Origin of the sequence: Blautia sp. AF14-40 (assembly GCF_003479665.1) — a bacterium.
Classification (GTDB): Bacteria; Bacillota; Clostridia; order Lachnospirales; family Lachnospiraceae; genus Fusicatenibacter; species Fusicatenibacter saccharivorans.
The window spans coordinates 113,945-171,615 of record NZ_QUHK01000005.1 but is presented as its reverse complement, the minus strand read 5'-3'; the positions used below and the strand labels follow the sequence as shown (position 1 = coordinate 171,615).

Sequence of the window (57,671 nt, the reverse complement as noted above, 5' to 3'; positions counted from 1 at the left end):
ATTGTAAGAGACGGACGCCGCCCGGCAGTACAGCAGAGGGGGACGGCGCGGTTTCAGAGGAAAGAAACACTAAGGCCTCCAGCATTTGCTAAAACCATTTTCAAAAATCCAAAACTCGCTGTCGCTCAGACAGTTAGATTTTTGAAAATAACGCAAATTCTGGAAGCCTAAGTGTTTCTATAGCAATCCCCGAAAATAATGCAAAAAATTCAGCACCGCAGAGCGTGAATTACTGCGTCACAGATTTTCGTCGTACCCCGGTACGCCTTCAAATCTGTTCCTTGCAATTCGCGCTCTGCAGCACTGCCTTTTTTGCATTATTTTCGGGTCTTGCTATAGTTCCTCCTGCAAATGCGCCGTCCCCCTCTGCTGTACTGCCGGGCGGCTGAGATCAGACACACGACTGGGAGAGTGTGGTCAGCGACACCGCGGGGCGGTGCGGCTGGGATGACAGGAGTGAGCGTGAAGAGAGAATGAATGCCTCGATGGGTGAGGTGTGTGGTTGGAAGATTGTTATGGTGACAATAGAGTGAAAGTGTTATGACGTAAGGAGTGATGGTGGTATGATGCTGGGTAAGTATTTTAAGAAGACGGTGTTTCGGAAGGAGCACACGGCGGATGGGGTGGTGCCGGAGGCGCCGCAGGGGATTTTGAAGAAGTGTAATGCTTGTAAGGGGGCTATTTTTACGGAGGATGTGAAGAGGAATCTTTATATTTGTCCGAAGTGTGGGAATTATTTTCGGGTGCATGCGTATCGGAGGATTGAGTTTCTTCTGGATGATGGGAGTTTTGAGGAATGGGATCAGGGGATGACGGCGGGGAATCCGCTGGGGTTTCCGGGGTATGAAGAGAAGGTGAGGGCTCTGCAGGAGAGAACAGGACTTACGGAGGCTGTTGTGACTGGTAAGGGACGGATCAACGGGATGGAGACGGTGATCGGGGTCTGTGATGGCAGGTTTATGATGGCCAGTATGGGTGAGGCTGTTGGGGAGAAGATTACGCGGGCGGTGGAGAGGGCGACGAAGCTCTCGCTGCCGGTGATTTTGTTTGCGTGCTCGGGAGGGGCGCGGATGCAGGAGGGGATTGTTTCTCTGATGCAGATGGCGAAGACGTCGGCGGCGCTGAAAAGACACAGTGATGCGGGGCTTTTGTATGTGAGTGTGCTGACGGACCCGACGACGGGCGGCGTGACGGCGAGCTGGGCGATGCTGGGGGATATTATTCTGGCGGAGCCGCATGCGCTGATCGGGTTTGCGGGACCGAGGGTTATTGAGCAGACAATAGGACAGAAACTGCCGAAAGGATTCCAGCGGGCGGAGTTTCTGGTGGAGCATGGGTTTGTGGATCGGATTCTGCCAAGAGAAGAGGCGAAAGAGGTGCTGTCGGAGATTCTGCGGATGCATGGGAAAGATATCGAAGTTTCCTCGGAAGTGCTGACTTTGGGGGATGGAGACGTGAAGCGGTCTTTGGCAGCACCAGAAACGGGAGAGAAAACATCGGCTTGGGACTGTGTGCAGAAAGCGCGGAAAAAGGACCGACCGGTGGGAGAAGATTATATTCGGGAGCTGTTTCCTGATTTTATTGAGTTTCATGGTGATCGACTGTATGGCGATGATGCGGCGATCATCGGCGGTATTGCATCGTTTGACGGCACACCGGTCACGGTCATCGCCGAGGCGAAAGGCGCGGATACGAAAGAAAACATCCGCCGCAATTTCGGCATGCCGTCCCCGGAGGGCTACCGCAAAGCCCTGCGTCTGATGAAACAGGCCGAAAAATTCCACAGGCCTGTTATCTGTCTCGTAGACACCCCAGGCGCCTTCTGCGGAATGGAAGCCGAAGAACGCGGCCAGGGCGAGGCGATTGCGCGGAACCTGTATGAAATGTCAGCGTTAAAAACGCCGGTTCTTTCTATTGTCATTTCAGAAGGCGGCAGCGGCGGTGCACTGGCACTCGCCGTGGCGGATGAAGTGTGGATGATGCAGAATGCCATCTACTCCATCCTGTCGCCGGAGGGATTTGCAAGCATCCTGTGGAAAGACGGCAAACGCGCGCCGGAGGCCGCCGAGGTGATGAAGCTGACGGCGGGGGATTTGAAGGAACTGGGAATTGTAGAAGAGATTGTGGAAGAGCCGGGGGAGTTTACGGTGGACACAATGCCAGTGGTGTGTGAAGAATTGAGAGGCAAAATTCTGAGATTCCTGGAAAAGTATGAGAAGATGGATGGGGAAGAACTGGTAGAGGAGAGGTATCGGAGATTTCGGGATATGTGAAAAGAAGATTTTGACATATTCTGAAATGCATGATATTATGATATTGAAAAGAGTGCTACCGATAGACGGTTAGTCCATATTTATTGGTTTATGTAAAAATAGTCGCCAAAGTTTGCAGGACTGGGCGGCTATTTTTGTGATTTCGCAGTATCTTTGCCGAAGTTGTATCCAAGGCTAAAGCAGGTTAAGCCGAAACTTACAACTGCTATGAAGTCGATAATACTCATGGCTTAGCCCTCCTTTCCAAGGAATTCCCATATAAAGGGTTTCTATGTAATCGGAGAGTCACAGTCCCTCCGTAGAAGGACTAACCGCCTACCGTTATGGCAGCACCCGTATATTGAGTATAACATCAATGGATTGACGGATGAACTGAAGGCGCAGCGTCGCCCTCCGTGAGGGCGTGAGTTGAAATGATGCGTCCCCACACAACCGGCCCGATTCCTTTGTCGCCCTCCGTGAGTTGAATCTTCAAACATTGGTGGAATTATTTAGAGTATGATGTATCACACTTCGTGAGTTGAAATAACAGCAGTTATTCTGCAAGCAGAGGAGCGTTCTCTCAGGAGTGAAATGTGTTTGACATGAAAGTTAAATAATGTTAATCTATAACTAGCGTAAGCGACAACTAACCGCTCATGTATTCGCAAGAACCATGAGCGGCTATTTTTCTATTTTAATATTCGGTGAGAAAGGAGGAAAATTGTGAAGAGTCCATTTAAAATATTTTGGATCGTACTCGGTTTTCTGTGCCTGGGATTTGGTACCATCGGCATTGTGCTTCCGATTCTGCCGACAGTTCCATTCTATATGGCAACCCTGTTCTGCTTTGCGAAAAGTTCGGAACGGCTGCACAGCTGGTTTATTGGGACCCAATCATATAAGAAGCATCTCGACAGCTTCGTACAGCATCGGGCGATGACGGTAGGAACGAAATGTAAAATTATCGGGATGGTAACGGTTGTGATGGCGATCGGCTTTTTTGCTATGAAGAATGTGCCGATTGGAAGAATCTGTATTGCTGTGGTATGGATGTGCCATATTTTGTATTTCTTCCTGCGGGTCAAAACCGTAAAAACAGAAGATCATATCCTAGGAGAAACAAAATGAACAAAGTAGAAAAAAAGCGGCAGAAAGAACAGTACGTCGTGGAAGAGATGATCCGCCTGTACTGCCGGAAGAACCATGGAAAAGAGGGGCATGCATCCGGTGGGATGTGTCCGGAATGTCAGAAATTAGCGGACTATGCAAAACAGCGGAGCCAGAAATGTCCCTTCATGGAACAGAAAACATTCTGCGCAAACTGCAAAGTACACTGCTACAAGCCGGAAATGCGGGAAAAGATCCGCGCCGTTATGCGGTTTTCGGGGCCGAGGATGCTGCTGTATCATCCGATTTTAGCTATCTGGCATTTAATCTGCAGCATGAGAGAGAAGCGAAAAGCAAAAGCATAAAAGAGAGGTACTTATGATTAAAACAAGACTGGTGGGGCTGCTGTCCCACGCGAAAAAGTATATCGTGTACACGATTCTGTGGCAGTGGGCGGCGCTTCTGTCGCAGGTGATCGCGGTATTTACGATCGCCGATCTGCTGGAGCGGGTTGTGTATGGCGCGGTAACGGCGACGGCTGTGAAACGGACGGTTTTTATGCTGGCAATTGTTGTTGTGATCCGCTTTTTCTGCGAGCGGATGGGTGCGAGGTCTTCGTATCTTGCGTGTGTGGATGTGAAACGGATTCTGCGTGAAAAAATTTATGAGAAAATGCTGAAACTGGGGGCATCCTACAGCGAACAGGTATCATCCTCGGAGGTCGTACAGGTATCCACGGAAGGCGTGGAGCAGCTCGAAACCTATTTTGGAAAGTATCTTCCGCAGCTGTTCTACAGCCTGATTGCGCCGCTCACCTTGTTTGTGATCCTCTGCCGGGTGAGCATGAAAGCGAGCGTGATTCTTCTGATCTGTGTGCCGCTGATCCCGATTTCGATTGTGGTTGTGCAGAAGATTGCGAAGAAGCTTCTGAACAAATACTGGAGCATTTACACCGGCCTTGGCGATTCCTTCCTTGAAAATCTGCAGGGTCTGACGACATTAAAAATTTATCAGGCCGACCAGCAGAAAGCCGACGAGATGGATGTGGAATCCCAGAACTTCCGCCGGATCACGATGAAAGTTCTGACGATGCAGCTCAACTCAACGAGCGTGATGGACATCGTAGCATACGGCGGCGCGGCGGTTGGCATGGCGGTGGCGGTATCGGAATTTCTGAAAGGAAACCTCACCGTGTCCGGCACGCTCTGCATTGTGCTGCTGGCGAGCGAGTTTTTCCTGCCGCTTCGTCTGCTCGGATCATTCTTCCACATCGCGATGAACGGCATGGCGGCGAGTGACAAGATTTTCAAAATCCTCGATCTGCCGGAGCCGCAGACGGGAGAGCGGACGCTGCCGGACGGACCGCTGGATGTCGTGTTGGAGGATGTACATTTTTCCTATGAAGAGGACCGGGAAATCTTAAAAGGCATTGACCTGACGCTCCCGGCGGGCAGTTTTGTATCACTGGTCGGCGAATCCGGCTGCGGAAAGAGTACGATCGCGGGTATCCTTGCGGCAAAGAACCGTGGATATACAGGGCGCATCACCCTGGGCGGTGTGCCGCTCTCGGAAGTCGCTGAGACGGATCTGATGAAGCACGTTGTTCTGGTCCGCCACAATAGTTACTTATTTAAAGGAAACGTAGAAGAGAACCTGCGCATGGCGAAACCGGATGCGACGAAGGAGGAGATGGAGGCGGTTCTGCAGAAAGTCAATCTGCTGGGATTCTTACAGACACAGAACGGACTGCAGACAGAGCTTCTCGAAAAAGCAGGAAACCTCTCCGGCGGCCAGTGCCAGCGTCTTGTGATTGCGCGGGCGCTGCTTCGGAGCGACAGTGCGGTGTATATCTTTGATGAAGCCGCATCGAATATTGATGTCGAGAGTGAAGAGATGATCATGAATGTGATTCATGAACTCGCAAAGACGAAAACGGTATTGCTGATTTCCCACCGCCTTGCGAACGTCGTACAGTCAGATCAGATTTATTTCCTGAAAAACGGTACCATCTGCGAGCGTGGAACGCATGCGGAACTGATGGAACAGAACGGCGCATACCGGCATCTGTACGACAGCCAGATGGTACTGGAAAACTATGGAAAGCAGGGGAATGCATGATGCACGAGAAGAAAAATACAGCAAAACGCAGAAGCGCCCTCCGGATTATGGGAAGCCTGATCGGGCTGGTGAAGCCATTGCTTCATATTATGATGGCGGCAATTATTCTTGGAACAATGGGATATTTATGTGCGATCTTCCTGACGATTCTGGCAGGACAGGTCATCGTGCATGGCTTACTGACGGGCGCGGCAGGGACGAGCCTTTCGGTGCAAAACATGTGGCTTGTACATACCCCGGTAAAAACGATACTCACGGTGATGATCGTGATCGCGGTGCTGCGCGGCATTCTGCATTATGCGGAGCAGTACTGCAACCACTTTATTGCTTTTAAACTGCTGGCGATCATCCGCCATAAAGTGTTTGCAGCTTTGCGGAAGCTCTGCCCGGCGAAGCTGGAAGGACGGGACAAAGGAAATCTGATTTCGATTATCACAACCGATATCGAACTTCTGGAAGTATTCTATGCGCATACGATTTCCCCGATTGCGATTGCAGCATTAACTTCTTTGATTATGGTATGCTTCATTGGAAGATACCATGTTCTGGCAGGGCTGCTTGCACTTGCGGCGTATCTGACGGTCGGCGTTGTGATCCCGATGTGGAACGGAAAGCGCGGAAGCCAGAAAGGAATGGAGTTCCGGACAGGCTTTGGCGAGCTGAACAGCTTCGTGCTGGATTCCCTGCGTGGCCTCGACGAGACGATTCAGTACGGACAGGGCGAAAAACGGAAAGAGCAGATGTCAGGGCGGTCGAAAGAACTGACTTCTGTGCAGGAAAACTTAAGCCGCATGGAAGGCTCCCAGCGGTCTGTCACCAACATGGTGATTCTTCTGGCATCGTTCGGCATGCTGGCACTGACGATCTATCTTTACACGAAAGGCGGGATCGGATTTGAGGGAGTCCTGACCTGCACAATCGCGATGATGGGTTCCTTCGGCCCGGTCGTGGCGCTGTCCAGCCTGTCGAATAACCTGAATCAGACGCTGGCAAGCGGCGAGCGTGTGCTTTCCCTTCTCGAGGAAGCGCCGCTGGTGGAAGAAATTCCGGGAGATGCGGCATCCGGCGGTGACCACGCATTTGCAGGAGCCGAGGCGCAGAATGTAACGTTTGCCTACGAAGACGAGACGATTCTGGATCAGTATTCGCTGAAACTGGAACCGGGAAAAATCACCGGCATCCACGGCGCGAGCGGTTCCGGAAAATCGACGATCTTAAAACTTCTGATGCGCTTCTGGGATGTCCAGACGGGGCGCGTTTCCGTGGACGGAGCCGATGTCCGCGAAATCCCGACGAAGTATCTGCGCGATATGGAAAGCTATGTGACGCAGGAGACACATCTGTTCCACGATTCGATTGCGAACAACATCGCTATTGCAAAACCCGGCGCGACGCGGGAAGAAATTATGGAGGCGGCGAAGAAGGCGTCCATACATGATTTCATCATGACACTGCCAAACGGCTACGACACCGAAGTCGGAGAACTCGGCGATACGCTGTCCGGCGGAGAAAAACAGCGGATCGGTATCGCGCGGGCATTCCTGCATGACGCATCCATGATCCTGCTGGACGAGCCGACATCGAATCTTGATTCCTTAAATGAAGGAATTATTCTGAAATCCCTGAAAGAATCGGCAGAAGAGAAAACCATTGTGCTCGTATCGCACAGAGTGTCCACGATGAACGTCGCGGATGTGGTATATGAAATGGAAAATGGCCGGATTTCCTGATTTTACAGCACTTGACAGAGAAAAGACGATGTGCTACACTAACAGTCGTTAAAGAAAAAACAATTAAATATCGATGTGTAAGGTGTCGGACATGCGTGTCCGGTGAAAAGGGAAGCAGGTGTGAATCCTGCACGAACTCGTCACCGTATTTTGCAAGCAGGGGAATGATCCACTGGGAAACCGGGAAGGAGACCGATGCGCTGGAGTCAAATCCTGAAGCAATGAGCCGGGAGACCTGCCTTTCGCAGTACAGGAACGTTACGTTCGTGCCACGAGGAACTGGCAGTACAAAACAGGAAAGCGGACATTTGCCCCACAGCGGGTGAGATGGTTTTCTTTGTGATGAAAATACTGGAAGCCCCTCGTTGAAAAACGAAAGGGCTTCTTTCTATTTACGCGGGCAACGAGCCAAAGTCCGTGCTTGCACGAGACCTTAGCGACTGCCGCGATAACTTGAGAAACTCGCGGAGCGTGTTTCTCATAGTTTGAAATGTAAAACGTCCCCGATATTGGTTGTTGCAAAGATACCAGCAAATGGGAGGAAAACAAAAATGAAAAAGAAACTTGTAGTCGCTTTAATTTCAGCAGCTATGGTAACATCTATGCTCGGCGCATGCGGAAGCAGCAACGCATCCAGCAGCAGCGCAAGCAGCACAGCAACAAGCAGCGTAAGTGCATCTTCCGCATCTGAGGAAGACACCACAGCAGCAAGCAGCAGCGTAAGCGCATCTTCTGCATCTGAAGAGGTATCCGCAGATGCAGACCAGGAGGCAGCAGATAAAGTGGCAGCTTTGATTGACGCAATTTATGTACAGGAAAGAAATGATAACACCGACGAGCAGTGCAAAGAAGCAAAAGAGGCATGGGATGCCCTGACAGACGCACAGAAAGAACTCGTAGAAGGTGAGAACGCAGATCCGGATTACTTCGGAAGAGACACAGGGGATGCTTCCAAGGATGATCCGTTAAACGGAGACGAGATCGGCGAGAATGAGCTTCTGGTTGTAAGCTTTGGTACTTCCTTCAACGACAGCCGTGCTGAGGATATCGGAGGCGTTGAGAAAGCTCTGCAGGCTGCATATCCGGACTGGTCCGTAAGACGTGCCTTCACTGCACAGATCATCATCAACCATGTACAGGCCCGCGATGACGAGAAGATCGACAACGTAGATCAGGCACTGGAAAGAGCTGTAAGCAATGGCGTGAAAAAACTGATTATTCAGCCGACTCATCTGATGCACGGCGCAGAGTACGACGAGCTGAAAGAAGCAGTAGATAGCTATAAAGATAAATTTGAGTCCGTAACCATCGCAGAGCCGCTGCTTGGCGAGGTTGGAAGTGACGCTACCGTAATCAACGAGGACAAACAGGCCGTTGCAGAAGCAATCACGGCACAGGCAGTAAAATCTGCAAATTATGACAGTCTGGATGCAGCAGCAGAGGACGGCACTGCTTTCGTATTTATGGGACATGGTACTTCCCACAATGCAAAAGTAACTTACAGCCAGATGCAGACACAGATGGATACTCTTGGATACAAAAACGTATTCATCGGAACCGTTGAGGGCGAGCCGGAAGAGACCGCCTGCGAGAATGTGATCGAGGCAGTAAAAGCAGCCGGATACAAGAAAGTAATTCTTCGTCCGCTGATGGTTGTTGCAGGTGACCACGCAAACAACGATATGGCAGGCGAGGATGAGGATTCCTGGAAGAGCCAGTTTGAGGCATCCGGTGCATTCGATGAGATCAACACTCAGATCGAAGGTCTTGGAAGAATTGATGCTGTTGAGCAGCTGTATGTACAGCACACCAAGGCAGCTATGGACGGCAACGGCGTTCAGGACGATGCTGAATAATTAGGGGTTGTATTCCGAACGTAAAATAGAGTAAAATAAGATCCGGCAGTACGGCTGAAGAGACTCAGTGTGCTGTCGGATTTTAAGTTGAGCGGATGAAAAAGATCCGCTTCAAGGTGATACAAGGAGGAATTTTATTATGAGAAAAAAATTGGCAGTTCTTTTTCTTGGAGCAGCACTGACTGTATCCATGCTCGGCGCATGTGGCGGAAAGGATGCAGCGTCATCTTCTGCATCTGCAGTATCTGCGTCTTCTGCGGCAGACGCATCTTCCGCTTCTGTACAGGATGCATCTAAGGCAGAGAGCAGTACATCCACATCAGATGTTTCAGCAGAAAGCGCATCGGCAGCGGAGACTGCAGGAGAAAGCAGCGCATCAGAGCTGGAAGACGGTACGTATACGGCAGACTTCAATACAGACAGCAATATGTTCCATGTCAATGAAGCAAAAGAAGGAAAGGGTGTCCTGACGGTAAAAGACGGAAAAATGACCATCCACGTCAGCCTGGTATCCAAAAACATTGTCAATGTCTTTGTGGGAACAAAAGAAGAAGCACAGGCAGACGGCGCAGAGCTGATCGAGCCGACCACAGATGAGGTAACGTATTCTGACGGAACCACAGATGAAGTGTACGGCTTTGATATCCCGGTAGAAAAACTGGACGAGGATTTCAATGTTGCGATCATTGGTAAAAAAGGAACCTGGTATGATCATGTAGTCAGCGTATCCAATCCGGTACCGCAGGAGTAATCCCGGAAGAAAACAAAAGATATCCACAGAAGGCGAACCATTTTGCACCGTCTGTCCACAGAAATTGTGGAAAGAGAGGGGAAAAGCGGTTCGCCTTTGTGGATATCTTTTCTTATTTTTCCGGAAACAGTTTGCGGAACAGAAAACGGATGAAGGGTCCGCAGTACATGAGCTGCCAGAAGAAGGCAACCGGGAAGTTTAAAAACGTGGTCTGGAGCCAGACAGCAACGAATTCCTTTCCGGCATTTTTAAACAGCAGCGTTGCAATAAAACTCATAATCGGACACATAATAGCAATAATCATAATGGAAATTGCCAGCGTGATTACGATCGGACGATCCTGCGGTGTTACCATGCAAAAAGCTAATTTGTGAGCCAGATGATCCACGAGGAAAAACTCGAGGATAAAAGCGGCCGGCCACATGATTATCATCTCGTGAAACGCCATCAGAAAGACCTGATTTGTCATTCCGCCGATGTTCATGGAAATGTTGTAGCAGATCATGGCATAGACCATCAGAAAGGACATCATGAGGGTAAATACAACGTTTTGAAATTTTGTTTTTGGCATCGATTGTTCTCCTTTTCTTTGCAATTTTGAAAAATGGGCGCAAAAAAGACACATGTGTTGTTCGTTAACCAAGCAATGCACTTGTGCCGTTTCCAATCTGATACCAATCTTTTCTGCAGTTTTTAATTTTGAACCGTCGATTATTATAACGTCTCTGGCGGCGTTTGGCAAGAGGAAATTGAGAAATTTTTAAAAAAGACAGATAAACAAGAAAATTCGATGCGTGCTGGAAGCACGGTTTGGCGAATGGTGCGGGGAACGGCACCGGCGGGAAAAAGAATGGATTGCGAAACGGGAGCGGGATTGCTACAATAGAACATAGTGAAAACAAAGAGAAAACGCAAAAGGAAATCAATATTATGTCAGAGATCAGAAAAATCGAAAACTTTGCGGCGCCGGAGCTCGACGTGTATGCGCGTCTTTCAGAACCGCAGTTATTGCACTATTATGAACCGCAGCCAGGCCTTTTTCTTGCGGAGAGTCCGCGTGTCATCGAGCGTGCGCTGGATGCCGGATATGAACCGGTTTCGTTCCTTGCCGGAAGCGCAGAGCTTGCCGCAAACGAAGCACTCTTTGCGCACTGCCCGGACGCGCCGGTCTATACAGCAGAGACGAAGGTGCTGGAACAACTCACAGGCTTTGCCCTCACGCGCGGCATGCTCTGCGCGATGCACCGCCGCACGCTTCCGGCTATGGAGGAAATCTGCCGGAATGCCCGCCGCGTGGCGATTCTGGAAAATGTCGTGAACCCGACGAATGTCGGTGCGATTTTCCGTTCTGCCGCCGCGCTTGGCATCGATGCCGTGCTTCTCACATCAGGCTGCAGCAACCCGCTGTACCGCCGCGCCATCCGCGTGAGCATGGGAAATGTCTTCCAGGTCCCATGGACCGTGCTGCCAGGCGGCAGTTACTGGCCGGAGCAGGGAATTGCTGCACTGCAGGAACTTGGATTTTATACCGTTGCGATGGCATTAAAAGAAGACTCCGTTCCGATGGATGATCCGTCGTTGAAAACGCATGAAAAGCTCGCCATTCTGCTCGGAACCGAGGGTGACGGACTGGCAAGTGATACGATCGCTGAAACAGATGCAACCGTGCTGATTCCGATGACACACGGTGTGGATTCACTGAACGTCGCTGCGGCGAGCGCTGTCGCATTCTGGGAGCTGGCGGGAAGAAGATAAAGATGTTCCGTCGGTACCGGAGATTACGGAATAAAAATAGGATCAGAGATAGATTTTCGGGATGCATATTTTGATGCATCCCTTTTTGAATTTATGAATTTTGAAATTCCTTCCGATACATCTGCGGCGTACATCCCACTTTGCTTCGGAACTGCCGGTTGAAGTTGGAAAGGTTGCGGAAACCATTGTCGTACGCGATTTCGGACACACTCCGCGTCGTACTGCGCAGCGCCTCGCAGGCGGCTTTGATCCGAAGCTGTGTCAGATATTCAACGGCCCCGAGTCCGAAGGTCTGCTTAAAACAGCTCATAAAATAGCTTTTGCTCAAATGCGACAGCCTGGCAAGTTCCTCTATGGTAAGCGGGTCGGCGAAGTGCTCCTGGATATAGGCGAGCACAGGCCGCAGGTTTTCAGCAGCCGCAGGCATGGCGGGACGATCGGTGCAGAGTTCCGGCGATGCGGCGAGCAGATAGAAGAAGCGGAGCAGCTCACTTTTCAGCAGAAGATCGGAGACAGCAGAGTTTTCACGGATGCAGCGGAAAATCTGATGGACGGATGCAGAAAGTGCAGCATAACCGGAATGTTCGGGTGAAATCGGTGCCTGGATGCGGCGCCGGGCGGAGAAAAACGGCTGCAGAATTTCCGTGTAGCTGCGGTCGTCATACCCGCCGATCAGCATATTCTGGTGGAAAACAATCGTATCATAAAACATCGACTCCTGCTCGGCGGGCAGAATGGCATGTACGAGGTTCGGCTGAATCAGAAAAATATCACCGGCATGCGCCGTAAGCAGACGGTCCTCATACTGAAAATACCCCGTTCCGCGTTTGATATAATTCAGCTCCATCTCCCCGTGCCAGTGCAGCGGTACGCCGGGAAAATAGTCGGGCATCCGGCAGTCATAATAACTGTAGGGAACCTGCATGGAGCCGTGCTGGCGTTTTTCTTTCGCAGCAGAAAGCATCATAAAATCCTCCTCCCAAAAGCATGTCCGTAAAATGCCGGAAATGGCAGAGCGTGGCATGGATAAAATCAGTTAATGTTCACTCAGCAGTGAAACACTTGCTGTTTCGCTGCGTAAGAAAGTGATTCAGGTGTGAGCAGCCCTCCTTTTGCGAAGCAAAACTTTAAATGAGGGGTGCGAAGGTTACAGTTCGCTGGGTACCAGTGAACTGTAACTAAAATCATAGAATAGTATTAGAATGAAATAGGAAATTACTGGTATTTCAGCGGATACAGTAGTAATATATCATATAGAAACACTTGCTGCAACGACGAAAATACAGCAGAAATAAGAGCGAAAGAGGAAAAGAAAAAATGTCAAAATGGTTAGATAACGCAGTATTTTATGAGATTTACCCGCAGTCCTTCAACGACACCAACGCCGACGGAATCGGAGATTTCCAGGGTATCATCGAAAAATTAGACTACATCAAGGAACTGGGCTGCAACGCCATCTGGATCAACCCGTGCTTCCTGTCCCCATTCGGTGATGCAGGATACGATGTCGCAGATTACTGCCGCGTTGCACCGCGCTACGGAACGAATGAGGATCTGAAGAGAGTTTTCGAAGAGGCACACAAACGTGACATGCACGTTCTGCTCGACCTGGTTCCGGGCCATACATCTGTTGAGCATCCATGGTTCAAAGAATCCATGAAAGCAGACCGCAATGAATTTACAGACCGCTACGTATGGACCAATAACGTATGGGAAGCACCGGAAGGAATGGGAAGCCTGCGCGGCATTTCCGAGCGTGACGGCGCCTGCGCCATCAACTTCTTCTCCAACCAGCCGGCCCTGAACTACGGCTTTTATCAGCCGGATCCGGAAAAACCGTGGCAGCAGTCCTTTGATGATGAGGGACCGCAGGCAACGCTGGCAGCGATGGAAGATGTCATGAGATTCTGGCTGAACATGGGCTGCGACGGCTTCCGTGTCGATATGGCGGGCTCTCTGGTAAAGAACGATCAGGAAGGCAAAGGAACCATCCGCCTGTGGCAGCAGGTACGGAAATTCCTCGACGCCGAGTTCCCGGATGCAGCCATGGTATCCGAGTGGGGCGAGCCGGACAAATCCTTACAGGGCGGCTTCCACATGGACTTCCTGCTTCACTTTGGACCGTCCCATTACAACGATCTGTTCCGCTGCGATGAGCCATTCTTCTCCAAACGCGGAAAAGGAGATATCTCTGAGTTTGTAGAGACCTACAAAACCAACTACAATAAGACCGCACAGAAAGGCCTGATCTGCATCCCGTCCGGAAACCATGATATGGACCGTCTGGCACGCCGTCTGCAGGGGGATGAGCTGAAAATTGCTTTCGCTTTCCTTCTTTCCATGCCAGGTGCGCCGTTCATCTACTACGGTGATGAAATCGGTATGCGCTACGTCGAAGGCCTGAAATCCGTTGAGGGCGGATACAACCGCACCGGTTCCCGTTCTCCGATGCAGTGGGATGACAGCACCAACGCAGGATTCTCCAGCGCACCGGCCAGTGACCTCTACATCACCATGGACCCGGGCAAAGACCGTCCGACCGCCAAAGCACAGATGGCCGATCCGGATTCCCTGTACCACGAAGTTAAAAAACTCATCCAGATTCGCCAGAGCAGCAAAGCACTCTTAAGCCGCGGAACCATCGAGTTCGTTTATGCAGAGAAAAACCAGTATCCGCTGGCATACGTCCGTGAGGCTGAGGGTGAAAAAGTCCTCGTTATCATCAACCCATCCGACAAAGAGCAGTCCTTCCCATACAGTGCAGAGCTGAAGGATGCCCTCTACACGATCGGAGGAAAAGCAGAATCCAAAGACGGAACCATCACCATCCCGGCACAGTCCGCAGGATTCTATCATATCTGATCGAAAATAAAAATGACAGGGAGATCCAATCGAATTTTTTCGGAGGATCTCCCTGTTTTTAAATATGATACACTCTCAGCTCATGCAATGCCCTGGTCGCTGCAATATACTGCGCCTGCATCATTATCTCCCGTTTCTCGTCCTTCGGGAAAATAGAGAACACCTGATCAAACTCCAGCCCTTTCGCCAGATAAAATGTGGTAACCGTCAGTCCTTTCTTAAAACTGGAGCTGTCACGGTTCAGCCAAGAAAGCCGCTTCCCGCAGTCAAAATCTTTTTCTGCCAGAATCCCCCGCAAAATTAAATAAGCCCGTTCCGCCGTCTTCTCATCCGGTACAATCACCGCCGCCGTCTCATACGTTTTCTCATCTGGAAGCAGCGTATCCACTGCCTCCCGCAGAGCCGCCTCAAGATCCGTGACATCCCGTTCCAACACCGGCATTCCGTGCCGTTCAAACAGCTCCAGATCCGTCACGCCAATGAGATTTGCCGCATACGACGCAATTTCCACCGTATTCCGGTAACTCTTCCGCATCTCAATCCGCCGCAGATCCTTCCCGAAAATCCCCGGTAAAAACTGCAGTACATCCTGCTGCTGATCCGCCATCGTCTGCGCCCGGTCGCCGAGAATCGTCATCTTACAGGAAAACATCCGCCGGATAATCAGATACTGGAGCAGCGAATAATCCTGCATTTCATCAATCACCAGATGCTTAATATTCGACCGCTCCGCCTGCCGCGACAGGCGGTACTTCAGATACAGAATCGGATACACATCCTCATACCGCAGTTTCCGCTTCTCCAACGGCCGCCGCGGCAGCGTCTGATATCCCTCTTTCTTCAGAAAACGATTGTAGAGAACATAAAAATCCATCGTCTCATACATCTTCCGGAATTTTTCGATGAGCGGAATCCGCTCCTCCTCCGGCAGATCCCGGTTCAGCAGCGTCTCGATCTCGTCAATAAACGTCTCCGCCACCGCATCCATCCGCGAGAGCAGCGGAATATCCGCAAACTTGTCATAAAACAGCGTAATAATCTCCGATTCTGACTTCACAAACGACTTATACGAAACGTCTGAGAAATTCATCAGCTCGTCCTCAAGCTCCAGCGCAAATCCCTCCATCTGGTCCACAAACGCCTGCGACTGTTTTAAAGCAAACCGTTCTGCGGCTTTTGGATCCCGCATCTCCCGCTCAATCTGATCACAGCGATCCTCACAGTCCGCCGCCGTGTCCTGTAATTTGCGGTAAGCAAAGAGATCAAAACTCATCTCCTGAATATTCTCCTCACCGAGCTCCGGCAGAATATGTGAAATATAATCCGAAAATACCCCGTTCGGCGATAAAATCAGAATATTCGAAGACTTCAGATTCTGTCTGTCATGATACAAAAGGTAGGCAATCCGATGCAGCGCCACCGATGTCTTGCCGCTTCCCGCCGCTCCCTGAATTACCAGAATCCGGTCCTTCGTATTGCGGATGATCGCATTCTGTTCCTTCTGAATTGTGCGGATAATATTTTTCAGCTGTACCTCGCCGTTGCTGCCAAGCTCCGCCTTTAAAATATCATCATCAATTTTCACATCACTCTCAAATCCGTAAATCATCTTTCCATCCCGGATCTTATACTGCCACTTGGAACAGATTTCCCCTGTCATCTCGCCGCCCGGCGCCAGATAGGAAGCCGGCCCGCGGTCAAAATCGTAGAAAAGACCGCTGACCGGGCTTCTCCAGTCGTAAATCAGCGGCAGCTCGCCCGGCCGCTCCGCAAAATTGCCGATGCCGATATAGAAAATTTCCGGCTCATCATCCCCGTCATAGCAGAAATCCACACGCCCGAAGAACGGAGAATCCAGCATTTTCCGGAAGCGGCTCCGCAGAAGAAGCTGCTCCTGATTCGCATTCACCTGATGCAGCAGCGCCTGCTGATTGTCGTAATCCTCATATCCGTACTGGTCCATCTCGGTATAGTTCTGCCAGTAATAATCGTGCATATTTTCAATTTCTTTCTGTCCGTCCAGCAGAGACTGACTGATCTCGGCAAGACGCGCCTGCAGCTTTTCCAGCACAAAAGAAAGATATTCCTGTCCGTTTTTCTGGTCTGTCATAAAAGGAAACCTCCTCTTAAAAATATAATGTCGAGTGCCGGAAAACCCGGCTGATCTTATCAGTATAGCAGACAGGCACGTTTCCTGCAATTCAAACATAAAATAAAGAAAAATCCCCTTTGAGGTGCCGCTTTTCTTGGAACCCTTTTTAAAACCACTGTCTGCACAGGAAGAAAAAAGCTGTCTGGATGCGTATCAGAGGGGCGATACAAAAGCCAGAGACATTCTGGTCGAGCGGAATCTGCGCCTGGTCGCGCACGTTGTGAAAAAGTATCAGGGCCTGCCCGATGATCTCGACGATCTGATTTCCATTGGAACGATCGGCCTCATCAAGGCGGTGATGACATATGATTCGAAAAAAGGAAACCGGCTGGCCGCATACGCCGCCCGCTGTATTGATAATGAGCTGCTGATGTATCTTCGGAGCAAAAAGAAAACGGCACGGGAGATTTCCCTCTACGAGCCGATCGGAACCGACAAGGAGGGAAATGAGATCCATCTGCTCGACATCGTGGAGGGCGGCGGGGAGGATATCGCGGAACAGTACAACCGGAAAGAGGACGCGGTGCGGCTGTATTGTTATCTGGATTCGGAATTAAAAGAGCAGGAAAAACAGGTGCTTCTTCTCCGGTACGGCCTTGGCGGAAAAGCAGAATACACACAGAAACAGGTCGCTGCCCGGCTCGGCATCAGCCGTTCGTACGTGTCGCGGATCGAGAAGAATGCAATTGAAAAGTTGCGGTTACGGTTTGCCGCTTCGTAAATGCTTGACATTTCAAACGGACTGCTTCTATAATAAAGGGTAAGGAAATCAGGTGCAGAAAAGGTTTCCTTATCCTTACTTTTTCGAACAAAAATCAAAGATAATATCTTCCCGGTGTTCTTGCCGGACATTTTCCCAAAATGAAAAATAAATAGGAACTATACGACCTGCTACTGAAAGAAAAGGAGGTTTTCTTTGTATTGCAGTGTATTATCAGCCACCGTCTCGGGCATGGAGATGATTCCGGTGCAGGTGGAGGCGGATGTCAGTGACGGCATGCCGCAGTTTACGATGGTCGGCTACGTGAGTGCCCAGGTAAAGGAGGCGCAGGACCGCGTGCGGACAGCCCTCAAAAACATGGGAATTTCCCTGCCGCCGAAACGAATTACGATTAATTTATCCCCGGCGGACGTCCGAAAAGAAGGATCGCGTTTCGATCTTCCGATTGCAGCGGGCGTTCTGATGACGCTCGGCCGGATTCCGCCCGGGTCACTCCGGAAAACGATGGTGCTCGGCGAACTCGGCCTTGACGGCCATGTGCAGGAGATCAGCGGTGTATTTCCGGCAGCGGCGAAGGCGCGGGAGCTTGGATGTACAACGCTTCTTGTTCCAGCCGGAAATGCCGCGGAAGGGGGTCTGGTCGGCGGGCTTCACGTCGTTGGAATCCAGAATTTACAGGAGCTTTTGAACTACTGCTGTGAAGGGAAAATGCCGTCGCTTCCGTCTATAGAAAATCAAAAGAAGGAGGACGGAAAAGAGGCGGACTTTTCCGAAGTGCAGGGCCAGACGGCGGCGCGGCGGGCGGCGCTCATCGCTGCGGCCGGATTTCACAATCTGCTGATGCTGGGGCCGCCGGGCAGCGGAAAATCCATGATCGCAAGGCGGATTCCGACGATCATGCCTCCGATGTCTGAGGAGGAGCAGATGGAAGTAACGCGGATCTACAGCATCGCCGGAATGCTTGCCAAAGGAGAGGGTGTCCGCCGGGAGCGGCCCTTCCGTGCTCCGCATCACACAATATCGCCGCAGGCTCTTGCAGGCGGCGGAAAACAGCCGTCCCCGGGCGAAATTACGCTGGCACACCGCGGCGTTCTCTTCCTTGATGAACTCCCGGAGATGACGCGCACAACCATTGAGATCCTGCGCCAGCCGCTCGAGGAGCACCGGATTGTGATTTCCCGTGTCAGCGGAAACTATGTGTTCCCGGCGTCATTTCTGATGGTGGCGGCAATGAACCCCTGCCCCTGCGGCTTTTACCCCGACTTATCGCGCTGTACCTGCGCACCCGGCGACATCAGCCGGTATCTCTCGAGAGTCAGCCAGCCGTTCCTCGACCGCATGGATCTCTGCGTGCAGGTGGAAGCACTTTCCTACGAGGATCTGCACGGCGAGGAGCGGTGCGAATCCTCGGCCAAGATGCGGGAAAAAGCGACGGCAGCGGCGGAAATTCAGGCGGCGCGCTACCGGCAGGAGTCGATTCATTTCAATAGCGAACTGAAAGCAGGCCAGATCGAGAAATACTGTATCCTGGAAAAGGCAGCGGAAGAGCTTTTAGAGGATGCCTTCCGCCGCCTGCGCCTCAGCGCGCGTTCCTACCACGGGATTATCCGCACCGCGCGGACAATTGCGGATCTGGACGGGGCGGTCAAAATCGGCGTGCCGCATATCAGCGAGGCGATCTGCTTTCGGAGCGCCGACAAAAGTATATGGAGGATCTGACGTATGGCGATGGAAATTTTTACAGTCGGCCGCGGGCAGGAGGGCTATCCGGAGCGGCTTATGCCGTTCGCGGACATGCCGTCCCGCCTTTTCGTGCGGGGCGCGCTGCCGGCGGATGAGCAGAAAACAGCGGCGATTGTGGGCGCGCGGATATGTACGGCGTACGGAAAGAGCCAGGCGGCCTTTTTCGCGCAGGTGCTGGCGGCAAACGGCGTGGCGGTGATCAGCGGACTGGCGTGCGGAATCGACGCGGCGGCGCACGAGGGGGCACTGCGCGGAAAGGGAAAGACGTTTGCCGTGCTTGGCTGCGGTGTGGATATCTGCTATCCGAAACAGAATTACCCGCTGATGCGGCGGATGCTGGAAAACGGAGGCGGTGTCTTAAGCGAATTTCCTCCGGGCGCAGAGCCGCTTCCGTGGCATTTCCCGATCCGCAACCGCGTGATCAGTGCGCTGGCAGATGTCGTTCTGGTAATTGAGGCAAAAGAGAAGAGCGGCTCGCTCATTACGGCGGACTACGCGCTGGAGCAGGGAAAAACGGTATTTGCCCTGCCCGGACGGACAACGGATGCGACAAGCCGCGGCTGCAACCGCCTGATCGCGCAGGGAGCGGAAATTGCGATTTCACCCGAAACGATTCTCGAGGAGCTGGGCGTGAAAAAGGCCGGAACAAAAAGAGCCGCACCGCGTCCGCGCTATGGAAAAGAGGCGGAAATGGTTCTGAAAACACTCGCGGCAGAACCGCAGAATCTTGCACAGCTTGCCGGCAGCACCGGAATCCCGCTGCAGGAGCTGACCGGCATTCTGCTGGCACTCGAAATTGACGGCGTTATTGCGGAAAATCCGCCGGGCGTGTACATGGCGTTATCGTAAAAGGGACGAGGAAAAGAAAGGTTTTGTGATATTCCGCCCGGTGCACAATTATAATAGAAGAAAAAGAAAAAAGGGGGCTCTTCTGCGCCGCGTGCATGTCTGAAAAAGGAAAAAGAAAAGAAAAAAATCAGGAAAAATCGTTAAAAAATAGAAAAAATCCTGTTATTTTGTCGGGAAACATCGAAAAATGGTACATTTTAAAAATGGAAAACACTTGCAAGAAAAAACTTTTTGGTGTATAGTCAGTGGAAGTTACGACTAATTTAGGAATTATTCTGGAATTTGTAATGATGCAGAACTATGCGATATGAAAAACGCAATATAGATCTGGACAGTTATAAAAATATGTATTCAGGAGGCATCAGAGGTGGCAAAATATCTTGTAATAGTGGAATCACCGGCAAAAGTCAAGACGGTGAAAAAGTATCTCGGGGCAAATTACGAAGTTGCAGCATCTATGGGCCATGTGCGCGATCTGCCGAAAAGCCGGCTTGGAATTGATGTAGAACATGACTTTGAACCAAAATATATCACCATCCGCGGAAAAGGAGAGCTTCTGGCATCTCTTCGAAAAGCCGCAAAAAAAGCAGATAAAGTTTATCTCGCAACTGACCCTGACCGCGAGGGAGAGGCAATTTCCTGGCATCTGTCGATTGCGCTGAATCTCGATGAGAACAAGATGCGCCGCATCACCTTCAACGAGATCACAAAATCAGCAGTCAAAGCGTCGATCAAACAGGCACGCGACATCGATATGAACCTGGTGGACGAGCAGCAGGCGCGCCGCTGCCTCGACCGTATGGTAGGTTATGAAATCAGCCCATTGTTATGGAAGAAAATCAAACGCGGACTTTCCGCCGGCCGTGTGCAGTCCGTTGCACTGCGCATCATCGGCGACCGCGAGGATGAGATCAATGCGTTCATTCCGAAAGAATACTGGACACTGGAAGCAGATCTGAAAATTCCGGGCGAGAAGAAACCGCTCGTCGCAAAATTCCACGGCAAAGGCAGTGAAAAGATGGCGATCGAGACGAAAGAGCAGCTCGATGAAATCTTAAAGGGACTGGAAAATGAGACCTTTACCGTATCCGAAGTGAAAAAAGGAGAGCGTTCCAAGAAAGCACCGCTTCCGTTCACCACGAGTACCCTGCAGCAGGAAGCATCGAAGGTGCTGAACTTCTCCACGCAGAAGACGATGCGTCTGGCGCAGCAGCTCTACGAGGGCGTGGAAGTAAAAGGAAAGGGAACGATCGCTCTGATTTCCTATCTGCGTACCGATTCTACACGAATCAGCGAGGAGGCCGATGCGGCAGCACGTTCCTTTATCCAGGAGCAGTACGGCACAAAATATACCGCAAGCGGGGACACGACGGAGAATAAAAACAGCAAGGCACAGGATGCGCACGAGGCCATCCGTCCGACCGATGTGACGAATACACCGGTAATGGTAAAAGAATCCCTGCCAAGAGATCTGTTCCGCCTGTATCAGCTGATCTGGAAACGCTTTGTGGCAAGCCGCATGCAGCCAGCCGTCTATGAGACAATTTCCGCACGGATCAATGCAGGAGAGTATCTCTTTACAGCAGCTTCCTCCCGTCTGGCATTTGATGGTTTCATGTCCGTTTACACCGATCCGGATGAGGAAAAGAAAGAGAAAAACGCCGCTGTCCGGAGCCTGGAGGCAGGAACAGAGCTGGCACTGGAAAAGATGGATCCGCAGCAGCACTTCACACAGCCGCCGGCACACTACACCGAGGCATCCCTTGTCAAAATGCTTGAGGAACTCGGCATCGGCCGTCCAAGTACGTATGCGCCGACCATCACAACGATCATCAACCGCCGTTACGTGGCAAAGGAGAACAAGAACCTTTACATGACAGAGCTCGGCGAGGTGGTCAACAACATGATGAAAGAGGCATTCCCGAGCATCGTGGATGTCAACTTTACGGCAACGATGGAAGCTCTGCTCGACAGGGTTGGAGATGGCAGTGTTCCGTGGAAGACAGTAGTCGAGAACTTCTGGCCGGATCTCTATGAGGCGGTCACAGAGGCAGAAAAGAACCTCGAAGAAGTTAAGGTAGAGGATGAGGTGACGGATGTCATCTGCGAGAACTGCGGCCGCAACATGGTGGTCAAATACGGCCCGCACGGAAAATTCCTCGCCTGCCCGGGATTCCCGGACTGCAAGAACACGAAGCCGTATCTGGAAAAGATCGGTGTTCCGTGTCCGAAGTGCGGAAAAGAAGTGATCCTGCGCAAGACGAAAAAAGGACGGAAATATTATGGATGCGAAAACAATCCGGAATGCGATTTCATGTCCTGGCAGAAACCGTCTGCCAAGAAATGCCCGCAGTGCGGCGGCTATATGCTGGAAAAAGGCAATAAGCTGGTCTGCGCGGACGAGCAGTGCGGCTATGTAGAAGCACGCGAAAAGAAAGACGAAGACTGAGAATGACAAAGCGGTCTGTACTGGTGAAAAACTGGTGCAGGCCGTTTTTTTTGCTTATCGAGGCGGAAAAACAGGAAGATCCGAAAAAATTTAGCATGAATTTTTATAAAATTTATAGTTTTCTGAAAAATATATTGATTTCCGGAAAACTACATGATAGAATGAGCTTAGTTTTAAGGGTTGTCTGAAAAAGGCATCAGTGTGCATTTTTTTCGGCGGATACGTCAAAAAAATGCAGAAAATAAAGAAAGGAGAAGAACATGAGCGTACAACTGCTGGATAAAACCAGAAAAATCAACAAACTGCTTCATAACAATCACTCCACGAAGGTCGTGTTCAACGATATCTGTGAAGTCCTGATGGAAACGTTAAGTTCCAATATCCTGGTGATCAGTAAAAAAGGAAAAGTGCTGGGCATCAGCCTTTGCCCGGGCGTGGAAGAAATTACGGAGCTGATCGAGGATAAGGTGGGCGGTTATGTCGATGCCGCATTAAACGAGCGTCTCCTCGGCGTACTCTCCACAAAAGAGAACGTCAATTTACAGACCCTCGGCTTTGAGCGGCCTGGTGTAGAGCGCTACACCGCAATTATCTGCCCGATCGAGATCGCCGGAGAACGCCTTGGTACCGTATTTATGTACCGCTGCACCCCGCAGTACGATATCGACGATATCATCGTCAGTGAGTACGGCACAACCGTTGTCGGACTGGAAATGATGCGTTCCGTCAACGAGGAAAATGTGGAGGAAAACCGCAAGGTTCAGGTGGTTAAATCCGCATTCAACACGTTGTCCTTCTCCGAACTGGAAGCCATCATCCATATCTTTGATGAACTGAACGGGGATGAGGGCATTCTGGTTGCAAGCAAAATTGCAGACCGCGTCGGCATCACAAGATCCGTCATCGTAAATGCCCTCCGCAAATTCGAGAGCGCAGGCGTCATCGAGTCCCGTTCCAGCGGTATGAAGGGAACGTATATCAAGGTATTAAATGATTATATCTTTGATGAACTCGACGAGATCAAAGCAAGAAAGAACCTGAAAGGAAAGGGCGATGCCCATCCGGACGAGGCGAAAAAATAAAAAAGTGGAATGTAGAAAAGAATCGGAGCCGTTTAAGAATGGCGCCGTTTCTTTTTGTGCAAAAAAGCATTCGGTGAGCGGAAAAAAATGGTATCATTCCCGTTTTTAGGAATAAACTATAATTAGATTCTAAAGAGAGTATAAAATATGAAAAAATTGCCAAAATAAGAAAAAACGAGGAAATAAGAGAAATTAAGAGTTATCACGAGAGAAAAAAAGAGAATTACAAAATTCATGCATTTGCGAAATGAGGTGGAAAACACTATAGTAAGAACCATCAAGTAGCACTCGAATGAACTGAGTGCTAATAAATAAAACTGAATGAAATCTTGAAGGAGGAAACATAAATGAAGTTAGTACCTTTAGGTGACAGAGTTGTATTAAAAGAGTTAAAAGCAGAGGAAACCACAAAATCCGGTATCGTACTTCCGGGACAGGCACAGGAGAAACCGCAGCAGGCTGAGGTTATCGCAGTAGGACCTGGAAAAGTAGAAGACGGCAAAGAAGTAAAAATGGAAGTTGCAGTCGGAGATCAGGTAATCTATTCCAAATATGCAGGAACCAACGTCAAACTGGAAGACGAAGAGTACATCATCGTAAAACAGGATGACATTCTGGCAGTTGTAAAATAAAGAATAATCAAGTAAAAATCAGGAGGCATGATAATCATGGCAAAAGAGATTAAATATGGAGCAGAGGCAAGAAACGCTCTTCAGAATGGTGTAAACCAGCTTGCAGATACCGTACGTGTAACCCTTGGACCGAAAGGAAGAAACGTTGTTCTGGACAAACAGTACGGCGCTCCGCTCATCACAAACGATGGTGTTACGATTGCAAAAGAGATCGAGCTGGCAGACGGCTTTGAAAACATGGGCGCACAGCTCATCAAAGAAGTTGCTGCAAAGACCAACGACGTAGCAGGTGATGGTACCACAACCGCAACCGTTCTGGCACAGGCTATGGTAAACGAAGGAATGAAAAACCTGGCAGCAGGTGCGAACCCGATCGTTCTTCGTAAGGGAATGAAGAAAGCAACCGATAAAGCTGTTCAGATCCTTGCAGAGATGAGCCAGCCGGTAGCAGGCAAAGAGCAGATTGCAAAAGTTGCAGCTGTTTCTTCCGGAAGCGAAGAAGTAGGCCAGATGGTAGCTGACGCTATGGAAAAAGTTTCCAAAGACGGCGTTATCACCATCGAGGAGTCCAAGACCATGCAGAACGAGCTGGAGCTGGTAGAAGGTATGCAGTTCGACCGTGGATATATCTCCGCTTACATGTGCACCGATATGGAGAAAATGGAAGCCGTTCTCGACAATCCATATATCCTGATTACCGATAAGAAACTGTCCAACATTCAGGAAGTTCTTCCGCTGCTGGAGCAGATCGTACAGAGCGGCGCAAGACTGCTGATCATCGCTGAGGACGTAGAGGGCGAGGCTCTCCAGACACTCGTGATCAACAAACTGCGCGGAACCTTCAACGTAGTAGCTGTCAAAGCACCGGGATACGGCGACAGAAGAAAAGCAATGCTCGAGGATATCGCAATCCTGACCGGCGGCCAGGTGATCTCCGAGGAAGTTGGTCTGGAATTAAAAGACGCTACTCTGGAAATGCTCGGACGTGCAAAATCTGTTAAAGTTCAGAAAGAGAACACCGTTATCGTTGACGGTGCCGGCGCAAAAGATGCCATCGCAGCAAGAATCGGCCAGATCAGATCCCAGATCGAGGAGACCACTTCTGAGTTCGATAAAGAGAAACTGCAGGAGAGACTGGCTAAAATGGCAGGCGGCGTAGCTGTGATCCGTGTAGGTGCAGCAACCGAGACCGAGATGAAAGAAGAAAAACTTCGTATGGAGGATGCTTTAAATGCAACGAGAGCAGCCGTAGAAGAGGGTATCATCGCAGGCGGCGGTTCTGCATACATCCATGTAACAACACAGCTTGCAGAGCTGATTGACAGCCTGGACGGCGACGAGAAGATCGGTGCAAGAATCGTACAGAAAGCACTCGAGGCTCCTCTGTTCCACATCGTAACAAACGCAGGTCTGGAAGGCGCTGTTGTGATCAACAAAGTAAAAGAGTCCAAAGTAGGTGTTGGATTTGATGCATACAACGAAGAGTATGTAGACATGATCCAGGCTGGTATCCTTGATCCGGTTAAGGTTACCAGAAGCGCACTGCAGAACGCTACCAGCGTTTCCGCAACCCTGCTGACCACCGAGTCCGTAGTTTCCACCATCAAAGAGCCGGCTCCGGCTATGCCGGCAGGCGCAGACGGCGGAATGGGAATGATGTAATTTCCGGGATAAAAATGTCTGGTAAAACAAAATAAGAAAACCGGCTGGCAAAGACCGTAGCGGAACATGGGTTCCGAAGTCCTGTCTTTGCCGGCCGGTTTTTTAGTGGAAAGTTTTTCTTCCATTTCGCATGGCTCTGAATCGTTACAAAAAATTTCAGAAAGTTTTCATGCTTTCGCCGGGCGGCGTATATGGACGCTTCCGGCGTTTTATGCTATACTGATTTGTAGGATGTTGGGGGAAATACAACAAAGGAGAAGAAACACACATGGCAAGTCGTTATGAATCCGACATGACAAGGAAGGAGAAGATGCAGCTCGAAAAAGAGAAGCTGTCGAAAATGAATTTTAAAGAGAAACTGGCCTATATCTGGGAATACTACAAGGCTGTCATTTTCGGCATCATCGCTGTTATCTTCATCATCGGCACGATTGTGAATATCCATGAAAATGCGAAGTATTATGACCTCGTGAGCATTGCCGTAGTGGATTACGCAGGACTGCAGGATGTAAGTCCGATCGAGGAGGACCTAAAAGAAGCGCTCGGAACCGGAGATAAGTACGAAAAGGTAAGCATCGATACGAGCTACAGCTTCGGTGAAAACCTGGAAAACGCGGATTACAACACGCTGATGAAATTCACAGCCGTGATTGCCGCACAGAGCATGGATGCTCTGATCTGTTCACAGGCCGTGTACGACAACTACAGCAAAGACGATTATTTTCTGGATCTGTCCACACTGTTTGACGAAGCGACGTGTGAGAAGTACGGGATAAAGGCGGGAGATACCTGCCTCGACATTTCCAAATTGAAAAAGTACCAGGATATGGGCCTTACGTACTATGAGCCGTGTTATCTGACCGTGTTGGTCAATACAAAGAACGCGGACAATGTAGCAAAACTGATCGAATATCTTGAGGAGGATGGAGTAAATGAGTGATCTTTACACAGAAGTGCTGGTGAAAAAACAGCAGACAGGAAAAGACAAGGTGATCAAAGGAGTTCTGATCTTCTTTACCGTTCTTTTTGCAGCCGCAGGAATTATGATGAATCCGCTGATTCTGCTTCTTGCGCTGGTACTTGGAATCGTAGACTATATTTTTATCCCGAAGCTTTCGGTAGAGTTTGAGTATCTGTACGTCAACGGCGAGCTCGACATCGACCGTATCTATTCGCAGTCAAGAAGAAAAAGAGCCGCAAGCTATGAGCTTTCCAACATGGAAATCCTGGCTCCGTACCAGTCCCATCAGCTTGATTCCTACAAAAAAAACCAGAGTATCAAACGTTACAACTATTCCTCCGGAATCGAAGGACAGGGCCACAAACCGTATGCATTTGTGATCTCCAAGGACAACACAATGCAGATGGTGATCTTCGAACCGGATGAAGTGATGTTAAAAGATATCCGCAACCGCGCACCAAGAAAAGTATTTATGGATTGACAGCTTTTTTGTTTTGTGTTAAATTAGGTGATAAATCAAAAAGACTTAAGAAGAAAGGAAGATAAGAAAATGGGTACAATTATTGGTGATGGTATTACCTTCGATGATGTGCTTCTGGTTCCGCAGTATTCTGAAGTAACCCCAAACATGGTAGATCTGACTACGCATCTGACCAAGAAGATCAAGCTGAACATCCCGATGATGAGCGCCGGCATGGATACGGTTACAGAACACCGTATGGCAATTGCCATGGCACGTCAGGGAGGAATCGGTATTATTCACAAGAATATGTCGATTGAGCAGCAGGCAGAAGAAGTAGACAAAGTAAAACGTTCTGAGAACGGTGTTATCACCGATCCGTTCTATCTGTCTCCGGAGCACACCCTGGAAGATGCCAATAATCTGATGGCAAAATTCCGTATTTCCGGTGTCCCGATTACCGAGAACGGAAAACTGGTTGGTATTATTACAAACCGTGATTTGAAGTTTGAAACTGATTTCACCAAGAAAATCAAAGAGTCCATGACCAGCGAAAACCTGATCACTGCAAAAGTAGGCGTTACGCTGGACGAGGCAAAAGCAATACTTGCAAAATCCAGAAAAGAAAAACTTCCGATTGTCGATGACGATTTCAACCTCAAAGGTCTGATCACCATCAAAGATATCGAGAAAACCATCAAGTACCCATTGTCCGCCAAGGATGAGCAGGGACGTCTGCTCTGCGGTGCCGCAGTCGGCATCACGGCAAACGTGCTCGATCGTGTCGATGCGCTGGTAAAAGCACACGTAGACGTGATCGTCATCGACTCCGCTCACGGACATTCCGCAAATATCTTCAAAACACTTCGTCTCATCAAAGAGCATTATCCGGATCTGCAGGTAATCGCCGGAAACGTGGCAACCGCAGAGGCAACAAGAGACCTGATCGCAGCCGGAGCAGACGCTGTTAAAGTCGGTATCGGACCTGGTTCTATCTGTACGACCCGTGTCGTTGCAGGTATCGGTGTACCGCAGATCACAGCCGTTATGGACTGCTATGCGGAAGCAAAGAAAACCGGAACTCCGATCATCGCCGACGGCGGTATCAAGTACTCCGGAGACATGACAAAGGCTATCGCAGCCGGTGCCAATGTCTGCATGATGGGAAGCATCTTCGCAGGATGCGATGAGAGCCCGGGAGATTTCGAACTGTTCCAGGGAAGAAAATACAAAGTATACCGTGGAATGGGATCCATCGCAGCCATGGAGAACGGAAGCAAAGACCGTTACTTCCAGACCGGCGCCAAGAAACTGGTTCCGGAAGGTGTGGAAGGCCGTGTGGCATACAAGGGTCTTGTAGAGGATACCGTATTCCAGCTGATCGGCGGACTTCGTTCCGGCATGGGCTACTGTGGAGCAAAAGATGTTGAGACCTTAAAGGAGACTGGAAAATTCGTGAAGATTTCTGCAGCATCCTTAAAAGAGTCCCATCCGCATGATATCCACATTACCAAAGAGGCTCCGAACTACAGCGTGGACGATAAATAAGAATAAAAAGTCGCAAAAGGCAGAAGGGGGAAAGGGCAGAAACTTTTCAGCTTCTGCCTTTTCAAATGAGGGAGCGCTTATTTGCAGCGGGGAGAGAACATATGGCACAGAAGAGACGGGGAAAAACGACAAGAAAACAGAGGCAGCGCCAGCTTCACCGCAGAATGTTTCTGACGGGAGTTCTGGTGGCGCTGATCTGCGTCGGCATTTACAGCGGCATCCGCCGTGTGGCAAAAACGGCAAGTGATATCACGGCCGTTGATTATTCCGGTTCTGATTATGAGGACAACGATATCACCGACTGGACCGGCGCTCCGCCGATTGATGTGGAGCTTCTGACGCCGAACAGCTGGTCCAGACCGCAGACGAGGCTGAAAAAGGTGGACGGTATCGTTATTCACTACACCGCAAACCCGGGAAGCACGGCGATGCAGAACCGTGATTACTTTGAAAACCTGCCTGAGACGCAGGAGGCGCAGGCCAGCAGCCATTTCGTCGTCGGCATCGAGGGAGAAGTCGTTCAGTGTATCCCGACGAGTGAATGGTCGTATGCATCGAACCAGCGTAATTTCGATACGATCTCGATTGAATGCTGCCACCCGGATGACAGCGGTGAATTTACCGATGAGACATACAATTCTGTGGTCCAGCTCGCCGGTTTCTTATGCAAGCGGTTCAATCTGACTTCGGACGATGTGATCCGTCACTATGATGTAACCGAAAAGCTTTGCCCTCTGTACTACGTGGAGCATGAGGATGCCTGGATTCAGATGAAGGCAGATATTCAGGCGTATGCGGATTCACTTTCCTAAGAGCTGTTTTTAAGAAAAATGAAAAAATCCCCGTTGGGAAAATCAGTTTCAGGAGAAATGATTTTTCCAACGGGGATTTTTCTGTTATCCAATATTTTTAGTAATAGTAACGCCGTCTGCGCCGCTTTCTTTTTTTCGTATTTCCGCCGAGTGCAATCCAGCAGAACAGCCGTACAAACGTGATGCCGAAGAGAACGCCGATGCTGTCGATGCCGACGTCCTTTACCGACGGGCCGCGGTTGGCGACCATCGTCTGGTGGAACTCATCGCTCGCGGCAAAGGCGACACAGAGGATGCCGGCAAGAAATGTGAGCGCGAAGCCGCGCAGGCCGTAGACGTAGAGCGGAAGCGAAACACAGATTGCAAGCAGACAGTACTCTGTCATATGAGCCAGCTTCCGTACCGGGTACTGATACTCGTCAGCCAGTTCCTGGATCTTCTCATCATCCCATCCGCGGTCCATGACGTGGTCGATCGTGATGAAAATGCCGCGCGCCACTTTTTCACTGAGCTGTGAGGATTCCGTTCCGTTCTGGGAAGAGAAGGAGAAAATCAGCGACATCATCAGAATCGCCGGGATGAAGGAAAACGGTTTTAACAGTGCAATTACAATTCGATTCATAAAATACCTCCAGTAAAACAAAGCAGGTCAGATCGGAAACTTTTTATGCGGTATGCTCGCGGATTCCGGCAATCGCAGAAAAGATCAGGAATGCCAGCAGGTTCACGATTACGACCGTCGCTCCGGCAGGGGAGGACAGGAAAAACGAGAGGGACATGCCAAGAAGGAAGCACACCACCGAGAGAACCGCAGAGCAGATCACCACGCTCTGGAAGGTATGGCAGAGACGCATCGAGGTCAGTGCCGGGAAAATCAGCAGGCTGGAGATCAGAAGCGCGCCCATCATGCGCATGCCGAGGACGGTGGTGATGGCGGTTAAGAATGCCAGCAGCATGTTGTAAACCTCTGCGCGGACACCGGTTGCTTTGGCAAATGTCTCGTCGAAAGTGACGGCAAAAATACGGTTGTAATACAGGACGAACAGGAGCAGCACGACGATGGAGAGCACCACGGAGAGAACGACGTCCTCATCACTCATCGCAAGGATGCTTCCGAACATGTAGTTGTTGACATCGGTGTTCATGCCGCTCGACCACGAAACCGTGATGACACCGATCGCAAGCGCAGAGCTTGAAATCAGACCGATGGCGGCGTCGCCTTTGATCTTGCTGGATTCGTTCATGCGGAGCAGCAGAAAGGCGGCAAGCACGACGACAGGGATTGTGAAGGCAAGCGGAGCAAAACCGAGTGCCGTTGCAATCGCAAGAGAGCCGAATCCGACATGGGAGAGGCCGTCGCCGATCATGGAGTAGCGCTTTAACACGAGGCTGACGCCAAGCAGTGCGGCGCACAACGAGACGAGAATACCGACCACAAGGGCACGCTGCATAAACGGATAAGAAAGCATTTTCAGCAGATTCGAAATCATAAGTCGGCACCTCCTAAAAACTGTTTTCCAGCCTCGGTTTTCAGATACTCGTTCGTCGGACCGAAGAAGACCTGCTTCTGGTCGAGCTGGAGAATGTGCGTTGCGTCCGGCAGAATATTGCGGATATCGTGGGAAACCATGATGATCGTAACGTTCTGCTCGCGGTTGATGCGGCGGATGAGCTGGTACATTTCGTTTGTCATGACCGGGTCAAGGCCAGTGACCGGCTCGTCGAGGAGCAGCAGTTTCTTTGTGGCGCAAAGCGCACGAGCGAGAAGCACACGCTGCTGCTGGCCGCCGGAGAGATCACGGTAGCATCGTTTCTTTAATGGAAGGAGGTCGAGAAGCTCCATATTGCGGAGCGCGTCCTCTTTGTCTGCCTTTGTGTAAAACGGCGGGAAATGCGGGTGGTTCTGCCGGCCGGACAGCACGACTTCCCAGACGCTCGCCGGGAAATCCTTTTGTGCGGCGGTCTGCTGCGGCAGATAGCCGATCTCGCTTGGATGAAGCCCGTCGCCGGTTGTGATCGAGCCGGTGGACGGATTTTTTAAGTGAAGCAGTCCCTTGACCAGAGTACTTTTTCCGGAACCGTTCTCGCCCACAATACAGAGGTAGGAGCCGGCTTCCAGGGCAAAGTTGACATCGGTCAGGACCGGGATGCCCTCGTAGGAGAAGGTGACATCACTGCAGGTAAGTAGAGCCATTAGTTCAGAGCCTCCTTTAGTGCGGCGACATTCTGTTCCATCAGGGAAAGATACGTGGCGCCGTTTTCGAAATCATCTTTGGATACGTTGTGACAGGAGTGAAGCAGCAGCTTTTTCGCGCCGGTCGCCTCACAGATGCAGTCCGTCATTTTTTCGTTGGACAGCTCGGTGTGGAAGACGACAGGAATCTGCTCTTTGTTGATCTTGTCAATTAAAAAAGAAAGTGTTTTGGCACTCGCCTCGGATTCCGAGGAGCAGCCGGGGAATGCCGCGTAATAGTCGAGGCCGTAGGCGTCCGCGAAATAGCGGAACGGAAAACGGTCGCCGAAAACGATGGTGTGGCGGCTGGCATTCGCTGTGACATCGGAAAATTCCTCATCGAGGGAGGTAAGCGAAGCGAGGTATGAAGCAGTGTTTGCCTGATAATCGTCCGCGTTTTCCGGGTCGAGGCGGCAGAGCGCATCGCAGAGCTTCTGGACAATCCGCATTGCATTTTTCGGTGAAGTCCAGACGTGCTCGTCCTGTTCGCCGTGGGATTCGTCTTCGTGATCGTGGGAATCCTCGTCGTGATCGTGGGAATCCTCGTCGTGGTCCGTATCCTCGTCCTCATGATCGTGTGCGTGGCCGTGGGTCTCCATTCCCTCGACCGTTTCCTCGGCAACGGTGTCGACGCAGTCCATCAGCGTGACGACTTCTTTGTTCGAGGTATCGACGGAATCGAGAATCGTTTCCACCCAGGCATCGGAATCGCCGCCGACGTAGACGAAGAGATCGCATTCGGAAACTGTGATCATATCGCCCGGTGTCGGCTCAAATGAGTGGCTTTCTGCGCCCGGGGAAAGCAGCATGTGGAGATCGAGGTGATCGCCGCCGATGGCACGCAGAAAATCGTACTGCGGAAAAATGGTCGCCACGGCGGAGAGCTTTTCGTTCTCTGTGGAATCCGCCGTCTCCTTTGCGGAACCTGCGCAGCCCGTCAGAAGAAGGAGCGCAGGAAGGAGGAGAAGGCGTAAATGTTTTCTGGGAAAAAACGTCATGATACTCCTTTCTGAAAGAAAATACGGAAGCATTGTGAAAAAGCTCCGTATCAGACCGTTCAGTAACAAATGCCGCAGGAGTGGGAAGCGGCAGACGGAGAGTGTACCCCTCCGAAAAAAGATCAGTTACCATCATATAGCAGGGGTGATTCATTTGTCAAGGAAAGACACAAAAAGCTGCGTCCGCCAGAAGCGGGGAAGCAGCTTTTTGCAGATATTTGATACGTTTTGTGAAACCGGATTACGATACCCGGCGGAACTGTGCCTGGTAGAGCTGGTAGTACGCGCCCTGCTTTGCCATCAGTTCGTCGTGGGTTCCTTGCTCGAAAATCTTTCCGTGGTCGATCACGAAAATCCGGTCCGCATTTTTAATAGTAGAAAGACGGTGCGCAATGATGAACGAGGTACGGCCCTTCAACAGGCTTTCGATTCCCTGCTGCACCTGAATTTCTGTCTGTGTGTCGATGCTGGACGTCGCCTCGTCGAGAATCAGAATCCGCGGATCAGACACCATCGTTCTGGCAAAGGCGAGAAGCTGGCGCTGGCCGTTGGAAAGACGGGCACCGCGCTCGCTGATCTCGGTGTCGTAGCCGTCCGGCAGTTCTATGATAAAGTCATGGGCATGCACGGCCTTTGCGGCGGCAATGATTTCTTCCTCCGTGGCATCGAGCTTTCCATACGCAATGTTGTCGCGAATCGTGCCGGAGAAGAGAAAGTTGTCCTGGGTCATAACGCCCATCTGGGCACGCAGGCTGTTGATGGAGACATCCGTCAGGCTGTGGCCGTCGACGCGGACCGTTCCCGAAGTAATATTGTAGAAACGGCTGATCAGATTGACAATGGTCGTCTTTCCAGCGCCGGTCGGGCCGACGAGTGCGATCGTCTCACCGGGAGCCGCTGTAAAGCTGACATCTTTTAAAACCAGCGTGTCCGGATCATCGGAGTAGGCAAAGCTGACGTGGTCGAATGTTACTTCTCCTTTGATCGGCGGCAGTTCTGTGACGCCAGGCTTGTCGGCAACCTCCGCCGGTGTGTCGAGGATCTCAAAGATTCGCTCCGCAGCGGAAAGGTTCGTGATCAGCTTGTTGTAAAAACCGGCCAGGTTCTGGATCGGATCCCAGAACATCGTCAGATACATCGCAAACGCCGTGAACGTACCGATCGGAACGGCATCCACGCCGAGCACGGAAATACCGATAAAATACAGAAGAAACGTTCCGATGCCCCAGGTCACCTCGATCACAGCGGAAAAACCATCCGCCAGGCGGACCGCATGGATAAAGGAGTTCTGATGCTCAAGAAGAAGCCGGTCAAACTCGCCCTGCGATTCCTGCTCTGCGGTAAAGCTCTTGATGATGCGGATACCGGAGAAGTCCTCGTGGATATACGCCGTAACATTGGAAGATTTTTTCCGGAACGTCTGCCATCTCTTGTGTGCGACGATCTGAATAAAATACATGCCGATAGCGATCAGCGGCAGCACGAGAATCGCACTTAAGGAGAGCCAGATGTTTTTGATCATCATGATCACCAGAATAGCGATGATCGTGAGAATGTTCGGAATCAGCTTTGTGACACCGTCGTTCAGCACATCCTTTAACGAGTTGACATCGCCGATGATGCGCGCCAGAATCTTTCCGGCCGGACGGGTATCGAAAAAGCTGAAGCTTAAGGTCTGGATATGCGTGTAGAGCTCGTCACGGATTTCCAGAAGAATGTTGTTGGTAATGCGCGCCATCAGAAGCATCCGCAGGCGGACACCGGCCGCGTAAACCAGGTTGATCACAACCATGAATACGCAGAGGGCAACAAGCCCGCGCCAGTCTTTCTGCGCAATATTGACGTCGATGGCGTACTCCAGGAGCAGTGGGTTCACAGTGGAAATCGCAATGGTAACGGCGAGAACCACGAGAACAACGGCAACCTGGCGTTTATAATTTTTTAAGTAGGAGAAGAGGCGGCGGATGGTCGCGCTCTTTAAGACCTCTTTCTGCTCTTCATCTACTTTACTGGAATTGATAGCCATAATCGTATTGTTCCTCTCTTAACGGGTAAGTAAATACAGAAGTTGTCGGGTAACAAATTAAATTGAATTAAGCATTGGCAGGAAGTGCCTGCTCGAGGGCTGCCTTTGCTTTATGGTAATCACCGTACTGAGCCTCCCAGGTGGAGTAGTACAGGCCTTTCTGTGCCATCAGACTCTCATGCGTGCCGCGCTCGGCGATGCGTCCGTGATCGAGATACAGGATCTCATCGGCACTCTGCACCGAAGAAATGCGATGGGCAATGATGATCTTGGAAACATCTTTTTTCTCGGCGAGATGGCTCTGGATTTCGTATTCGGTCTCCATATCGAGCGCCGAGGTGGAATCATCCAGTACGAGGATCGGAGCCTGTTTTGCCAGGGCGCGTGCGATGGAAAGACGCTGCTTCTGACCGCCGGAAAGTCCCATGCCGCGCTCGCCGATGACGGTTTCGTACTGATCGGAAAGGTGGTCGACGAACTCGGAAGCACACGCAGCGGAGACGGCGTTATGTACCTCTTCGGATTTCATTGTGCTGCGGCTGCCGAGGCGGACATTCTCAGAAATCGTGTCTGAGAACAGGAAGACGTCCTGCATGACGACGGAAGAAGTATCGCGCACGGTGCGCAGCGGCAGGGTGCGGATATCGTGGCCGTCGAGACAGATGGAACCGTTGGTGACATCGTAAAAACGCTCGAGCAGATTGACGATGGTTGTTTTTCCGGAACCCGTCATACCCATGATGCCGAGTGTGTGGCCCTGCTTTAAGGTAAAGTCGATATCCTGCAGAATCGGTGTGTCATGCAGGGAGAAATCGACGTGATGGAATTCCAGGTCACCCGGAAGTTTTGAAAGCTCCACCGGATTTTCCGGTTCTGCGATCTGCGGCTCCTCTGCGAGAATTTTGTTCAGCTTCTTGTTGGAAGCAATCGCAGAAGCGAAGCAGTTGCCGAGCCAGCCGACGTTTTCGATCGGCCAGGTGATCTTGGAGGTGTACTCCATAAAGGCCGTTAAAACACCGAGCGTAATGCGTCCGTGGATGACACCGTAGCCGCCCGCGAGAAGGACGAGCACGCGCATCAGCTTCGTAAGAAACGAGATGGCGGGATCGTATTTCATCAGGACGCGCGCCTGATCCATGTTGAGATCGCAGTATTTCTGATTGTGTTTCCGGAATTTTTTGATCTCATACGGTTCCCGTGCAAAGGATTTGACGGTGCGGACACCGGCGAGATTTTCCTGTGCAACGGTATTCATGACGGCGTTTTCCTCACTGATCGCATCGTAGACACGGTCGAGTTCTTTTTCGAGGCGGATTGCGATGCCTGCGACGAAAGGAAGGATCGCCACGGAGACGAGTGTCAGCGGCAGATCCAGTTTGACCATACTGACCATTGCCATCATGATACAGATCAGGCCTTCTAAGATCAGCATGCCGGCAAAGCCGAGGATATCCCAGATCCGGTCGACGTCATCGCGCACGCGGGCGAGGAGTTCGCCGGTATTGTTTTTGTCAAAGTATTCCACCGAAAGCCGCTGGACGTGGCGGAACAGGTTGTCCCTCATCTGGCTGGCGACGCGGACGCTGCTGACATCGAATAAAAATTCTTTGATGTACTGAAACAGGGCTTTTGCGGCACCGATCAGAAGAAAGGCGGCAAGGTATTTCCAGAGCAGTTCCATTTTGTGACCGACCAGCACGTCATCCACGATGTGCAGCGTGACAAGTGGCGCGAGCATATCGAGAAAGACACTTAAGGCCATGGAACCAAAAGCGAAAACGTAGTAGTACCAGTTCTGGAGCAGGTACTTACCGATTGGATTTTTCTTCATGAATGTTAAAACCTCCTCATTGATGTCGTTTGGGTGTCTGGCAGAACATAGGCTTTCAAAAGCTCCGTAAGTGTGGGAACGGAACAACGGGAAACGAAAGCGAAGGCTGCGTTTGTATATAAAAGAAGGGAATCGATGCGGTAAGAAGACCGCGGAATCTGCCTGCCGGAAACGGAGCGAAGCCGGAAAGAACGGTTTCGTACTGTTTATAGCAATAAAAAAAGCCGCAGTATCGACGTACCGCGCCTTCTGTGCGAAATAGCAGGCATAAAGAATGCATAGAGATTTGTTATGCAGAGTTAATGCTTACAAAGAATTTCGAAAGAAGGGCAGCCACCTGGTTTGATCGCCATACGAAGTTTATTCTGTTTTACGCTGGATGCATAAATAAGATTGATCATAAGTGGTGTTCTCCTTTCATGATTTTTTCTGCCGCATCTGATCGAACACGACAGCTTATGATTCTAAGCTACTCCTGTTTTCCGGATTTGTCAATTGTTATTTTCAAAAATTAAAAAATAAAAGCTGCAAAAGGTATGAAAATTGCGAATTTGGGTAGCTGTTTTGGGGAATATGAGATATAATATTACTGTTCAATCAGCAGTGAAACACTTGCTGTTTCGCTGCGTAAGAAAGTGATTCAGGTGTGAGCAGCCCTCCTTTTGCGTAGCAAAACTTTCAATGAGGGCTGCGAATGTTACAGTTCGCAGGTATCTGTGAACTGTAACGATATAATAAACGAGAGTATAAGCGGAAAAATCACAAGATAACATGTGAAACGAGGGGACAAAAAGATGGAAAAAATAATTGCAGGCCTGGTGCAGATGGATTCTGGGCCGGATATGAATGAAAATATGCGTATGGCCGAGCAGTATGTGCGGGAGGCGGCGGAACAGGGAGCGAAGCTGATTCTTTTCCCGGAGACCGCAGAATACACGGGAGCAGACATGCCGGGCCACGCAAGTGCAGTGCCGGGCTACGTAAGCCGCCGGTTTTCCAGCCTTGCCAAACGGTACGGTGTCTATCTGCACTGCGGCAGCATGACGGTACGGCGCCATCCGGGGCGTCCGTCCAACACGTCGTTTCTGTTCGGACCAGATGGAGAAACGATTGCAGAATACAGCAAAATACATATGTTTGACGTAAATATTCCGGGCAGTGTCTCCTACGAAGAATCACACGAGATCTGCCCGGGAAATGAAATTGTTCTTGCGGACACGGCGCTTGGCCTGTTCGGCATGAGCATCTGCTACGATATCCGCTTTCCGGAACAGTACCGGCTGATGGCATCCTCCGGAGCCGATGCATTTCTGATAGCGGCGGATTTTACGAAAGCAACGGGAGAGCGCCACTGGGAAGTACTGCTGCGCACGCGCGCCATTGAAAACGGATGCTACGTGCTCGCCGCCAACCAGTGCGGCCAGAAAGCGCGGTTTGAGGCGTACGGCCATTCCATGATCATTGCGCCGGACGGCGAAATTCTTGCGGAGGCAGATGATACCCCGCAGGTACTCATCGCAGAGCTGGATCCGGAAGTGCTGGAGCGGACAAGAAATGAAATCCCGTCTCTGGAAAACAGGAGAGACGATCTTTACCGTGTAAGCTCGGGAAACGTACGGATTTATGAAGAATAAAAATGCAGGGAGGAAATAAGAAGATGGATCAGTTTATACAGTATACCCCGACGGAAGTCGTGTTCGGAAAAGAGACCGAAAACCAGGCAGGCGCTGAGGTAAAGAAATGGGGCGGCACAAAGGTGCTCGTCGTTTACGGAGGCGGAAGTGCAAAACGGAGCGGTCTTCTGGAACGAGTGGAAGCATCTCTTGCAAAAGAGGGCCTTGCCTTTGAAGAGCTTGGCGGCGTAAAACCAAACCCGAGACTTGCCCTTGCCGAGGAGGGTGTGAAAAAAGCAGTGGAAATGCAGGCAGACTTTATTCTTGCCGTCGGCGGCGGAAGCTCAATTGACACCGCAAAAGCCGTTGCGCATGGAGCTGCAAATCCGGAGGAGGCACTCTGGGATATCTGGACGAAAAAAGTACCGCTGACAAAATCTCTCCCGGTAGGAGCGGTTCTGACGATACCGGCAGCCGGAAGCGAGATGAGCGATTCAGCCGTTCTGACAAACGAGGCAATCGGCAAAAAGGCCGGCATCAACACGCCGTTCAACCGCTGCAAATTTGCCATCATGAACCCGGAGCTGGCAGCAACCCTGCCGAAATACCAGATTGCCTGCGGAGTAACCGACATCATGATGCACACGATGGAGCGCTATTTCATTCCGGAGAGCCAGTGCGAGATGACGGACGAGATTGCAGAGGGACTCCTCCGTACCGTAATCAAAAACGGACCGAAGGTTCTGGAAAACCCATCCGATTACAATGCGATGGCGGAAATCATGTGGTGCGGAAGCCTGTCACACAATGGACTGACGGAGTGCGGACGCGGCAAAGATTTTTCGGTACATAAATTTGGCCATGCGTTAAGTGCAAAATATGATGTAGCACACGGCGCATCCCTGGCGGCAGTCTGGGGTGCCTGGGCGAAATACCAGTACGATGAGGAGACGGTTCTCTGGCGGTTTGCACGGTTTGCAGAAAAAGTCTGGGGCATCACAGAGGGAAGCGATCACAAACGGGCAACGGAAGGCATTGAGCGCACAGTAGCGTTCTTCCATTCGCTCGGCATGCCGACCTCCCTGCATGAGCTTGATATTCTGAACCCGTCGGATGAGGATCTGCGTGCCCTTTCCATGGATGCAACACAGCAGGACACCGTAAAACTGTCCCGCATCCGCAAGCTGGGCGCACAGGAAGTATATGAGATTTACCAGATGGCGCGATAAAAGGAGGAAAACCAGATGGCAAAAAAGAAAATCGCAGCACTGCTGATCGCAGCGGCCGTTGCGGCAGGAGGCTGGGCGCTTCCGGCAAGGGTAAGCGCAGCAGAAAATGACGGCACGGCCGTAACCTGGCAGCAGGATGAGACGGAAAGTTCCGAGCAGAATTCGGATGAGGAAGCGGCAGCGCAGGAGCAGAGCGGTACTTCGGAAAACGAGACGCCGGCTGTTACGATTCCAGGTGAGGACAACGAACAGGAGCCGGAGGAGAAACTTCCTGCCGGCTGGGTGAAACAGGAGGACGGAAGCTGGAAATACAGAAAAGAGGACGGCACGATGGCCGCCAGCGAGTGGATCACCCATCTGAACCGGAGATATTATCTGAATGCAGACGAAATCATGTGCACGGGTCTTTCGATGGTCAACGGAAAGCTCTATTATTTTGAGAGCTGGGGCGGAGCCGGTTTCCAGGGCTGGAAAAAAGTCGGCGGGGCATGGTACTATCTGAACGAGGACGGAAGCGTCAAAACGAATGAATGGTTCGTTCACGACAAGAGAACATACCATGTAGATGAAAACGGTGTGATGAGCACCGGACTGCAGAAGATTGACGGAACGCTCTACTACTTCGAGAGCTGGGGCGGAGCCGGATTCCAGGGCTGGAAAAAAGTCGGCGGAACATGGTACTATCTGAATGAGGACGGAAGCCTCAGAACGAATCAGTGGTTTGTGCATGATAAAAGAACGTACCATGTAGACGCAGACGGTGTGATGAGTACCGGCTGGCAGACGATTGACGGCGTTGATTATTACTTTGAAAGCTGGGGCGGCATGCGCGTGAACGCCTGGGCGGCCAAGGGCAGTGACTGGTATTACATGGACAGCAACGGAACCCCAAAAGGGGAAGGCTGGCTGCTGTATGACAAGAACTGGTATTATCTGAGGCAGGACGGCAAAATGATGCACAGTGAATGGCTGTGGTATGATAATAACTGGTATTACCTGCAGAGCTGGGGCGGCATGTATAAGAGCCAGTGGGTAACGATCAAAGGCGCAACGTATTACTTCCGGAGCTGGGGCGGTATTTACAAGAACGGCTGGCAGGAAGTGGACGGAAAAACGTATTACTTCCGAAGCTGGGGAGGCATCTATAAGGATACCTACATCGACGGCTATTACGTTGATAAAAACGGTGTCCGCCGGAACAGCAAAAATATCTGCGTGGCAATCGACGCAGGACACCAGAGAAGAGGAAACAGCGAGAAAGAGCCGATCGGACCGGGATCATCGACCTATAAGGCGAAGGTTGCTTCCGGAACATGCGGTGTGGCAACCGGCATCAATGAGTATGAGCTGAACCTTGCGGTATCTTTAAAGGTACGCGATATCCTTGAGGAGCGCGGCTACGATGTTTACATGATCCGCGAGACGCACGACGTCAATATCAGCAACTCCGAGCGTGCAAAACTTGCCGCGCAGAACGGAGCAGACATTCTCGTGCGTGTACACGCGAACGGAGATTCGAACCAGTCGGTTTACGGAGCACTCACGATGGCACCGAGCAGCAGAAATACGTATCTTTCCGGTGATGTGGTCAGCAAGAGCCAGAAGCTCTCCCAGAAGATGATCGCAGCATTCTGCAAAGACACCGGTGCGAAGAACCGCGATGTGATTTACACCGATTCCATGAGCGGCATCAACTGGAGTACCATTCCGGTCACGATCATTGAGCTTGGCTTCATGAGCAATCCTTCCGAGGACCGTTTGATGGCAACCGAGGATTACCGAAACAAGATGGCACAGGGAATTGCGGACGGAATCGACGCATATTACGAATAATCAAAATTGGTCCACTGGACCAATTATTGATATGCCTGGCAACAAAGGGACCTGCCTGAAATGGGCGGGTCCTTTTTGCATGCAAAAAAAGAAAGCGGAGCGAGTCCGCTTTCTTTTGGGAATCCATAGGATCAGATCTTATTTGTTGTTGTTTTTCTCCAGCTCCTGCATTTTCATCGCACGAACCTTCAGCGGCAGACCGAACAGTGTGATGAATCCGTCTGCATCGTGGTGATCGTAGAGATCGCCGGTGGTGAAGGAAGCAAGAGACTCATTGTACAGGCTGTACGGAGAAGACTCGCCGGCTTTGATGATGTTGCCTTTGAACAGTTTGAATTTTACTTCGCCTGTTACGTATTTCTGGGTTACATCAACGAATGCCTGGATTGCCTCGCGCAGAGGAGTGTACCATTTTCCTTCGTAAACAACCTCAGCAAGCAGGTTTCCGAGATCTTTCTTTGTTTTCAGGGTCTCACGGTCGAGAATCAGCTCCTCTAACTGCTCATGTGCAGCCATCAGGATGGTTCCGCCAGGAGTCTCATAAACACCGCGGGATTTCATGCCGACAACACGGTTCTCAACGATATCAACAATACCGATGCCGTGTTTTCCACCCAGCTTGTTCAGCTCGGTGATGATTTCAGAAACTTTCATTTCTTTTCCGTTTAAGGTCTTCGGAACGCCGGCCTCAAAGGTCATGGTTACGTACTCGCCTTCGTCCGGAGCTTTTTCCGGAGGAGTGGTCAGTACGAGAAGATCGTCGTAGTTCGGCTCGTTGGACGGATCCTCAAGCTCAAGTCCCTCATGGCTGATGTGCCACAGGTTACGGTCACGGCTGTAGCTGTGGTTTGCATCAAACGGAAGGTCGATGCCGTGTGCTTTACAGTAAGCCAGCTCGTCTTCACGGGACTGCATGGTCCATACATCGGTCATTCTCCAAGGAGCGATTACTTTGATATCCGGAGCAAGGGCTTTGATGCCGAGCTCGAAACGGATCTGGTCATTTCCTTTACCGGTAGCGCCGTGGCAGATGGCAACAGCACCTTCTTTTCTTGCGATCTCAACGAGTTTCTTTGCGATAACCGGACGTGCCATGGAAGTACCGAGCAGGTATTTGTTCTCATAAACAGCGCCTGCTTTTACGCACGGCATGATGAAGTCTTCACTGAACTCGTCGATAACGTTTTCGATATATAATTTGGAAGCGCCGGAAAGTTTTGCTCTCTCATCGAGGCCAACCAGCTCGTTTCCCTGGCCGCAGTCGATGCAGCAACAGATTACTTCGTAGTCAAAGGTCTCTTTCAGCCACGGAATAATGGCAGTAGTATCAAGTCCGCCGGAATAGGCAAGTACAACTTTTTCTTTCATAATGTAAGATCCTCCTTGGATTTCTCGTGCACCTATATGCGCGGTGCATCGTCAATGACTAAAATATACATCATACGACAGGATTATGCAAGCTTTTTTTCAGAAATTCAAAAAAAACTTGCATAATATACATTTGAGGTGTATACTTATGCAATCGACGGTATATGACAGCAGAAAACAAAGATTTTTCATTGAAAAAAGAAAATAATTGAGCTATCATAAAGAGAAAAGAAAAAATGTCCGGCAAGACAAGAAAACGGGCGAAAGAAAAAAGGAGAAAAAGGTATGATCAGAGCAGGAATTATCGGTTCTACAGGATATGCAGGAGGCGAGCTGGTGCGTATTCTCCTGGGACACAAAGATGTGGAGATTAAATGGTATGGTTCCAGAAGCTATATCGATAAGAAATATGCGTCGGTTTACCAGAATATGTTTCAGTTAGTAGACGATGTCTGCAAGGACGACAACATGGAGCAGCTTGCAAAGGAAGTAGACGTCATTTTTACAGCAACTCCGCAGGGACTCTGTGCTTCCCTGGTAAATGATGAAATTCTTTCGAAAGTAAAGGTCATCGACCTGAGCGCCGATTTCCGTATTAAAGATGTAAAAACGTATGAAGAGTGGTACAAGATCGAGCATAAATCCCCGCAGTATATCGACGAGGCGGTTTACGGACTGTGCGAGATCAACCGTGAGAAAGTAAAACAAGCGCGCATCGTGGCAAACCCGGGATGCTATCCGACCTGCTCAACTCTTTCGATTTATCCTTTATTAAAGGAAGATCTGATTGATGGAAACACCATCATTATTGATGCAAAATCAGGAACTTCCGGAGCAGGAAGAGGAGCGAAAGTGGACAACCTCTACTGTGAGGTCAATGAAAACATCAAGGCATACGGCGTTGCCGGCCACCGCCACACACCAGAGATCGAGGAGCAGCTTTCCTATGCAGCCGGCTACCCGATCACCCTGAACTTCACCCCGCATCTTGTTCCGATGAACCGCGGCATTCTCGTAACGGCATATGCATCCCTGAAAAAAGATGTGACTTACGAAGAGGTTAAAGCCGTTTATGATAAGTATTATGCCAACGAGCAGTTTGTACGTGTTCTCGATAAGGATGTCTGCCCGCAGACGAAATGGGTCGAGGGAAGCAACTATGTGGATGTCAACTTCAAGATCGATCCGAGAACGAAACGAATCATCATGATGGGTGCGATGGACAACCTGGTCAAAGGCGCAGCAGGACAGGCGGTACAGAATATGAACCTGATGTTCGGCCTGCCGGAAAACGAAGGCCTGTGCATGCCGCCGATGTTCCCGTAAAAAAGACAGAAGCAGACAACAGACGGAATTTACGAAAAGTGAGGATAAAAGAATGAAAAAGATTGAAGGAGGCATCACTGCTGCAAAAGGTTTTCAGGCAGCAGGCGGCGCAGCAGGAATTAAAAAACAGGGCGTAAAGGATATGGCACTTGTCTACAGCGAGGTACCGTGCGTAGCAGCAGGAACCTTTACTACAAACATCGTAAAAGCAGCTCCGGTCAAATGGGACCAGGAGATTGTATACAACCATCCAACCGCACAGGCAATCGTCTGCAACAGCGGAATCGCCAATGCATGCACCGGCGAGGAGGGCTATGGCTACTGCAGAAAAACCGCAGAGGCAGCATCGGCTGCACTTTCCATTCCAGAGGACTCCGTTCTCGTTGCATCGACCGGTGTTATCGGAAAACAGATCCCGATCGATAAGATCGCAGCCGGCGTGGAAATGCTGAAACCGCAGCTTGCAGCTACAAGAGAAGCCGCAGCTATAGCAGCACAGGCGATCATGACAACCGACACCGAGCCGAAGGAAGTTGCTGTTCAGATCGAAATCGGCGGAAAAACCGTAACGATCGGCAGTATGTGCAAGGGCTCCGGCATGATCCATCCGAATATGTGCACCATGCTGAGCTTTGTGGCAACCGATGCCAATATTTCGAAAGAGATGCTGCAGAAAGCACTGAGCGAAGTCGTACCGGACACCTACAACATGGTTTCCGTAGACGGTGATACTTCCACAAACGATACCGTTCTCCTTCTGGCAAACGGTCTTGCCGGAAACCCGGAAATTACGGAAGAAAACGAGGATTACAAGATTTTCAAAGAAGCACTCTTTGAAGTCAATAAAACACAGGCGATGCACATCGCAGGCGACGGCGAGGGCGCAACCGCACTGTTCGAAGTGACGATTCAGGGAGCCGAGAGCAAAGAGCAGGCCGTGACACTGGCAAAATCCGTCATCACATCGAGTCTGACGAAAGCGGCAATCTTCGGCCATGACGCCAACTGGGGAAGAATCCTCTGCGCGATGGGTTACTCCGGAGCAAAATTCGATCCGGAAAATGTAGATCTCTACTTTGAGAGCGCAGCCGGAAAACTGCAGATTATCACGAAAGGTGTTGCCGTTGACTACAGCGAGGAGGAGGCAACGAAGATCCTCTCCGAGCCGAAAGTAACTGCGACCGCCGACATCCACATGGGAGAGGCGACAGCAACGGCATGGGGCTGCGACCTGACCTACGATTACGTAAAAATCAACGCAGATTATCGTTCCTGACCGGATCCGGAACAGGCACGGGAAAAGAGCATAAGAGGAGAAAAAATCATGGTAAATCAGATGTATCTGGACAAAGCAAATGTGCTGATCGAGGCACTTCCTTATATTCAGCGGTTCAACCGCAAAATCATTGTCATCAAATACGGCGGAAGCGCAATGGTGGATGAAGAGTTAAAGAGAAACGTCATCCAGGACGTAGTTCTTCTGAAACTGGTCGGCTTCAAACCGATCATCGTACACGGCGGTGGAAAGGAAATCAGCCGCTGGGTCGGAAAAGTCGGCATGGAACCGAAATTCGTCAACGGCCTTCGTGTAACGGATGCCGATACGATGGAAGTGGCAGAGATGGTGCTGAATAAGGTCAACAAAGAGCTTGTCACCATGATTCAGTCACTCGGTGTCAACGCGGTCGGCATCAGCGGAAAAGACGGCGGACTCTTAAATGTAGAGAAGAAGCTGTCCAAGGGCGAGGATATCGGCTTCGTTGGAAATATCAAGAACGTAAACCCGAAGGTGCTGTACGATCTTCTGGAGAACGACTTCCTTCCGGTTGTCTGCCCGGTAGGCATGGATGATGATTTCAATACTTACAATATCAACGCAGACGACGCGGCATGCGCCATCGCTGAGGCGTTAAATGCAGAAAAACTGGCATTCCTGACCGATATCGAGGGTGTCTACAAAGATCCGAAGGACCCGGAGAGCCTGATTTCCGAGCTCCACGTACAGGAAGCAAGAGATCTCATCACCAACGGAAATGTCGGCGGCGGTATGATTCCAAAGCTCCAGGGCTGTATCGACGCGATTGAGAACGGTGTTTCAAGAGTCCACATCATGGACGGAAGAATCCAGCACTGCCTGCTGCTTGAGATCTTTACGAACAAAGGAATTGGTACGGCGATTTTAGGGGAAAACAAGGAGAAATTCAATCATGAAGACAAATGAGTATATGGAACAGACCGAGCAGTACGTGCTCCACACCTATAACCGGTTCCCGCTTGTGATCGACCACGGCGAGGGCGTTCATCTGTATGACACCGACGGAAAAGCATATCTGGACTTTGCGGCAGGTATCGCGGTATATGCGCTCGGCTACAGCAATGACGATTATAAAAAAGCAGTGAAAGACCAGGTGGACAAAGTCATCCATGTTTCCAACCTGTTCTACAATGTTCCGATGGGCTCCGCGGCAGAAAAGCTGGCGAAGGCATCCGGCATGGATAAAGTATTCTTTACGAACAGCGGTACGGAGTCGATCGAGGGAGCCATCAAAGTAGCGAGAAAATACGCTTACTTAAAAGACGGCAGCAACGATCACGAGATCATCGCGATGAACCATTCCTTCCATGGAAGAAGCCTTGGAGCGCTTTCTGTAACAGGAAATACGCATTATCAGGATCCGTTCAAACCGCTGATCGGCGGCATTAAATTTGCGGATTTTAATGATCTGGAGAGCGTAAAGGCACAGATTACCGACAAGACATGTGCGATCATCATGGAGACTGTACAGGGCGAGGGCGGTATCTATCCGGCAACGAAAGAATTTTTACAGGGCGTGCGCGATCTGTGTGACGAGCACGACATCCTGCTGATTCTCGACGAGATCCAGTGCGGTATGGGAAGAACGGGAAAACTGTTCGCATGGCAGGATTACGGCGTACAGCCGGATGTCATGACGTGTGCAAAAGCACTTGGCTGCGGCGTTCCGGTCGGCGCCTTCGTGCTGAATAAAAAGACGGCAGAGCATTCGCTCGTTCCGGGAGACCACGGAACGACATACGGCGGAAACCCGCTGGCCTGCGCGGCTGTCAATGCTGTATTTGAATGCTATGAGAAACAGCATGTCGTAGAGCATGTAGCAGAGACGGCTCCGTATCTGGAGAAAAAGCTGGACGAGCTGGTGGAAAAATATGACTGCCTCGCAGCACGCCGTGGAAAAGGCTTTATGCAGGGCCTTGTCGTAACGGGACGTCCGGTCGGAGAAGTCATCAACCGCGCGATTGAGAACGGACTTCTTGTGATTTCCGCCGGAAGCGACGTTCTTCGTATGGTACCGCCGCTTGTGATTACGAAAGATGACATCGATGAGATGATTGAAAAACTGGAGAAAGCATTACAGTAATGTGAAATAGACAGCCGTCTGGTTTCCTAGGCAGGAGACCGGTCGGCTGTTTTCCTGCTGTCCCTGAGTTCTGTATAAAAACGGGGAAAAAAGGAATAGTATAAAATGTACTCTCGGGGCCTTTCTGCACTTGCTTTTACGGCCGATTTTCCGCCAGCTGCACCCAAATTTCATCAACGTACGCATCGCGTACGCCTCAGAAATTTGGGTGCAGCTGATAAAAAATCTTCTCGTAAAATCAAGCGCAGAAAGACTCCGAGAGTACATAAAAAAACAGCAGGAGGAAAAATCAATGGCGGGAATTTTAACAGCGCTGCTTTCCGGCGCACTGATGAGTATTCAGGGCGTTTTCAACACAGAGGTGACGAAACAGACGAGTACATGGCTGGCGGCCGGCTGGGTGCAGATCAGTGCGTTTGCCGTCTGTCTTGCGGCATGGTGCATCACCGGGAGGGAGCCCATCGGGGATCTGTTCCGCGTAAAGCCGTGGTATCTGCTGCTCGGCGGGGCAATTGGCGCGTTTATCACGATCACGGTTATCTGGAGTATGGCAGGGCTCGGCCCGGCGAAGGCGGCGATGCTGATCGTCATTTCCCAGCTCGCAGCGGCGTGGCTGATTGAACTGTTCGGCCTTTTCGGTATGGAAAAAACGGATTTCACCGTGCGAAAACTGATCGGCATGGCGATCGCCGTTGTGGGAATTGTAGTGTTTCAGTGGGAATAACGATTAAGATTTCTACTTGTATTTTTATGGTTTCTTCGATACAATAGAAACGTAGTTATGCGTACACAAGGGACCCTTGCGCGTCAGATGCGAAGCGGAAGGGAGTACACAGCATGAAATTGAAAAAACAGCAGGACAGAGGCAGAAAACATGCAAAAATACTGGCGGCGATGCTGGTTTTTTTGCTCTGCGGATGCAACCACAGGGATACAGAATACAAACTGTCAGATAGCACAGGCGGGAGCACGGCGGAAACCGTTTTCGGGAATCAGAAGGAAGTGGATGAGGAGCAGACGGTTTCCGAAAAAAGCGCCGGAGAAACCACAGGCATTCCGGAAAAACGTGAGGCACAGGAGGCAGCACCGGAAGAAACAGTGCAGGTTTATATCTGCGGTGCGGTCGCTTCCCCCGGTGTCTACACGCTGCCGGGCGGAAGCCGCGTAGTGCAGGCTGTGGAAGCGGCAGGCGGATTTCTGCCGGATGCTGAAGAAAAAATCCTCAATCTTGCACGGAAAATCGAAGACGGAGAGCAGATCACCGTCTGGACGCGCGAGGAGGCAGAAAACATGGAAATCACGGAAACGCCGCAGCAGAATACGGGCGGCACGGAGCAGGCTTCCGGTTCCGGCAAAGTCAACCTGAACACGGCCGGAAAAGAAGAACTGATGACACTCTCCGGCATCGGAGAGAGCCGTGCGGATGCCATCATCGCCTACCGCGAAGCAAACGGCCCGTTTGGTTCGATTGAGGAGATTATGAACATTGAGGGCATCAAGGGAAAGATGTTTGAAAAGATAAGGGGTTCTATCGAGGTTTAGAACAAGAAGGAGAAGAAATGGCAAAGAAAGTTCTTGTAGTTGATGATGAAAAACTGATCGTAAAAGGAATCCGCTTCAGCCTGGAGCAGGACGGCATGGAGGTTGACTGCGCATACGACGGCGAGGAAGCACTCTCCATGGCAAAAGAAAAAGAATACGATATGATCCTTCTGGATCTGATGCTGCCAAAGCTGGACGGATTGTCCGTCTGCCAGCAGATCCGTGAATTTTCCAACGTTCCGATCGTCATGCTGACCGCAAAGGGCGAGGACATGGACAAAATCCTGGGACTGGAATACGGCGCAGATGATTACATCACAAAGCCGTTCAACATTCTGGAAGTAAAAGCACGCATCAAGGCCATCATGCGCCGTGCGGCCCGCCAGGAGCCAAAAGAAGAGAAAGCAAAAGTCGTACAGGTGAAAGACCTGCGGATCGACTGCGAGAGCAGAAGAGTCTTCATCGGAGACCGCGAGATCAATCTGACTGCGAAGGAGTTCGATGTGCTCGAGCTTCTCGTCTTCAATCCGAACAAGGTGTACAGCAGAGAGAACCTGCTGAATATTGTCTGGGGCTATGAGTACCCGGGCGACGTGCGCACCGTAGATGTACATATCCGCCGTCTGCGCGAAAAGATTGAGAAAAATCCAAGTGAACCGAAGTACGTTCACACAAAGTGGGGAGTTGGTTACTATTTCCAGGCTTAAAAACAAAGAAAAATGGAAGTTTCTGCGGAGTCTGCGCTTCCGCATCACGGTGATTCTTGTGATCATCGGCATTGTACCGTGTGTGATCCTTGAGAAGAGCATCGTAAACAGCTATGAGGACCGTGCGGTATCGGTGCGCAGCATTACCGTAAAAAATCAGTGCGATATTATCTGCAACCAGCTCATCCAGCAGAATTACATGGAAGATCCTGGATCGGATGTCATCAACGGACAGCTCAGTATGCTGACAAATATCTACGGCGGCAGAATCCTGATTATCGACCAGGATTTCCGCGTCATCAAAGATACGTACGATATGGACCGCGGAAAGACGATTATCTCGCAGGAGGTCATCCAGAGCTTTCAGGGCAAGGAGACGAGCCAGTACGACCGGAAAAACAGCTATCTGGAAATGACGGTGCGGATTCAGAATACCGAGACGAAGGAGACGCTCGGCGTTATGCTCGTCAGCATTTCGACGGATGAGATCCGTGCGAATATGAAAATTCTGGAGACGAAGGGAATGACGATTCTTTCGATCATTGCGCTTCTCGTGCTGGTTTTTGGCTATCTGCTCGCGGGCATTCTGATGAAGCCGTTCCAGAAGGTCACCCGTTCCATCGAGGACATCACCGACGGCTATCTCGACGAAAGCATTTCTGTTCCGGATTACCTCGAGACAGAGCTGATCACGGACGCATTCAACAAGATGCTGACCCGCGTCCGCACGCTCGACGATTCCCGCCAGGAATTTGTTTCGAACGTCTCGCATGAGTTAAAGACGCCGCTTGCGTCCATGAAGGTTCTGGCGGATTCGCTGAACGGGCAGGAGGGCGTTCCGGTGGAACTTTATCAGGAGTTCATGCAGGATATTACCTCGGAGATCGACCGCGAAAACCAGATTATTACCGACCTTTTGTCGCTGGTCAAGATGGATAAAAAGGTGGCAGACCTCAATATCACCCAGGTCAATATCAACGAGCTGTTAGAGCAGCTGCTGAAGCGGCTTCATCCGATTGCCGCACAGAAAAATGTGGAGCTCATTCTCGACAGCTTCCGCCCGGTCAATGCGGAGGTGGATGCGACGAAGCTCTCGCTGGCGTTCTCGAACCTGATCGAAAACGGCATCAAATACAACAACGAGAATGGATGGGTGCGTGTATCCTTAAATGCGGATCACAAATATTTCTACGTGACGGTGGCAGACTCCGGCATCGGCATCCCGGAGGAGTCGATTGCGCATATCTTCGAGCGTTTCTACCGCGTGGACAAGTCCCACTCGCGGGAAATCGGCGGAACCGGCCTTGGCCTTGCGATTGCGCGGAGCGCGATTGTCATGCACCGGGGAGCGATCCGTGTATACAGCAAAGAAAACGAGGGAACGACATTTTCCGTGCGGATTCCTCTGAATTACGTGATGTAGGAGGTGGCGCACATGAAACGGATACTTGGCGTACTGCTGGCCGGCGTGCTGCTTCTTAGCGGCTGCGGGCAGTGGCAGAAGAGCCAGAAGGAGTCGGCGTATCACCTGTACTGCCTGGACAAAACCGGCACAACACTGGTGCAGGAGCCGTATGAACCAAAAGAAGGAACGGATCAGAAACTGATCAAGGAGCTGGTTGACGCGCTGCAGGAGAAACCTGCCAAGGACGGAAACCAGGCACTTCTTTCCAATGGGATTTCCATCAAGACGTATACGCTGGAGAACGGGCTCCTTACGCTGAACTTAAGTGGAGAGTACGGAGAGCTTGCGCGGCCGCAGGAGGTTTTGGTGCGTGCAGGACTGGTGCGTACCTTTGTGCAGGTTCCGGAGGTGGAGCGCGTGACGCTTCTGATCGACGGGGATCCGTTAAAGGATTCCAAAGGACGCGAGATCGGAACGATGACGGCGGACAGCTTTCTGGAAAATTCCGGAAGGGAAATTTATCAGTATCAGTATGCGACGCTGACACTGTATTTTGCAAATGAAGCAGGCGATCATCTTGTGAAAGAGACGCGGCGGGTGCCGTACAGCACGAACATTCCGCTGGAACGTGTCGTGGTGGAGCAGCTGATGAAGGGACCGAAAGAAGACGGCCACTATGCAGTGCTGCCGGATACGATGAATGTCTTAAGTGTCACGACATCCGATCGGATTGCCTATGTGAATTTTGACAAATCTTTTAAGGATTCTGCGCTTTCGAGTGTGGCGGAGCAGATTCCGATTTACGCGGTGGTGGATTCCATCACGGCGAACTGTAAGGTGGATAAGGTGCAGTTTTCCATCAACGGAGAGAGCGATGTAACCTTCCGTGAAACGATGAAACTCAATCAGTTCTACGAGGAAGACCTGTCTTATCTGGAGGAAAAAGATACATGAGAAAACGGCCCATGTGCCTGGCGTGTCTTGGATTCATGCTGGTGCTTGTGCTGCTGCGGATTGCGGGCGTGCCTCTTGGCACGCCTTTTTCTGACCCCAAATACGAAAACAAAGCGCAGCAGGGCAGGAAGGTGTGGATTGCAGGGACAATTGAAACGTATGAGAAAAAGAGCAGCAACAACGGGTATGTGCTGCGTGGGGAGGGAAGCAAAGGGAAAATTTATCTGCTCGCAAAGCGGGGAGATCTGCCGGTCGGAGCCGCTGTGCGGGTGTACGGAACTGTAAAAAAGCCGGAAAGCCCGCGCAATCCGGGGATGTTTGATGAGAAAACATATTATGAGGGAAAAGGCTGTGCGTTCTACGTGATTTCGGAACGGGAGGAAGTTGTGGATGTCGGGCGGTGGAATCTCGGCGAAGCGCTCCGGCTGGAGCGGGAGCGGTGCTGTGCCGTTTTAAAAGAAATGATGCCGGAGGAGGAGGCAGGTGTGCTTTCTGCGATGCTGCTCGGGGAACGGTCGGAACTCACGGAGGAGACGTATCTGGCGTATCAGCAGAGCGGTCTGCTGCACCTGATTTCCGTTTCCGGCATGCATCTGATGCTGCTCGGCATGGCACTCCGACGGCTGCTGATGGCACTGCATCTGCCGAAAACTCCCGCATCTCTGGCAGCGGCCGCCGGTATGGTGCTGTATGGCATGTTTACCGGCAGCGGAACGGCGACCGTGCGTGCAGTGGTGATGTTTGCGGTGCGGATGGGAGCTGTCGCAGTGGGAAGGACGTATGATTCCTTAAGTGCGCTCTCTCTTGCGGCAATTCTGATGCTGGCGGAAAACCCCTCGTATCTGGAGCAGAGCGGGTTCTGGCTTTCGTTTGGAGCAGTAACAGCCATTTCCGGGGTTTATCCGGTTCTGGCGGGGGAGAAGGCGGAACGGAAGAGACGCGGGGAAAAAACGGGGTTGGAAAAGCTTGCGGCGAAAGGAAAAGAGGCTGCGATGGTGTACCTTTCCCTGCAGCTTGTCATGATCCCGCTGCAGGCGTGGTATTTTTATGAGATTCCGCTCTTTGCGTTTCTGCCGAATCTGTTTGCAGGAGCTGTCATGACGGCGGTGCTGCTGACGGGTGCTGCGGGGCTTCTGGCGGGACTGGCAAGCGTGAAAGCGGGAAGTGTTGTTCTGCTTCCGACGCGGTTCCTGCTCACACTTCTGCGGCAGATGACAGCGGCGGTCGCACAGATTCCGGGAAATGTGTGGATCTGCGGTCAGCCGGAAAAATGGCAGATGGCAGGATATGGAATCATTCTGACCGGTCTGCTGGTGATACTGTATGTGCGAAAACGAAAACGGGAGATGAATCCGGATGGGGCAAAACGAAAAGGTGCGCAGGCACGAAAGCGGGAGCGGATGCTCTTTGGTATTACCATGTTTTTTGCCTGTGTTCTGCTTTTTTACCGTCCCCGGGAAACGTTTTCCATTACAGCGCTGGACGTCGGCCAGGGCGATTCGCTGGTGGTGGAGAGCGGCCGTTTTGTGATGCTGAATGACGGCGGGAGCAGCAGTGCGTCTGCGGTCGGGGAAAAAAGGATTCTCCCATATCTGAAACAGCGCGGCATTGCCGCTCTTGATGCCGTTGTTGTCACGCACCCGGACGCAGATCACACGAACGGAATCCTCGAACTGCTGGAGCTGATCGGGGAGCAGAAAACGGCGCTTCGCATCCGCCATCTGTTCCTGCCTGTGTGGATGAAAGGAAGCGAAAAAGAAAATCCTTTTATTTTAGCCGCACAAAAAGCGGGAATTATGGTAGAATATCTAAAAAAGGGAGACGAGATCCGTGCAGGAGAACTCACCGTATCGGTACTTCATCCGGGAGCGGGCGAAGACTATACGGGAGAGGAAAACGCCGGAAGTGTTGTATTACAGCTTTCCTGCGGTGCCTGCCGCGCACTTCTGACGGGAGATCTGGAGGGAAGCGGAGAAGAAGAGGTCCTGGGGGCGGCAGAGCGGTGCCAGATTTTAAAGGTGGCGCACCACGGCTCGAGAAATTCAACGAGCGAGGCATTTCTGAACCGCATACAGCCGCAGATCAGCCTGATTTCCTGCGCGTGGCCGGGACGGTACGGCCATCCGCACCGGGAGCTGCTGGAGCGGCTTCGTGCCTGCAAAAGCCATATCTACGGAACACCGGTGGATGGAGCCGTGACAGTACAGCTGAAGCGTGACCGCCTGGCGGTTCACGGATACCGGTCGGATGTGGAATTTCCCGTCTCCTGAATGGTCAAAAGCTCCGGCTGCTGCGGCACTGCGCAAACGTGCTTCTGCCGGAACAAAAGAAAGAGGATGGAATGAAAAGCATTTTAGAAGATATCAAAACGCAGAATTTTAAGCAGGCCTACCTGCTCTACGGAGAAGAAGCCTATCTGAAGCATCAGTATAAAAACAAGCTGAAAAACGCACTGCTGCCGGAGGACGACACGATGAATTTCTCCCGCTTTGAGGGAAGAGGAACCGAGATTCCCAAAGTGATTGACCTTGCGGAGACGATGCCGTTTTTTGCGGACCGCCGTGTGATTCTGCTGGAAAATACAGGATTTTTCAAAAACAAAGCCGACGCGCTGGCAGACTACATGGGATCCCTGCCGGATTATCTGGTGCTGATCTTCGTGGAGGAGGAAGTCGATAAGCGGAACCGTATGTACAAGGCGGTGCAGAAGCAGGGAAGAGCAGTGGAATTTGCTCGTCAGGACGAAAAGACGCTGATGACCTGGGTACTCGGCATGATGAAAAAAGAGGGAAAAAAGATCACGCGCCAGGATATGGAAGATTTTCTGGAAAAGACGGGCACGGATATGGGAAATATCTCGCAGGAGCTGGAAAAACTGCTCAGCTATACGATGGGAAGAGATGTGATCACGCGGGCGGATATCGAGGCAGTCTGCACAACGCAGATTACGAACCGGATTTTCGAGATGATCCGCGCGGTAACGGAGAAGAAGCAGCGGAAAGCGCTCGATCTGTATCAGGATCTGCTGGCTTTAAAGGAGCCGCCGATGCGGATTCTCTTTCTGCTGGCACGCCAGTTCAATCTGCTGCTGCAGGTCAAAGAGCTGCTGGCAGAGCACTGCGATCAGGCGACGATCGCAAAACGGACGGGACTGCAGAGCTTCGTTGTGCGGAACTATATTCCCATGTCGCGCCAGTATGCGGCGGAGGAATTAAAAGCGGCGGTCAATGACTGCGTGCAGATGGAAGAGGACGTGAAGACGGGAAAAATTTCCGATCTGCTGAGCGTGGAGCTGCTGATTACGAAATACAGCAGGGCGGCGTAAGAGCAGAGTTTTCTAAAAAGAACAAGGCGTATCGGCCAGTTTTCCTGTACCGGTACGCCTTGTTCTGTGTTTATCAAAAGATCTGTCGCGGCGCACTCTTTTGGTAAGCATAAAAAAAGAACCCAGCCACATGACGGTATGACTAAGTTCTCTTTGTTTTATATCTTGATTATGCGATTGAGTTTACAGCTTTGCTCAGATTGGATACTTTTCTGGCAGCGTTGTTTTTATGATAAACGCCTTTAGAAGCAGCCTTGTCGATGGTAGAGATCGCATTTACTAATGCAGCAGCAGCAGCCTCTTTATCGTTTGCAGCAACAGCAGCATCTACTTTTTTCATAGAAGTCTTAACTGCAGAACGGATTGCTTTGTTGCGGTCTGCCTTTGTCTGATTTACCAGGATTCTTTTCTTTGCGGATTTAATGTTAGCCAAACTGTACACCTCCAATATTTTTAAAATTAATGTGATTTAAGGGATGTTATTCAATGGAACAGACACGGGCGCTCCACTGAAACATGCTTTATTATCCTATAATATTTCGCATGGTTTGTCAATACATATTTTTGGAAAAATTGCAAAAACTACAACAAAAATACAGGAGAAGGAGAAAAGTATGATAGGAAAGTATAGGATGCGGACAGACCTGGCGATGGAGAATCAGGAAAAATTTGAGAGGGACCATGTGGAGATCTCCGGGGTCGAGATTGAGAAGAAGAAAAGAAAGGCGGAAATTCAGACAACCATTGTGAAAATCACATCGGAGCAGGGTGCAAAAATGATGGGAAAGCCGAAAGGGACGTATGTGACGATCGAAGCGCCGCTGCTTTTGACGGCAGACGAGGAGGAGAGCCGGAAAGCGGCGGAGGAGTTTTCCCACTGTCTGATGGAAATGGTGCCGGAAGCGTGCGGATCCGTTCTTGTGGCCGGCCTCGGCAACCGCGGCATCACGCCGGATGCGCTCGGGCCGGAGACGGTGGAGCAGCTTAACGTTACGCGCCATCTGGTGCGCACCTACGGAAAGAAGGGCCGGGAAGTGAGTGCCCTTGCTCCCGGCGTTATGGCACAGACGGGCATGGAGGCAGTGGAAATCCTGCGCGGAACGGCAGAACAGACCCATCCAGATGTGATTCTCGCCGTGGATGCCCTTGCCGCATGCAGTATTCACCGGCTGAACTGTACGATCCAGCTTGCCGACACCGGAATCTGGCCGGGCTCGGGCGTCGGAAACCACCGCAATGCCTTAAATCAGGAGACGCTCGGCGTGCCGGTCATCGGAATCGGTGTGCCGACCGTTGTAGGGGCAGGAACGATCGTCCACGATGCCGTCGCAGGCGTTCTGGAATCGCTGGAGGAGTCCGAGATGGATGAATTTCTGGGAGAAGTCATTTCACCGGCGCTCGAAAGCCTTTACGTGACGACAAAAGAGATCGACGAGATGGTCCGCCGCCTGGCCGGGGTTCTTGCGGCAGGTATGAATCAGGCATTTTCCGGGGAACTGTAACATATCATGAATATGGTGATAATATGTGGAATGCCAGGCGAAATGGACGATGGTTCGGATGGGGATGTCTTTTCCTGTCCTGCAGTATACTGCTGTTCCGCAGTGCAGCGGTTCTCCGGAAAAATCATTTCTCAGAGGGGAAAGTTCTGCTGCAGCGGGCGGCAGCACAGGCGGAGCAGTTATCCGTGGATGTGATGATGCCGCTTCTTTTTTATGACGGAAAAGAGGACGGAAGGGGATGGATGGAAAATCTCCTCGCGGCAGTGCGGGATCAGATACCGGCGCTTCGGGAGGGAAGCACGGCAGAAAATAAGCTGTCTGCCGGGACAGAAGCAGCGGAAACGGATACGGCGAAGCAGGATTCGAATCCGGGACCGGGAGCAGAAAGAGGGCAGACAGAATCGAAGGAGCAGGGAACTGAGGAAGATCAAAAGGATGGAACTCAAAAAGATGAAACTCAAAAAGATGGAATGGAAATCACGGAGCCGGAGCAGACGGAAACAGGAATCACAGAACCGGCAGCCGGAGAGTCGGCATCAACGGCAGAACCCGAAGCGCCACAGTCTGTCCCGGAGGAGACCATCGAAACCGGCGGCGCACCGCGTGAGATTCTCTACCCGGAGGCCGACACGATTCAGGAGACAATTTCCCCTGACCTTCTTGCTGACCCGCAGGCGCTCCTGAACCGCTTCTTCGTTGTCGATCCCAACACTTCGGTCCTGCCGGGCGAGATCGACGGCAGCACCCTGCTCGGAAAAGACCTGACCCTGCCGGAAAATGCCGAAGGCCCGCAGATTCTGATCTATCATACCCATTCGCAGGAAACCTTCGCCGATTCCCGTCCGGGAGAAAGAGCGGACACGGTAATCGGCCTCG

Annotated in this window: 48 protein-coding genes and 1 riboswitch (2 of these 49 running past the window's edge); of the genes, 37 read left to right on the top strand and 11 right to left on the bottom strand. The window is 51.0% G+C overall.

Features of this window, described 5'->3' with window-relative positions:
- The 8 genes from DWW13_RS06030 to DWW13_RS05995 form a co-directional block, all read left to right on the top strand.
- Positions 1-7 carry the end of an acetyl-CoA carboxylase biotin carboxylase subunit gene (locus DWW13_RS06030; RefSeq protein ID WP_118719554.1) on the top strand. 1,340 nt of this gene lie to the left of the window's left edge, so the window shows 7 of its 1,347 coding nt (coding positions 1,341-1,347); its start codon lies off the left edge, out of view; it ends in the stop codon at positions 5-7.
- Between the two features lie 556 nt (positions 8-563).
- Positions 564-2,273 (top strand): acetyl-CoA carboxylase carboxyltransferase subunit alpha, encoded by a 1,710-nt coding sequence (locus DWW13_RS06025; protein WP_082424902.1) that lies wholly within the window; start codon positions 564-566, stop codon positions 2,271-2,273.
- Positions 2,274-2,978: 705 nt separating this feature from the next.
- Positions 2,979-3,383: a YbaN family protein gene (locus DWW13_RS06020; RefSeq protein WP_117761007.1), complete on the top strand. Its 405-nt coding sequence runs from the start codon at positions 2,979-2,981 to the stop codon at positions 3,381-3,383.
- Positions 3,380-3,727: a nitrous oxide-stimulated promoter family protein gene (locus DWW13_RS06015; protein ID WP_022462170.1), complete on the top strand. Its 348-nt coding sequence runs from the start codon at positions 3,380-3,382 to the stop codon at positions 3,725-3,727. The genes DWW13_RS06020 and DWW13_RS06015 overlap by 4 nt, the downstream gene beginning before the upstream one ends.
- 13 nt (positions 3,728-3,740) lie before the next feature.
- Positions 3,741-5,480, top strand: a complete 1,740-nt coding sequence (locus tag DWW13_RS06010) for an ABC transporter ATP-binding protein/permease (protein ID WP_118719552.1) — start codon at positions 3,741-3,743, stop codon at positions 5,478-5,480.
- Positions 5,480-7,210 (top strand): amino acid ABC transporter ATP-binding/permease protein, encoded by a 1,731-nt coding sequence (locus DWW13_RS06005; protein WP_117761011.1) that lies wholly within the window; start codon positions 5,480-5,482, stop codon positions 7,208-7,210. Before DWW13_RS06010 ends, DWW13_RS06005 begins: the two co-directional genes overlap by 1 nt.
- A 63-nt stretch (positions 7,211-7,273) precedes the next feature.
- A riboswitch (cobalamin riboswitch) is annotated at positions 7,274-7,467 on the top strand.
- Between the two features lie 294 nt (positions 7,468-7,761).
- Complete coding sequence (locus DWW13_RS06000) at positions 7,762-9,066, top strand: sirohydrochlorin cobaltochelatase (RefSeq protein WP_117761012.1); 1,305 nt, start codon at positions 7,762-7,764, stop codon at positions 9,064-9,066.
- Positions 9,067-9,205: 139 nt separating this feature from the next.
- Positions 9,206-9,817, top strand: a complete 612-nt coding sequence (locus DWW13_RS05995; RefSeq protein ID WP_022462174.1) for a hypothetical protein — start codon at positions 9,206-9,208, stop codon at positions 9,815-9,817.
- 112 nt (positions 9,818-9,929) lie between these two features.
- Here the strand turns inward: DWW13_RS05995 and DWW13_RS05990 are convergent, their stop codons facing one another.
- Entirely contained in the window at positions 9,930-10,388 is a 459-nt protein-coding gene (locus tag DWW13_RS05990; RefSeq protein WP_022462175.1) for a DUF2798 domain-containing protein, read from the bottom strand.
- Between the two features lie 359 nt (positions 10,389-10,747).
- On the opposite strand from DWW13_RS05990, the gene DWW13_RS05985 reads away from it, so the two are divergent.
- Positions 10,748-11,572, top strand: a complete 825-nt coding sequence (locus tag DWW13_RS05985; RefSeq protein WP_022462176.1) for a TrmH family RNA methyltransferase — start codon at positions 10,748-10,750, stop codon at positions 11,570-11,572.
- A 91-nt stretch (positions 11,573-11,663) separates the two neighbouring features.
- On the opposite strand, the gene DWW13_RS05980 is transcribed toward DWW13_RS05985, so the two are convergent.
- Positions 11,664-12,539: an AraC family transcriptional regulator gene (locus DWW13_RS05980; protein ID WP_158579753.1), complete on the bottom strand. Its 876-nt coding sequence runs from the start codon at positions 12,537-12,539 to the stop codon at positions 11,664-11,666.
- 350 nt (positions 12,540-12,889) lie between these two features.
- On the opposite strand from DWW13_RS05980, the gene DWW13_RS05975 reads away from it, so the two are divergent.
- Positions 12,890-14,434, top strand: a complete 1,545-nt coding sequence (locus DWW13_RS05975) for an alpha-amylase family glycosyl hydrolase (RefSeq protein WP_117761016.1) — start codon at positions 12,890-12,892, stop codon at positions 14,432-14,434.
- Between the two features lie 58 nt (positions 14,435-14,492).
- Here DWW13_RS05975 and DWW13_RS05970 read toward each other — a convergent pair whose 3' ends face one another.
- On the bottom strand, positions 14,493-16,544 hold the full coding sequence (locus DWW13_RS05970) for a HelD family protein (RefSeq protein ID WP_118719548.1): 2,052 nt from the start codon (positions 16,542-16,544) through the stop codon (positions 14,493-14,495).
- Positions 16,545-16,680: 136 nt separating this feature from the next.
- Here DWW13_RS05970 and sigK point away from each other — a divergent pair, with 136 nt between their 5' ends.
- From sigK to DWW13_RS05910, 11 genes are all read left to right on the top strand, one after another.
- Positions 16,681-17,307, top strand: coding sequence for an RNA polymerase sporulation sigma factor SigK (gene sigK, locus DWW13_RS05965; protein ID WP_022462180.1), 627 nt, complete (start codon positions 16,681-16,683; stop codon positions 17,305-17,307).
- Positions 17,308-17,502: 195 nt separating this feature from the next.
- Positions 17,503-19,026, top strand: coding sequence for a YifB family Mg chelatase-like AAA ATPase (locus tag DWW13_RS05960; protein WP_118719546.1), 1,524 nt, complete (start codon positions 17,503-17,505; stop codon positions 19,024-19,026).
- A gap of 3 nt (positions 19,027-19,029) precedes the next feature.
- Entirely contained in the window at positions 19,030-19,899 is an 870-nt protein-coding gene (gene dprA / locus DWW13_RS05955) for a DNA-processing protein DprA (RefSeq protein ID WP_022462182.1), read from the top strand.
- 367 nt (positions 19,900-20,266) lie between these two features.
- Positions 20,267-22,348: a type I DNA topoisomerase gene (gene topA / locus DWW13_RS05950; protein ID WP_055227381.1), complete on the top strand. Its 2,082-nt coding sequence runs from the start codon at positions 20,267-20,269 to the stop codon at positions 22,346-22,348.
- 260 nt (positions 22,349-22,608) lie between these two features.
- Entirely contained in the window at positions 22,609-23,430 is an 822-nt protein-coding gene (gene codY / locus DWW13_RS05940) for a GTP-sensing pleiotropic transcriptional regulator CodY (protein ID WP_022462184.1), read from the top strand.
- A gap of 347 nt (positions 23,431-23,777) precedes the next feature.
- A complete protein-coding gene (groES, locus tag DWW13_RS05935; protein WP_022462185.1) occupies positions 23,778-24,062 on the top strand; it encodes a co-chaperone GroES in 285 nt (94 codons plus the stop codon).
- Positions 24,063-24,098: 36 nt separating this feature from the next.
- Positions 24,099-25,724, top strand: coding sequence for a chaperonin GroEL (groL, locus tag DWW13_RS05930; RefSeq protein ID WP_022462186.1), 1,626 nt, complete (start codon positions 24,099-24,101; stop codon positions 25,722-25,724).
- Between the two features lie 268 nt (positions 25,725-25,992).
- Entirely contained in the window at positions 25,993-26,664 is a 672-nt protein-coding gene (locus DWW13_RS05925; RefSeq protein WP_118719544.1) for a hypothetical protein, read from the top strand.
- Positions 26,657-27,166: a DUF6106 family protein gene (locus DWW13_RS05920; protein ID WP_118719542.1), complete on the top strand. Its 510-nt coding sequence runs from the start codon at positions 26,657-26,659 to the stop codon at positions 27,164-27,166. Before DWW13_RS05925 ends, DWW13_RS05920 begins: the two co-directional genes overlap by 8 nt.
- A 69-nt stretch (positions 27,167-27,235) precedes the next feature.
- Positions 27,236-28,693, top strand: a complete 1,458-nt coding sequence (gene guaB / locus DWW13_RS05915; RefSeq protein ID WP_055218584.1) for an IMP dehydrogenase — start codon at positions 27,236-27,238, stop codon at positions 28,691-28,693.
- A 101-nt stretch (positions 28,694-28,794) separates the two neighbouring features.
- On the top strand, positions 28,795-29,505 hold the full coding sequence (locus tag DWW13_RS05910; RefSeq protein WP_118719540.1) for a peptidoglycan recognition protein family protein: 711 nt from the start codon (positions 28,795-28,797) through the stop codon (positions 29,503-29,505).
- Between the two features lie 97 nt (positions 29,506-29,602).
- Here the strand turns inward: DWW13_RS05910 and DWW13_RS05905 are convergent, their stop codons facing one another.
- The 6 genes from DWW13_RS05905 to DWW13_RS05880 form a co-directional block, all read right to left on the bottom strand.
- On the bottom strand, positions 29,603-30,127 hold the full coding sequence (locus tag DWW13_RS05905) for a VanZ family protein (protein WP_117509519.1): 525 nt from the start codon (positions 30,125-30,127) through the stop codon (positions 29,603-29,605).
- 43 nt (positions 30,128-30,170) lie between these two features.
- Positions 30,171-30,995, bottom strand: a complete 825-nt coding sequence (locus tag DWW13_RS05900) for a metal ABC transporter permease (protein ID WP_118697446.1) — start codon at positions 30,993-30,995, stop codon at positions 30,171-30,173.
- Positions 30,992-31,699: a metal ABC transporter ATP-binding protein gene (locus tag DWW13_RS05895; RefSeq protein ID WP_118719538.1), complete on the bottom strand. Its 708-nt coding sequence runs from the start codon at positions 31,697-31,699 to the stop codon at positions 30,992-30,994. Before DWW13_RS05895 ends, DWW13_RS05900 begins: the two co-directional genes overlap by 4 nt.
- Entirely contained in the window at positions 31,699-32,736 is a 1,038-nt protein-coding gene (locus DWW13_RS05890; protein ID WP_118719600.1) for a metal ABC transporter substrate-binding protein, read from the bottom strand. The genes DWW13_RS05895 and DWW13_RS05890 overlap by 1 nt, the downstream gene beginning before the upstream one ends.
- A 241-nt stretch (positions 32,737-32,977) precedes the next feature.
- Complete coding sequence (locus DWW13_RS05885) at positions 32,978-34,762, bottom strand: ABC transporter ATP-binding protein (RefSeq protein ID WP_117761029.1); 1,785 nt, start codon at positions 34,760-34,762, stop codon at positions 32,978-32,980.
- Positions 34,763-34,829: 67 nt separating this feature from the next.
- Positions 34,830-36,593, bottom strand: a complete 1,764-nt coding sequence (locus DWW13_RS05880; RefSeq protein WP_118719536.1) for an ABC transporter ATP-binding protein — start codon at positions 36,591-36,593, stop codon at positions 34,830-34,832.
- Positions 36,594-37,387: 794 nt separating this feature from the next.
- Between DWW13_RS05880 and DWW13_RS05875 the strand changes: the two genes are divergently transcribed.
- Genes DWW13_RS05875 through DWW13_RS05865 form a run of 3 tightly spaced genes read left to right on the top strand, consistent with a single transcriptional unit; the run spans position 37,388 to position 41,268 of the window.
- On the top strand, positions 37,388-38,227 hold the full coding sequence (locus DWW13_RS05875) for a carbon-nitrogen hydrolase family protein (protein ID WP_118719534.1): 840 nt from the start codon (positions 37,388-37,390) through the stop codon (positions 38,225-38,227).
- A 23-nt stretch (positions 38,228-38,250) separates the two neighbouring features.
- A complete protein-coding gene (locus tag DWW13_RS05870; RefSeq protein WP_118719598.1) occupies positions 38,251-39,435 on the top strand; it encodes an iron-containing alcohol dehydrogenase in 1,185 nt (394 codons plus the stop codon).
- Between the two features lie 15 nt (positions 39,436-39,450).
- Positions 39,451-41,268, top strand: coding sequence for an N-acetylmuramoyl-L-alanine amidase (locus DWW13_RS05865; RefSeq protein WP_118719532.1), 1,818 nt, complete (start codon positions 39,451-39,453; stop codon positions 41,266-41,268).
- A gap of 138 nt (positions 41,269-41,406) precedes the next feature.
- Here DWW13_RS05865 and DWW13_RS05860 read toward each other — a convergent pair whose 3' ends face one another.
- Positions 41,407-42,639, bottom strand: coding sequence for an argininosuccinate synthase (locus DWW13_RS05860; RefSeq protein ID WP_055218598.1), 1,233 nt, complete (start codon positions 42,637-42,639; stop codon positions 41,407-41,409).
- A 282-nt stretch (positions 42,640-42,921) separates the two neighbouring features.
- On the opposite strand from DWW13_RS05860, the gene argC reads away from it, so the two are divergent.
- From argC to holA, 11 genes are all read left to right on the top strand, one after another.
- On the top strand, positions 42,922-43,962 hold the full coding sequence (gene argC, locus DWW13_RS05855; protein ID WP_022462202.1) for an N-acetyl-gamma-glutamyl-phosphate reductase: 1,041 nt from the start codon (positions 42,922-42,924) through the stop codon (positions 43,960-43,962).
- 52 nt (positions 43,963-44,014) lie between these two features.
- Entirely contained in the window at positions 44,015-45,238 is a 1,224-nt protein-coding gene (gene argJ, locus DWW13_RS05850) for a bifunctional glutamate N-acetyltransferase/amino-acid acetyltransferase ArgJ (protein WP_118719530.1), read from the top strand.
- A 48-nt stretch (positions 45,239-45,286) separates the two neighbouring features.
- A complete protein-coding gene (gene argB, locus DWW13_RS05845; protein WP_118595082.1) occupies positions 45,287-46,183 on the top strand; it encodes an acetylglutamate kinase in 897 nt (298 codons plus the stop codon).
- Entirely contained in the window at positions 46,170-47,360 is a 1,191-nt protein-coding gene (locus DWW13_RS05840; RefSeq protein WP_022462205.1) for an aspartate aminotransferase family protein, read from the top strand. Before argB ends, DWW13_RS05840 begins: the two co-directional genes overlap by 14 nt.
- Positions 47,361-47,652: 292 nt before the next feature.
- The gene (locus DWW13_RS05835; RefSeq protein WP_118595125.1) at positions 47,653-48,084 is read left to right on the top strand and encodes a DMT family transporter; all 432 of its coding nucleotides are present in this window, start codon (positions 47,653-47,655) and stop codon (positions 48,082-48,084) included.
- A 113-nt stretch (positions 48,085-48,197) separates the two neighbouring features.
- Positions 48,198-48,902 carry a helix-hairpin-helix domain-containing protein gene (locus tag DWW13_RS05830; RefSeq protein ID WP_117801488.1) on the top strand — a complete coding sequence of 235 codons (705 nt, stop codon included), beginning with the start codon at positions 48,198-48,200 and terminating at the stop codon, positions 48,900-48,902.
- A gap of 17 nt (positions 48,903-48,919) precedes the next feature.
- A complete protein-coding gene (locus DWW13_RS05825; protein ID WP_022462209.1) occupies positions 48,920-49,609 on the top strand; it encodes a response regulator transcription factor in 690 nt (229 codons plus the stop codon).
- The gene (locus tag DWW13_RS05820) at positions 49,554-51,032 is read left to right on the top strand and encodes a sensor histidine kinase (RefSeq protein ID WP_022462210.1); all 1,479 of its coding nucleotides are present in this window, start codon (positions 49,554-49,556) and stop codon (positions 51,030-51,032) included. The genes DWW13_RS05825 and DWW13_RS05820 overlap by 56 nt, the downstream gene beginning before the upstream one ends.
- Positions 51,033-51,044: 12 nt before the next feature.
- Positions 51,045-51,968, top strand: a complete 924-nt coding sequence (locus DWW13_RS05815; protein ID WP_055227346.1) for a GerMN domain-containing protein — start codon at positions 51,045-51,047, stop codon at positions 51,966-51,968.
- Positions 51,965-54,238, top strand: a complete 2,274-nt coding sequence (locus DWW13_RS05810; protein WP_117804122.1) for a DNA internalization-related competence protein ComEC/Rec2 — start codon at positions 51,965-51,967, stop codon at positions 54,236-54,238. Before DWW13_RS05815 ends, DWW13_RS05810 begins: the two co-directional genes overlap by 4 nt.
- Positions 54,239-54,309: 71 nt before the next feature.
- Positions 54,310-55,293, top strand: a complete 984-nt coding sequence (gene holA / locus DWW13_RS05805; protein ID WP_118595083.1) for a DNA polymerase III subunit delta — start codon at positions 54,310-54,312, stop codon at positions 55,291-55,293.
- 169 nt (positions 55,294-55,462) lie between these two features.
- Here holA and rpsT read toward each other — a convergent pair whose 3' ends face one another.
- On the bottom strand, positions 55,463-55,726 hold the full coding sequence (rpsT, locus tag DWW13_RS05800; protein WP_022462214.1) for a 30S ribosomal protein S20: 264 nt from the start codon (positions 55,724-55,726) through the stop codon (positions 55,463-55,465).
- A 181-nt stretch (positions 55,727-55,907) separates the two neighbouring features.
- Between rpsT and gpr the strand changes: the two genes are divergently transcribed.
- Both gpr and DWW13_RS05790 read left to right on the top strand, forming a co-directional pair.
- A complete protein-coding gene (gene gpr, locus DWW13_RS05795; RefSeq protein ID WP_055218620.1) occupies positions 55,908-56,795 on the top strand; it encodes a GPR endopeptidase in 888 nt (295 codons plus the stop codon).
- Positions 56,796-56,818: 23 nt separating this feature from the next.
- Positions 56,819-57,671, top strand: partial view of a stage II sporulation protein P gene (locus tag DWW13_RS05790; protein WP_226906319.1) — the 5' portion only. It continues 554 nt past the right edge of the window; 853 of the gene's 1,407 nt are visible here — the first part of the coding sequence; it begins with the start codon at positions 56,819-56,821; its stop codon lies off the right edge, out of view.

Bases quoted from the DNA above. Each gene is read 5' to 3' on its own strand.
- DWW13_RS06025 (WP_082424902.1), top strand. From the start codon at position 564: ATGATGCTGGGTAAGTATTTTAAGAAGACGGTGTTTCGGAAGGAGCAC.
- DWW13_RS06015 (WP_022462170.1), top strand. From the start codon at position 3,380: ATGAACAAAGTAGAAAAAAAGCGGCAGAAAGAACAGTACGTCGTGGAA.
- DWW13_RS06010 (WP_118719552.1), top strand. From the start codon at position 3,741: ATGATTAAAACAAGACTGGTGGGGCTGCTGTCCCACGCGAAAAAGTAT.
- DWW13_RS06005 (WP_117761011.1), top strand. From the start codon at position 5,480: ATGCACGAGAAGAAAAATACAGCAAAACGCAGAAGCGCCCTCCGGATT.
- DWW13_RS06000 (WP_117761012.1), top strand. From the start codon at position 7,762: ATGAAAAAGAAACTTGTAGTCGCTTTAATTTCAGCAGCTATGGTAACA.
- DWW13_RS05995 (WP_022462174.1), top strand. From the start codon at position 9,206: ATGAGAAAAAAATTGGCAGTTCTTTTTCTTGGAGCAGCACTGACTGTA.
- DWW13_RS05990 (WP_022462175.1), bottom strand. From the start codon at position 10,388: ATGCCAAAAACAAAATTTCAAAACGTTGTATTTACCCTCATGATGTCC.
- DWW13_RS05985 (WP_022462176.1), top strand. From the start codon at position 10,748: ATGTCAGAGATCAGAAAAATCGAAAACTTTGCGGCGCCGGAGCTCGAC.
- DWW13_RS05980 (WP_158579753.1), bottom strand. From the start codon at position 12,539: ATGATGCTTTCTGCTGCGAAAGAAAAACGCCAGCACGGCTCCATGCAG.
- DWW13_RS05975 (WP_117761016.1), top strand. From the start codon at position 12,890: ATGTCAAAATGGTTAGATAACGCAGTATTTTATGAGATTTACCCGCAG.
- DWW13_RS05970 (WP_118719548.1), bottom strand. From the start codon at position 16,544: ATGACAGACCAGAAAAACGGACAGGAATATCTTTCTTTTGTGCTGGAA.
- dprA (WP_022462182.1), top strand. From the start codon at position 19,030: ATGGCGATGGAAATTTTTACAGTCGGCCGCGGGCAGGAGGGCTATCCG.
- codY (WP_022462184.1), top strand. From the start codon at position 22,609: ATGAGCGTACAACTGCTGGATAAAACCAGAAAAATCAACAAACTGCTT.
- groES (WP_022462185.1), top strand. From the start codon at position 23,778: ATGAAGTTAGTACCTTTAGGTGACAGAGTTGTATTAAAAGAGTTAAAA.
- groL (WP_022462186.1), top strand. From the start codon at position 24,099: ATGGCAAAAGAGATTAAATATGGAGCAGAGGCAAGAAACGCTCTTCAG.
- DWW13_RS05925 (WP_118719544.1), top strand. From the start codon at position 25,993: ATGGCAAGTCGTTATGAATCCGACATGACAAGGAAGGAGAAGATGCAG.
- DWW13_RS05920 (WP_118719542.1), top strand. From the start codon at position 26,657: ATGAGTGATCTTTACACAGAAGTGCTGGTGAAAAAACAGCAGACAGGA.
- guaB (WP_055218584.1), top strand. From the start codon at position 27,236: ATGGGTACAATTATTGGTGATGGTATTACCTTCGATGATGTGCTTCTG.
- DWW13_RS05910 (WP_118719540.1), top strand. From the start codon at position 28,795: ATGGCACAGAAGAGACGGGGAAAAACGACAAGAAAACAGAGGCAGCGC.
- DWW13_RS05905 (WP_117509519.1), bottom strand. From the start codon at position 30,127: ATGAATCGAATTGTAATTGCACTGTTAAAACCGTTTTCCTTCATCCCG.
- DWW13_RS05900 (WP_118697446.1), bottom strand. From the start codon at position 30,995: ATGATTTCGAATCTGCTGAAAATGCTTTCTTATCCGTTTATGCAGCGT.
- DWW13_RS05895 (WP_118719538.1), bottom strand. From the start codon at position 31,699: ATGGCTCTACTTACCTGCAGTGATGTCACCTTCTCCTACGAGGGCATC.
- DWW13_RS05890 (WP_118719600.1), bottom strand. From the start codon at position 32,736: ATGACGTTTTTTCCCAGAAAACATTTACGCCTTCTCCTCCTTCCTGCG.
- DWW13_RS05885 (WP_117761029.1), bottom strand. From the start codon at position 34,762: ATGGCTATCAATTCCAGTAAAGTAGATGAAGAGCAGAAAGAGGTCTTA.
- DWW13_RS05880 (WP_118719536.1), bottom strand. From the start codon at position 36,593: ATGAAGAAAAATCCAATCGGTAAGTACCTGCTCCAGAACTGGTACTAC.
- DWW13_RS05875 (WP_118719534.1), top strand. From the start codon at position 37,388: ATGGAAAAAATAATTGCAGGCCTGGTGCAGATGGATTCTGGGCCGGAT.
- DWW13_RS05870 (WP_118719598.1), top strand. From the start codon at position 38,251: ATGGATCAGTTTATACAGTATACCCCGACGGAAGTCGTGTTCGGAAAA.
- DWW13_RS05865 (WP_118719532.1), top strand. From the start codon at position 39,451: ATGGCAAAAAAGAAAATCGCAGCACTGCTGATCGCAGCGGCCGTTGCG.
- argC (WP_022462202.1), top strand. From the start codon at position 42,922: ATGATCAGAGCAGGAATTATCGGTTCTACAGGATATGCAGGAGGCGAG.
- argJ (WP_118719530.1), top strand. From the start codon at position 44,015: ATGAAAAAGATTGAAGGAGGCATCACTGCTGCAAAAGGTTTTCAGGCA.
- argB (WP_118595082.1), top strand. From the start codon at position 45,287: ATGGTAAATCAGATGTATCTGGACAAAGCAAATGTGCTGATCGAGGCA.
- DWW13_RS05840 (WP_022462205.1), top strand. From the start codon at position 46,170: ATGAAGACAAATGAGTATATGGAACAGACCGAGCAGTACGTGCTCCAC.
- DWW13_RS05835 (WP_118595125.1), top strand. From the start codon at position 47,653: ATGGCGGGAATTTTAACAGCGCTGCTTTCCGGCGCACTGATGAGTATT.
- DWW13_RS05830 (WP_117801488.1), top strand. From the start codon at position 48,198: ATGAAATTGAAAAAACAGCAGGACAGAGGCAGAAAACATGCAAAAATA.
- DWW13_RS05825 (WP_022462209.1), top strand. From the start codon at position 48,920: ATGGCAAAGAAAGTTCTTGTAGTTGATGATGAAAAACTGATCGTAAAA.
- DWW13_RS05815 (WP_055227346.1), top strand. From the start codon at position 51,045: ATGAAACGGATACTTGGCGTACTGCTGGCCGGCGTGCTGCTTCTTAGC.
- DWW13_RS05810 (WP_117804122.1), top strand. From the start codon at position 51,965: ATGAGAAAACGGCCCATGTGCCTGGCGTGTCTTGGATTCATGCTGGTG.
- holA (WP_118595083.1), top strand. From the start codon at position 54,310: ATGAAAAGCATTTTAGAAGATATCAAAACGCAGAATTTTAAGCAGGCC.
- gpr (WP_055218620.1), top strand. From the start codon at position 55,908: ATGATAGGAAAGTATAGGATGCGGACAGACCTGGCGATGGAGAATCAG.